Origin of the sequence: Neochlamydia sp. AcF95 (genome assembly GCF_018342455.1) — a bacterium.
Lineage (GTDB): Bacteria > Chlamydiota > Chlamydiia > Chlamydiales > Parachlamydiaceae > Neochlamydia.
Genome location: NZ_JAEMUC010000031.1, coordinates 1 through 57,671 on the forward strand (window position 1 = coordinate 1; position 57,671 = coordinate 57,671).

Here is a 57,671-nt window from a genome sequence, read left to right on the forward strand (position 1 = left end):
CCATATTCGTAGCAGCAATCTAAAGCTCTACCTAAACGATCATCCGATATATTTTCAGATCTACACGCTCTTCCTAATAATCGTTCCACAGGTTTACTTGCGTAAAATTGTGCTTCTAAATATAAGGGACGTGAAGTAAAACCTAACCCATTGATGACCATCAATTTGATGCATTCTCCTGTTGTTATAATAGCTCGGGGATCGGGGGGAATTAGTTGATCTATCATGCTCACTAAATTGATCTCGTCACACATAGCAGAAACAATCCCTAAGTGGTCAAGATCTTTGCTACTATACTCTTCCATCGCTTATATCCTCTCTTTCTTTGCTTTGAGAGGAACAAGCTTAGTTTTTTCTTGAAAAAAACTTAAGTCAATTTATCAAAATAATAAAAAAATTATCCAACCATTGTTTTAACCTGCGGAATGTGGGAAATAACGTTAAAATTTTTATTTGCGGGAATTGCTGTCTAGATTGCCTTGTTCTTGGCAATATTGCTCCAAGTTGCTATAAAAATATTGTCACCTTAGAATGATTTTCAACGAAAAGCTTAAGATTAATGGCGAGAGCTTTTTTTGCATAATCAGTCGCCTTGCCTAAATTGCCTTGTTTATGATAGATGTCCCCCAAGTTGTTATAAGCCATTGCCGTCTTAAAATGATTTTCACCAAACAGCTTAAGGTTAATAGCAAGCGCTTTTTCTACATACTCCACTGCCTTGCCTAGATTGCCTTGTTCTTGGTAAATTCGGCCTATATTATTGCAAGAGATCGCCACGGCAGGATGATTTTCACCAAACAGCTTAAGGTTAATGGCGAGAGCTTTTTCTGTATACTCCACTGCCTTGTCTAGATTGCCTTGTTCTTGGTAAATTTGGCCTAAATTATCGCAAGAGATTGCCACGGCAGGATGATTTTCACCAAACAGCTTAAGGTTAATGGCGAGAGCTTTTTCTGCATACTCTGCTGCCTTGCCTAGATTGCCTTGTTCTTGATAAATTCGGCCTAAATTATTGCAAGACATTGCCACATCAGGATGATTTTCCCCAAAAAGCTTACGGTAAATCGCAAGAGCTTTGTTAGTATATTCAGCCGCTTGTCCTAAATTGCCATAATCTTGGTAAATTTGGCCTAAATTATTGCAAGAGGTTGCCACAGCAGGATGATTTTCCCCAAAAAGCTTAAGAAAAATAGCACCAGCTTTCTTAATATATTCAGCCGCCTGTTCTAAATTACTCTGCTCTTGGTAAATATGGCCTAAATTATTGCAAGAGGTTGCCACAGCAGGATGATTTTCCCCAAAAAGCTTAAGACAAATCGCAAGAGCTTTCCTAGTATATTCTACCGCTTGCTCCAAATTACCTTGCTCTTTATAAATTTGGCCTAAATTATTGTAAGAGGTTGCCACCTCATAATGATTTTCCCCAAAAAGCTTAAGGCAAATGGCAAGAGCTTTTTTAGTATATTCTACAGCCTTTTCTAAATTGCCTTGCTTTTGGTAAATGAGGCCTAAACTATTGCAAGAGGTTGCCACAGCAGGATGATTTTCCCCAAAAAGCTTAAGGAAAATAGCACCAGCTTTCTTAGTATATTCTGCCGCTTGTCCTAAATTGCCATGATCTTGGTAAATGAGGCCTAAATTATTATAAGAGGTTGCCACATCAGGATGATTTTCACTAAAAAGCTTAAGGAAAATGGCAAGAGCTTTGCTAGTATATTCTGCCGCCTGCCCTAAATTGCCATGATTTCGGTAAATTTGGCCTAAACTATTATAAGAGGTTGCCACATCATGATGATTTTCCCCAAAAAGCTTAAGGCAAATTGCAAGAGCTTTTTTAGTATATTCTACCGCCTGTGTTAAATTGCCTTGTTCTTTGTAGATTTGGCCCAGATTGTGATAGGCTGTAGATGCCATGGGATGATTTTCACCATATAACTTACCGAAAATGGCAAGTGTTTTCAGGATATGCTCAGATGCTTTTATTAAATTTCCTTGTTCTCGGTAAAACAATCCCAAATTGTTGTGATGTATTGCTATATTATGATGATTATCACCAAATAGCTCAGTGGCAATGACCCCCGCTTTTTTTATATATTTAGCTGCTTTAGCTAAATTTCCTTGGCGCTGATAGATTGCTCCTAGGTTATTATATATAGTTGCCATATCAGGACGATTTTCAATAAAAAGCTTCTTTTTAATATCTAGCGCTTTTTGTGAATACTTAAGTGCTTTTGTTAAATTTCCTTGTTCCTCATAAATTGCTCCCAAATTGTTGTAACTATTTGCTATGCTGGGATGATTTTCACCCAACAGCTTTCTCTTAATATCTAGCGCTTTTTGATAATGCTCAATTGCTTTTGCTAAATTGCCTTGCTCTCGGTAAATTTGGCCTAAATTATTATAATAGATTGCTATATTAGGATTAATTTTATTATCTGGATTTTGATCAATAGCAAGCGCTTGTTGAGTATATTTAGCTGCTTTATTCAGATTTCCTTTACTAGCATAAATGATCCCAAGAGTATTAAATATTTTAGAATTTTTTAAATCTGCTTTTTTTGCTAGGCGATACCACTTTTTTGCCTCATCTATTTGGCAAAGTCTTAAAGCTATATCTCCTTGAGTTTGGCATGAATCATCATTTAATTCTGAAGATTGAAGTGTCTCTTCATTGCCTGCTAAAAAATCCTGCATCGCTTGATAAAAAGGAATAAAAATCTGACATATTTTTTTTATCTTTCCCAAGGCTTCCTGATCTAAAGCAAACTGCTTCTTGATGAGTCCCGGTTCGTCAAAGCCAAAGGGTTTAATCAGCGGATTCATCATCTCTTGCTGTGCCTGATAATGCGAATAGGTTTTAAGGCGCATAAATAGCGCTATGCTCATCCACTCTTTTAATTTATTAGCGGCGCCAGCTGTTATAATTCCTAGCTTGTTTAGCTGATCAATCCTAGTGAAAGTATCGGAAGCCATTACTTTTTTGAGAAGGGCTAATCGGTCCAAAGCCAAATGAGGAAAGCGATAAAAATCATTTTTAACTTTAAAAATCATTCCTTGCCTACTTAAATCGCTCATTCCTGGATTAAAAGCTTCCATATCAGCTACAACAAGGTGTTGCTTGGCTAAGTACTCCCGAAGGCTAAGATCTGCTTGGCAAAAAATATCAAGTTTTTTTTGAAGTTTTTGCCTATATTGCCGAGTTAATTCTGGATTACCTGTTAGATGGGTAAAGGTTAAAAGCTCCATAGGAAGATGTGGCTCTTTATCATGCCACCACTGTCCTTCCTCATCTTTAGCAATATATTGAGCCATTTTCTCAGGAGTTTGGATAAGCTCAAATGTTTTACCATTGCCGAAAGGAGTTTTGCAACCTTTTCCTTCTACTCCTGCTCCATCGAAGGCAAAGCCTCGTGGCGTAATGCCATCAAAAAAATCTATCGTTTTTAGGCAGGGAATGTTTAGAGCAGGAAGAATAGTTTCTCCTAAGTTGATCACTTTTAAGTGAAGTAGATTGGTTAGATTGCTAAAATATTTTTTATTTATAGGATTGTCTTCTTGGATAAGAATACCAAATTCTAAGTCAGAATAAGGGGTCATTTCTTCTCTAGCTAAAGAGCCAAAGCCTATCATGGCATATTCACAAGGCGCGGTGTCTAATTGATGCAAGGCCTGTATTGTGAGCTGTCCAAAGAAAATTTTTATTTGGTGAGCTATCTCACCATAAAGCTCGCTCACCTCTTGGGAAGAGGGGGTCTCTGGCAGAGTTTGAATTTTTTCTTCTATTTCTTCTCTCAATTTTTTCAAGTTGTTGCGATTACGTTCAAATTGTTTCTCGATGATCGCGGAACTAAAAGGTTGGCCTTTACATTGTTTAACAAGTAAATTTTGTACGTGTGAGAGTCTATTCCTAAGAATTTTTCGCCGTTGTGGAGGAGCAAGGCGTAAAGCATAATTATAAAGTCCTGCCGCTTGCAAAAGTGTTTCAGGGGTGCCTTTGCATACATAAACATCCCCTAATTTTTCCATGTAGACACTTTCTTGGATAGGATCATTTTCTTGAACGGCGAGCTTTAAAGCTAGCGTATAGGCTTCTTCTGCTTCTTCTAACTTAAACTTTATTAAAAAATTATTGCTTTCCTCTATAGAATAAACAATTTTGTCTAGATACTCAGCAATTCTATCAAGATACTCTGGCAATTTTTGAGGTTGATAACGTATCAACAACTGAACCTTGCTGGGTAGGTGCTGCTTAAACACGCGAGCACAGCTTTTAGCATTAAGAACCTTCCTTAATTCATCATCGTTTAAACTGTTGAAAGAGAGGAAAATCCGTTGGAAAATTCTTAAGGGTAGGGTAGATAAAGGATTGGAGGGATCAAATACTTCTTGCTTACCAGCCTCATTAAAATCCTGTTCTGTAAGGGAAAATCTTTTAACTTTATTCATTCTAGCTTCTATATGAAGAGAAAAAGAAGGTTTTTCATCTGAAAGAAGAGTAGAGGAAGTTGCTGATTCTACAAGAAGAAAGTGATCCGGCTTTGAAGGCTTTTGAGCATAAATAAAATGGCCTCCTAAATCTACAATGAGGATATATTCTTTAGGTCTTTCTTCATCAGGAATAGTGCCCCATTCTTGGGCTGTCTCATCTGCAGCTATTCCCTGTCTTGGGAGGATAAGCATATCATTAACGCCACAAATCAAATGTTCCTCATTAACTGTCACCAATCGTATAGGAATAGATAAAGCCGAGGCTAGCAGATCTCCTTCACCTAAGCCGCTTACCCAAGTTCCTTTTCCTATTATTTCTTCTGCTCTTTCGCTGTTCGTATGCCTGATGATGCTTGAAAGCACTTTCCTTAAATAAGAAATTTTGTTTTCTTGATCGTCTAGCAAAGGAATTTTCCTAGAAAGGCAAGCATAACTTCCTAAAAAAGCGCTAAAAAAACAATTACCATCACTGGGAACACCTTTTAATTCAAATTCTTCTTTGCTTAGATAATTGGCGGCGGTGTTCACTTTTGCTATCATAGACTCACTAATAATAGCTGAAGAATCCTGCCATAAGCACTCAGCTATTCTATGCTTATCCCATTGAGTAGGGGCTAAAAAGTTAGCTTGTTGCTTTTCTGTTGGTGAGTTAGTTCTCACTTTTTTTGCATGAAAACTTTTCCATTCCTCAGTTTGTTCAATTAGCTCCTCCCACTCTTTACAAACCAATCGTGCTTTGCATAAGTCTTGCTTTTCTAATTTTTTGAAAATTTTTAAGCTAATCTCTGCATAAGGGCCTAGTTTCAGATAAGGCTGCTTTTCTTTTTCTATTTTCTTAAACGCAGTAAAGATGAAGGGTGTAATAGGTAAATTTTCTACATTCATGCGTTTATCCTGATTTTAGCTTTGGGGTATTTTAAGAAGTTTGTAATATTACTTGTAATTTTTTTTAATTTACTATTAATTTTTGATAAATCATATTAAATGAATACTAATTTTAATTTCTATAAATAATTAACAATGAATTTTTTTTAATTTTTTACTTTTTAAATAGCCGGTCGCGTTATCCTCTTATTTTGTTTACTGTTCCATTCTCTTTTCATAACTGAACGATCTAATTTTACCCTGATGATGACTTTTTAAATGTTATTGCTCTTACAATTACAAAAAAGCATATAAAGTTTAATATGCATAGAAAAAAATTGAATCCCTACTTGCTCGTCTATACCTCTCTAAGAGTACGCTTGCGAAGCACCCATTTAAATTGGTCTCCAATTAAATAAAAAAATTAGCACTTTATGTATGGCTTTGGCTGGTCATAATAGATAGGCAGGCGATAGGTAACCATGCGGTTTTTGGTTAAATATCACAAGTGTGACCATCAAGCTAAAAACTCATTTCACTAGAAAATGAACAAAGTAGAAAAATATTTAAAATGTACCCATATTTTTGTGAGGAGGTAAAGGGGGTAAATGTTTTTTTAATTAAAACTTCGCTTATTTCTACGATGAGCCTTAAGCTTGATTTTGATAATTTTTTTGCTCAAAGTTCTATTTAATTTGCTTCTTTACAATTACTTGTAAAAAGAAAATAAAATCCGTTTATATTTTGTAGATAAAAGTAGGCGTTGCATCTAAATAACCTTTAATTTATAAATTAGGTATGACTAACTCTACTATTATTTGGTTTAGACAAGATCTTCGGTTAGAAGATAATCCTGCATTACAGGCTGCCCTTCAAAAAGGAGCCTCTATTCTTCCTGTTTACATTTATTCTCCCGAGGAAGAAGGGGATTGGCCGCCAGGTGCTGCCTCACGCTGGTGGTTACATCACTCTTTACAAAGTCTAGCTGATGAATTGTTAAAAAATGATCTACATTTAATTATCCGTGCAGGCAATACGCAAAAAATTTTAGAAGAACTTTGCCAGTCTACAGGTAGCACATCCATCTTTTGGAACAGGCGTTATGAACCGGCCGTTATTAAAAGGGATGCGCTCTTAAAAAGTCATTTTCATGAATTAGGCATCGAAACTAAAAGTTTTAATAGTAGCTTGCTTTTCGAGCCTTGGACTAATCTCAACAAAGAAAAAAAGCCTTTTCAAGTTTTTACTCCTTTTTGGAAAGCTTGTCAAAAATTGCCTGAGCCTCCACTTCCTCTTGCCTGGGAATCTAAGAAAAAGCTTCTTTCTGTTCAGGTTGATAGCATGCATATCGATGAGCTTAACCTTCTTCCTCATATTCACTGGGATAAAGGTATTCAAGCCACATGGAAGCCTGGATCTTTAAATGCAAAAAAAGCTCTAATGGATTTTATAAAAAATTCTATTTACGAATATAAGGATCTAAGAGATAGGCCCGATTTGCCAGGAGTTTCACGCCTTTCTCCTTACCTGCATTTTGGCGAGATAAGTCCTCGTACAATTTGGCATACCATTAAAGAGCAATGCGATCTTAGTAAAGAAGGAGTTGAAGCCTACTTACGGCAATTAGGATGGAGAGAATTTGCTTATCACCTTCTTTATCATTTTCCTCATACTTCTAAGGAACCTTTAAGAGATGAGTTTAATCAATTTCCTTGGGATAATAGTCCTGATCATTTAAAAGCATGGCAGAAAGGCCAGACTGGCTATCCTTTTGTTGACGCAGGTATACGGCAAATGTGGGAAATCGGATGGATGCATAATCGTTTACGGTTAATTGTAGGTTCTTTTCTAGTCAAAGACCTATTGATAGCATGGCAAGAAGGTTTTGCTTGGTTCTGGGATACCCTTGTAGATGCAGATTTAGCCAATAATACCTTAGGATGGCAGTGGGTGGCAGGTTGCGGGGCAGATGCTGCGCCTTATTTTAGAATATTCAATCCCATCACGCAGGGAGAAAAATTTGATCCCCATGGAGATTTTGTGCGGAAGTGGGTGCCAGAGCTTGCCGCTTTACCTAATGAATGGATTCATAAGCCCTGGGAAGCTCCAGAAAAAACATTAAGAGAGGCAGGCATAGAGCTAGGAGTTAATTATCCAAAGCCTATTGTGGATCACGCAAAAGCCCGTGAGAAAGCACTGGCAGCTTTTCAAGAAATAAAGAGCTAGCTCATCCATTCTTTTGCTCTACAGCTCATTCTAATTCTTCTCTAAAATTTCTCTTTAGCAAAATTATTTAGAATATGGCGCTTTTGCTTTACCAATAGCTTTTAAGGGAGAATGGAGGAAAGTTCGTAGGCTTAATCGATTATTTACACAATGCTCTGTATATAAAATTGACTTTTTTTAAATTTTTTCTGATACTCAAATAAAATTTAAAAAAGGCTTTATCTATGCCATTTACTCTATCTATAGGAGCCTCGGCTCCAGATTTTTGCTTGCCAGCCACGGATGGAAAAAACTATTCCTTAAAAGATTTTGACTCTGCTTCTATCCTAGTCATTTTCTTCACATGCAATCACTGTCCTTACGTGACAGGATCAGATGAAGTGACTCGTCAGACCGCTGAAAAGTTTAAAAACGATGGAGTAGTTTTTGTAGGTATTAACTCCAATAGCGCAACCACGGTTCCTGCCGATTCCTTTGAGCATATGCAGGAGAGAATGCAAATTCATCGTTTTCCTTGGTATTATCTTTACGATGCTTCTCAGGCAGTAGCTAAAGCCTACGGGGCCCTGCGCACCCCTCATTTTTTTGTTTTTGATCAACAGCGCAAGCTCATCTACACGGGTAGAGGAGTTGACAGTCCTAAAGATACCTCTAAGGTGAGGCAAAATGATTTAGAGAGGGCCCTAGCAGAGCATCTGGCGGGTAGATCTTTAACTACGCCTTTAACAAATCCAATAGGCTGCAATATTAAATGGGAAGGTAAAGAGCGTCATTGGATGCCAAGCGATGCTTGTGACCTTGTCTAAGATACGTTCAAAGGAATTTTAATGAAAATTTTGGTGGCTGGTGCTTCCGGGTTTATAGGGAAAAACTTAGTTTTAGCCCTTACGCAAGCAGGCCATGATGTAAAGATACTAGTGCGCAAAAATACAGGCTTAGCTGAAAATGAAATAAGCTGGGCTCCTGAAAGAGGGGCCATTAATGACAACGACCTAGAGGGGATTGAAGGAATTATCAATTTAGCCGGTGATAATATTTTTAAAGGACGTTGGACAGAAGCTAAAAAGAGATCTATTATTGAAAGCCGCCTTCAGGCCACTCGTACTCTTGCAAGTTGTTTTTTTCGCTTAAAAAATCCTCCTAAGCTTTTTATTAATGCTTCTGCTATAGGCTATTATGGCAACAGGGGAGAGCTTCTTCTGACGGAAGAGAGTTCAAATGGCACGGGATTTTTAGCTCACGTTTGCGAAGAATGGGAAAAAGCTACACACGCCCTAGAAGCTATGGATGTGCGTGTAGCTTGTCTGCGTTTTGGAATCGTCCTTAGTCCTAAAGGGGGAGCTTTAGCGAAAATGCTGTCAGGATTCAAATGGGGAATTGGCGGTAAAATGGGATCGGGACAGCAATATATGAGCTGGGTAAGCTTAGAAGATGTTCTTGCTGTATTTTTACATATTTTAAAAACAGAAAAATTGGAAGGCCCTATTAATGTGGTGGCTCCGCACCCTGTCACTAATCATGTATTTACTAAAATGCTAGGAAAAGCACTCGGTCGACCTACCCTTTTATCTCTTCCCAGCTTTGTCTTACGGTTCCTATTGGGTGAAAAAGCCGATGAGTTGCTTTTATCCAGTCAACGCGTTTCATGCTCGAAATTAATCGATTCTGGTTATACGTTTCTCCATAGTAACCTTGAAAAAGCACTTCCTCAGCTTCTTGCGCAAGAGAGTTAGCTTTTTTGGTTAGATTCTTCATGGATAAATATTCGCTGAATACGAGGTCCTAAGCAGGTAATCAGTTCATGGACTATCGAATCTCCTTGTAAAGCTACTTCTTCAGGAGCAAGATATTGGCCATGCTCATCCTCGCCAAAAATCAATACCGCATCTCCAATGGCTACATTTTCAATACCCGTAACATCTACCATCATAAAATCCATACAGATTTTTCCTACCATAGGTGCTTTTTGCCCTCGAATGAGAACATACCCTTTTCCACTGTAATGGCGATGAAGGCCATCAAAATATCCAATAGGAAGAACAGCGATTACTTGTTTATCCCGTTCTACGCGATAGCTGCGGCCATAGCTAATGGTATCGCCTGCTTTGCAATAATTAATGCCTGCAATCCTTGAAACAAGCGTAAGAGCTAGCCGCAATTCCATTGCCTGGCGGGCAGCTTCTGAGCAGTGGAGTCCATAGATAGCTAAACCGACGCGAACCATGTTATACTGATTAAAATCGAATCTAACAACAGCGCTTGAGTTTGAGGCATGATAATAATTAGCTGTAATCTGATGTTTTTTTAACTGAGCAATGACCCCATCAAAGCTCTGCGTTTGAGCGAATGTGAAAAAATCTTGCGCGGGGTCATCAGCACAGGCAAAATGGGTCATTAAGCCCTCTAAAATTAGATGGGGGCAATCCTTGATTAAAGTCGCAAGCTCTAAGGCATTGTTAATTGAACATCCTAGGCGATTCATTCCTGTATCAACATGCAAGTGTACTCGAATGCTTTTATTTTGTTTAGAAGCCTCGTTTGCTAGAGCAGTAATGAATTCTTTCTCACTGACCCCCACTTCCAGCTCCCATTTAACAATTTTTGCAATTTCATAAAGAGAAGAATGGATCACAAAAACTGCTTGCTTAATTCCAGCTCTTTTAAGCGCTACCCCTTCTTCTACACAGGAAACGCCCAAGATATCTACCCCACAAGTCGATAAAAATTTTCCTATACGTATCTCCTCGGTGCCATAAGCTAACGCTTTAACCATCACCATAAGGCGCGTGTTAGCTCCTACCTTATGGCGAATGGTTGCAATATTGGATTGTATAGCAGCAAGATTTATAAAACATTGATTGCTGGCTATGCTATCATTAAAAATTTCTATTAAATTATTTAAGGGTTCTTTACGTTCATTTTTGATGACTACATAGTCATTGCATTGTATATGTGCTTGCATTTGCTGAAGGGCATCACGATAGGTATTGTAATGACAAATTTCTAAAGGGTTTTTTGCTTTGTTAGCGATGTTAATGATTTCTTGGAAATTATGCGAGCCTACTAAAGCTAGCATTTGTACTTTATTTTTTATAAGAGCATGGCCTATGCGTCTATATTCCGAGGTGTTATTTTCTTTTTTTCCTCGTATGCCACCAAAAATAAATATCCTACGATGTTCAGTAGAAGAGTGCTCAAAATGTTTAAGAGCTTGATCAACAGATTGAGGATCGGAGCTATAAGTCTCATTAATAAATGTTGCACCTATTGGGGATTTCCATATTTCTGTGCGCATTGGCTCTAGGATATAGTCACAAAGGGCCTCTTGGATTATCTTAGCAGAGACTCCTAGGAGCCAGGCAGCTTTAACTGAGATGTTAAGAAGATCCATGAAATAATAGAAGCCAGCATTAATTCTTTCTTTTAAATAAGTTCCGCAAGGGAATTTAATGCCATAGAGCATCTCCACTTCGTAAGGCTTGCTTAAAAGATGAGCATGGGGAAGAAAAGGAGTTTCTTTATTCCAAAAATGGTAAGGAGCTTTAATCTGTTTTAAATAGGGCTCGAGAAAAGGAGTTTCAGGGATAAGGGCCCATTTATTTTCAGGAGGGACAGTTATAAGCTTAATAGTTTCTGCTACAAGGGCCTGTTGGTTGCCGAAAGTGATCAGATGCTTTTTGCCTATATGAGTAAGTATACAGGCTTGAGGATGAATAATTTTTGCTAAGCGATCCATTTCATTATCTTGGGACACCGCTGCTTCTATCAACGCAATCTCATGCTGTTGAGAGATGTTGAGAATGCTTAAAGGTACGCCCACTTGGCTATTAAAGCTACCAGGAGATGCTATTACTCTTTTGGTAGGTGCTATCATCGCCTGTAGCAAATCTTTAACCATTGTTTTACCATGCGTACCAGTGATGCCAACAATCAAGGCCTTAAGTTGATGCCGATAGGCTGTGGCTATCTCTTGGAAAGCTTTTAAAGGATCTAAAACACGTAAAAGATTAATAGCAGGTAACTTGGCTGGTTGCCAATCATTGCGTACAATTGCAAAGCGTGCACCTGCTATAGCTGCATGTTCAACATAATGATGGCCATCTTCAATCTGTCCTGGTAAAGCTACAAATAGTGCATGGGGAGAGGAAATTAAGCGTGAGTCAATACAGATTTGATCAATGATAGGGGAGCCTATACAAGGGCTAGATAGGGCTGCAGAAAAGCCTTCCCAGAGTCTTAGGTCAAATGGATCCATAGCTAATCAGTAAGTAGGTTAGAGGCACTATAACTTATTCATCATAGAAATTCAAGGGAGAGAAGTTTTTGTGGGTAAATCTCTTATAGCTTAAGTAGACATCCTCAAAAATGTTATAGGAAAAAGCGAGTTTTAGAATTTAAATTTTTATGCAAACATATCAAAATCTTTACGAATATTTATCTACTATTTTCTAATGAATAGAATAAAGAAATATTGTAGCAGCTTTATTCAAGATAAGAAAGTGGAGCCAAATAGAAGCATGGGTAAAGCGAGTTTTTATCTAAATATCCATGGGGAAGCATTTACCTTGTTTTGGGGTATTCCTGGACTCCCTTTAACTAATAATATTGCAGGGCAAATGATGAAAAAAGCTGTTTTAATCACAAAAATGCATATTCCTTTCGCAATAAAACTGGAGCTAAAATTGCCGACATCCTTATGGGCGTGATGGAAACTTGCGCTCTCAATCAGCTCAACCCCTACAATTTTCTAATTGCAATTCAACAACACCAAAAAAATGTTCTCCGGAATCTGAAACTTTGGCTCTCTTGAGTCTATGAAAAAAGACTTAAGGAGTTTCAGTCAACTTTCCTGCAATCACGACATTTTTGCCTCTTTTATCGCTTATTGCAAGCTTGAATTTCTTATATTCAAAACTTCACTTAATCATTTTGCTCTAGGATATAGAATAATCCTTAAAGCTAATCAGATGGCCTGTCAAGAATTGCAAACTTTACAGAGAAATTCCATGTCTGCGTAAGGTAAATTAAAATTTCATTGCTACCAAACAACTTCCTTTGTATAAGAAAATTTTTATCTTTTGGAAAAATAGCATGCGAAATTTTCTTTGTATTTTTTTCTTATACACTGTTTGCTCACACCTACAAGCTACTGAAGAACCCGTGGGTTTTGCAAAAGCTACTACCGCCCAAGAAGTTTTCATAGGAGAGCAAAATATCGCTACTTTAGGTGGAGAGCCTTCAGCTATGGTAGACGGCTGCGTTAACGCCATCACGGGTACTTTTATCGATAGTGGGATTGATCTATGGGCCCCAGGCCCCGATCCTCTTTATGTGGAACGCATCTATACCCATACCAGCGGCTGGAGTATTAACGAGCCAGAAAATGTAGAAATGCTTGGGGGCAGCTTAAACAGAGTCGTTCACGAAGAAAAAGGCATGAAGGCTTTATATACCAATACCCTAATTGGGCGCACCCTTTTCATCGATGCAACCAATTACAGTCAGGGGTTGACCAATTGCTCTAAAGGATTCATCAGCGGCAAAAGCAATCCTCATAATCTTCAGATGCAAATTGTTTCTCCTAAACCAGGTACTTTCGCCGTGTACTTAAGAGATGGTTCAAAAAGCCTTAAATATTTTGGTTCTAGTCATCGCACGCCACTTTCCCTGGCTGCTATTCGCTATCAACATGGGCTTACTTATGAACAAAAACCTTATGGAATTAAGACGCAGTATACCTATCAAAAATCCCCCTTAGGGTGGAAAATTGGTGAGATAAGTCATACGAATAGCCTTCAGCAAGATTTAGGGATTATTCACTTTGAATATGATAATTTTAAGCTTAATCCTCGCATGGTAGCCTATGCCAATAAAGATAAAAGCGGAAGCTGCGAATATCTTTTCAGCAATTATCCGGCCAGGCCTGAGCTCCATCAAGTGATTTCTACCAACGCTCCCAAAATTTGCTATTCATACGATGATACTACCCACCGCATGAAACAAAAAGCCCTACCCAATGGTCGCTGCAAGCAAATTGAATATTACGATGAGACCAACCCTTGCGCCTATACTAAAAAACCTTTAACTTTTTACGATACATGTACTTCCCCTTATGAACGTGTCTCTTGTTTAAAAGCTGCTGTAGGCACCGATCAAACCCTGCATCCTACCCATCGCTTTTACTATGAGGTAAACCCCATCAACCGTAAAAGTCGTATTTATAGCTATCCAGGTGGAACGACCCGCGTGCTCGATCTTCATAATCAAGAAACTCGCTATCATCATGACTCAAAAAGACGCTTAACAGGCATCGATAAGCTGTTAGACTCTAATCTTTATCGCACGCAAAGTTTTTTTTGGAGCTCTTTGCCACATTTAGAGGGATGCTTAACAACCAAAACCTTACAAGATGGCCAGGGTAACTTACTAAGCAGCCGCTATTACGATTACGACAAAAATGGAAATATAAAACATGAATGGCTTCTTGGAAATCTTACGGGAAATGCAAAGGGCCCTGTGCTAAATAAAGAGGGCATTCCTATAGCGGGACAATATGATAGCTACATTCGCACTTATGAGTATAGTGATGACGGATATAACCACTTATTACGTGAGCAAGATGGATGTAAGGAGATCGTTTACCTCTATTACCCTAAATCTGCCTTACTCCATAAAAAATTGATGCGCGTGAATAACAAAATCGTCTATCGCGAGTTTTATACTTATAACAGCAATGGTTCAATCACGCGTTATGTTTATGATGATGGACATACTTTAGAAGAAGATGATCTGACAGGTATCACAGAGCGCCATAGTGTCTATACCAGCTATCGCGATCAATTTCCGGTGGGTTTACCTGAAATTATCGAAGAAAAATATCTAGACCTTGCCCTTAAGGAAGAGATTTTACTGCGAAAAACGCAAAATTTCCATGATCATCAAGGGCGGATAACCCAGCAAACCCATTTCGATAGTAACGGCCAGCCTCACTTTACTTTGCATTGGGATTACGATGCCCATGGAAATATTCTTAAGGAGACCAATGCTTTAGGGCATGCCTCTTTCTATCAATACGATGAAAACGACAATCTTATTTTTGAACAACACCCTGGCAAAGATTTTCATACTGTTCATGAATATGACTTTTCCAATCGACGCATTTGTTCTAAAGATATTCATGCTGATCAGACATTAGTGACCCATTATGCTTATAATGGCCTTAGTCAAAAAGTAGCGATGACCAATTGGCAGGGAGAGACCACGCAATACACTTACGATCATTGTGGACGTTTAATTAAAACCATCTATCCCAAGCTATTAGATGCTGACGGTAATTTTCATCAGCCTTTTGAGTGTATTGAGTATGATATTGCCGATAACCCTATCGGTAAAACGGATCGGCGAGGTTTTAAAACAACCTATAATTATAATATCCGCGGTCAGCCTTGCTTAATCCAACACCCTGATGGATCGACCGAAAAAAATGAATATACCCTTGAGGGCTATCTGGCTAAAAGCATCGCCTTAAATGGAAAGGTTACCCAAACAGATTATGATTATTTAGGAAGAGCTTGCCGACAAATGACTTTTGCTCCTACAGGGGAAAAGCTCAGTGAAACAACTACCCATTACAATCATTTTCATAAGATAGCCGAAGTGGATGCTGAAGGGCAATTTACTTATTATCAATATGATGCTGCGGGCCGTCTGGCCAGCATCGTGAAAAATGAGGCAAAAACTGCTTATCAATATGATGCCTGCCAACGGCTCGCTAAGACGCTGGAATATTTTGGTCCCGAGGAAAAAGACTATATTGCCAACGTTAAAGAGTATGATGCCATGGATCGCCTCATCGAAGAGCGGACCGAGGATGCTGAAGGACAGGTTTTAACTAAAATAGGCTATCTTTACAACGAGCAAGGAAAGCCCATCCAAACGATTGCTTATCATCAAGCCAAGCCTGTTATCACTTTTACCCACTACAATGCCTATGGGGAGGTGGAAAGTGTTATTGATCCTCAAGGGCATACCACCCGCACCCTCTTTTATTATCTGCACCTTAACCAAGCGGGCCAATATGTATATGCTAAAGAAACCATCGATGCCATAGGCCAATCTTTTTTTCAGGAGCATGATAGCTGCGGGCATGTTCGCTTGGAAATTCGTCGCGACCCTATGGGTGTGCTCCTGCAAAAACGTGAGTTTTTTTATGATGCAGAAGGACTTTGCTGTAAACAAATTGAGCATGTGTTGGCTCCTCATCAACCTGATCGCCTGGTCACCACTCATTTTGAGTATGACTTTGCCAAAAATCTGATCAGTTGTACGGAAGCGGTAGGAAATCCTGAACAAAAGCAAACAAAGTATGTCTATAATGCTTATAGGCAAAAAGAAAAAGTGATCAAACCCGATGGGATAGAACTGCACTACGCCTATGACTGGCTAGGTCGCCTCACCTCTTTTTCCTCCACAGATCACTCTTTGCATTACCACTATACTTATGATGCTAATTCTAATGTTGTGGGTGTGGAGGATAAGCATACAGGAAAGTCTACCACGCGTATTTTCGATAATAATAAACGTTTGGTCCAAGAAACTTTATCTCATGGATTAACGCAAAAATATAGTTACGATAATTTAGATAGGATCCAGAAAATTATACTTCCAGACGATTCTTCTATTCAATACTCTTATAAATCGCTTTATCTTCATCAAATTAGCCGAGGCCCTTATCGACACACTTATCAGCATTACAATCTTTCGGGGGCATTAGAAGAGGCTAAATTGATGGCTGAAGCAGGCTCGCTTCAATACGCTTACGATGCCTATTCTCGCCTAATTAGCATTTCGTCTAAGTACTTAAAAGAAAATATTCCTGAAAACGGCTTTGATCAAGTGGGCCATCTTTTAAAAAGAACAACCCTCGATCCCGTGGGCCAAGTAAATCATACCTATATATACGATGGTTTATATCAGCTTCAATCCGAAAAAGGCCTAGTGGATCATACTTATTGCCATGACTCCCTCTATAATAGGGTGGAGAAAAATAAAATTCCTCATAGCGTTAATGCTCTCAATCAGCTCCTCCATGATGGCTTAGACCCCCATGTCTATGACCTCAATGGCAATCTTATACGTAAAGGCTCTTTAAACTTATCTTACGATGCTTTAGATCGCTTGATTGCCATTCATACTCCTACGCAGCAGGTCACCTATGTCTATGATGAGCTTAATCGCCGTTTAAGCAGCACCTTTTATTCCCGCTCTAAAGTTGAAAATAAGTGGCTACCTGAGAAAGAAATTCGTTACATGTACCATGGACTTAGCGAAATTGGCGCCTGTGACTCTAAGGGCAACATCGAGCAATTGCGCATATTAGGTAAAGGTAAAGGAGCTGAAATAGAGGCTTCGGTTTTGCTAGAACTGCAAGGTAAAGCTTACATACCCATCCATGATACATTAGGCAATATCCGCCTACTGATTGATGCTAAGACCCATGCCATAGAAGAAACTTATCGATATACCGCTTATGGACAAGAATTTATTTATGGCAAAAATAATAAGCTTAGCAAGCAATCGATCAACCCTTGGCGTTTTTCTTCTAAACGTGTGGACGCTGAAACTCAGTTTGTCTACTTTGGACGCCGCTATTACAACCCCACTACCGGGCGCTGGGTAACTGCCGATCCCTTAAGCTTTGAGGCGGGTCCTAATCTGTATGCCTATGTTTTAAACAATCCTTTAAATGATAGAGATCTATATGGATTAAGAGGTTCAAATCCTAGCCGTTGGGAGAAACACCGCGAAAGTGTGATCATGTATGGCAAAGAACGCGCCTCTTATAGAATGGAAAAAACACCCATTAGAGGAAAAGGCGAAAACATAAAAAATCTGCCTAGAGTGAGCTTTACAGATAGATTTGAAAGAAATTTTGTGCGCTGTGAAAGCTCTTCATTAGCTGTATTGCTAGGGAGTAAATCAGAAAATTTTCGCCTGGGTGTTCATAATGGCATTATGACAACCCAGCTAGAGGCTATTAACAATGCCATCCACCTTAGAGAATTAGGGTGGGAATATTCGATAGATGTCATCCATAATGCTACGCACAATTTGCTTAATGATTGTATTGAATCAGGCTTAGGTTTATGTTATACAGCTACTACGCCAGTACGCGTTAATCATGAAACCTGGGATAAATTCTTTGACGAATATCCACGTGGAGAGTATTTTCAAATCTGCCATAGCCAAGGAGCCATCAATGTCCGCAATGCGCTTTTAAGTTATGATGAAAAGTTGCGCAAGCAAATTACTGTGCTAGCGATTGCTCCAGCAGCTTATATGTATGCTGACTCCTGTAAAGAAGCTTATCACTATCGGGCAGAAGCTTGGCGCGATCCTATCCCTTATATCGATGTGGGAGGCTTAATACGAAGTAAACGCGACACCGTGACCTTAAATTCTTGCCCAGGGGCCGCTTTTCATGACCATTCTTTCCAAAGCCCTACGTATAAAAAAGTATTTAAATATCACTTCGAAAAACTTAAAGTTTTAGGTAATTTATGAATAAAATTTATATGCCCATTTTTATCATTTTACTGTTCATGCTATCGGGTTGCGCATTGAGCTTATTGAATAGCTATCAAGAACCTGAACAGGCGAAATTTGTAGGCGAAATTTTAGATAAAGCTTCTAAAAAGCTTCGCTCAAAGTATGACATGCGCGCTATTGGTACAGGCATAGGCATGCCAGACGGAGTGGTAACTATGCTAGCGCTAAGCTTTGAAAAAACGGGCCCTCTAACTAAAGAAGAGGGGCGTAGAATCATTGTAGATTGCGTACAAGAAATGCTTCAAATTATCAATACTCATGAAAAAATTAGACCCTACTTAAAAAATTATCCTTTTACCCCTAACAATATTGAAATCGCAATTTTTTTGAATGGTCCACCAAGTCATCCTATTTACTATCCAGACTTTGATGTAATTTCTTCCACAAATGAACAAATAAACTATATGTTTACCGCTTCTGAAAACCCCAAAAGATACATAAAAGTAGAAAAAGAAAAGTTTGAGGAAGCTTTGAAAATGGTTCAAAATGAAAGTAAGAAATAAATTTATATTCGCATTTTTATATTGCTTTAAGCCACGATATCTGGTGCTGTGCTAAGCTTGCTAGATAGCTATAAAGAAACTGAGGAGGTTAAACGGGTAGGCGAAATTTTGAGTAATACGCTTGTAAAACTAGGCCTGCATGCCCAATCCTCTCAAAGCTACCAATTGGCTTAAGAGGATGCTTTTATAAAGTATAGATGTGCATGAGGGGCAGCTTAAAAGGCGCATGAGACTTCTCCAAGCTTTCCATGCAAACTATAGCATACTCACCGCGGGTGCAAGTAGAGGCAAGCCTGGTGGAGTGGTAACAATATTGATCTAAATTTTATATTCCTTATTATACGCATTAAAAAGCTTAGCCTGCCTACCCTACCTTTTAAAAAATGCCTCTCTACTCAATAGAAGAATTCTATAAAGTACCTGGCTGCATAAGGATTAGCTCAAAAGTATAAGGTATATTGTTAACTTGAGTTTCAAGCTTTTTAGGGAGTAATCAGAAAGCAAGTTTCCTTGCCAATAAGCTTTGATGAAGGCTTTTTTGGATGGTGAAAGTTAAGCTGCTATTCCTGCTAGTGGATTGAAAAATAAATTTTTTATCATTTTGAAGCTACATTCGATCTTTTCTTAAGCCCAAATTTTGCTTTGAAAATTAAAATTTAGATTATGGATAAAAAAGTCAACAAATTTCTATAGAATTTCTTCCCGCGGTAAGCTGTGGGAATTCTTCTGCAATAGAGCAGCTCCTCTTCCTTTCTTATGTCAATGATAGATAATAGCTTTATGAACATTTTAATAGATTGTTACTTAAAAGGGACTTTATCCTATTGCTGCTGCAAATCCATAGGTCCTTACGATGCGCTCACAAGGCTTTTGCTGAGGTGGCGGATCGTAATAGCTAAAAATCATGTGTATAGGTACGTCTAAAGCGATGCCCTGACGAATAATTTCGGCTTTAGCCCAATGGATTAAAGGTGTTAAAAGCTGAGGCGAGCTTCCTTCAGCAGCTTGCTTAGTGCCCACATTTAAAACCTACTGAAAAGCTTGAATGTAGCTAAGTGTACATTCGGGATAGGAGGGAGTATCTAATGCATTAGCTCCTAAATAAATTTCCTGAGCATCTAGTATTTCAGCTTGCCCCATAGCATAAGCTAGAAAAAGAGCGTTACGCGCTGGCACATAGGTATTGGGGGGTTGCCCTGAGCCTATATCTTCTTTTAATCGATTTTTTGATAACGCTAGAGCTGATTCTAAAGAGAAAGATTTAAAAATACTTAAGTCAATTTGGACAATACAATGTATAACTTGATAGTATCTGGCGATCTTGCTGGCGCTCATAATCTCTATTACTAAATAAAGGGATTTTTAATTTAGAGTTTTAAGTATCGATAAGAAGCTAGGCTTGCGCAGATGAAAAATGGTAAGAAAGTAGCTAGCCAAGGTTCGACTACCTGCCTTTTTCCTAGCACAAGAGTAGCATTAAGGAGAAGATAGATGGCCACTAAACCAAAAATACCTAAAGCATAGATAAAAAAAGGAGAAAGAGTGCGTGAGTACCTCACACAGAAGGGTGCAATACCCATAACGACTAGTAAGCATAACCAAGGTATAATCATTTTATGGTAAAACACAGAGGCTCTGTGAGATTCTTTCTGGCTTAGTATGCTAAAAAAAGGAGGAAGTTTCTTCCATAATTCAGATAAAGATTCATCCTCCGGATTGGTTATCCCTTGAAAGAGATCGCGTTTGTGAAAACGCATTTCCGGAAAAGAGAGAAGGTCGAAACTTTTTATAATCACAAGCTCGCCCGTAGGTTGGCGTTTAAAATGATCGATAAAATGCCCGACAGGAGGCTGACTATAGGGATAAAGGTATTTAATCCGATAAATATCATTAATCTCACGGATCCAATAGGCGTCCACAAGTTTTTTTTCGTTAGAGTTATAATCATGAAAAATAATATGGCTATTATCCTTTAAATTTAAGCTTTTTACTGCTAGCTGAAGAAGGCCTTTATGCTTGTGGATACGGTGGGTTTGCTCGATCTGCTTAATTTTCTGCAAGGCTATAGGGATCCAAAACTGGGTGTTTATATACATGAGGAAGACCATCGTCATTCCCAAAAAGATAAAAGGTCTGATTAATGTTCGAAGAGGAATACCGCTAGCCATTAGCGCCACCAACTCATTATGGATATTTAAATTAGTAAGAGTACGGATGGTAGCTAAAAGCAAGCCAAAAGGAATGAAAACTTCCATTCTTTGGACAAATTCGCAGACATAGTAAAGAGCTATTTCGTAAACTTGAAAATAAAGGTGATGATAATGGAAACTGCTGGCATGGCTAGAATAATCAATTAATACATAAAGTCCATAAAAAGTTAAAATGAAAAGAAAAAAAGATTTTATAGTTTCTTTTAAGAAATAACGAGGCCAGATTTTCATCATTATTCGATTCCTTTGGACAAACGCGAAAGCATATTTAAAGCGGCGAGAATAATAATCATTTGAGGGAGCAGATAGAATAGGGTGGAGAGCACTAGCTGATGTTCTGCCCCTTTGGCGAAGAAAAAAGCTACAATATATAAGGCTGCTAATCCTATGACATAAACAAGCCCTCGATGATGGGGATTTCTACCAATGCTCATCCCAAAGGAGGCTCCCATTAATGTAAAGGTGAAGGCTGCTAAGGAAATGGAAAAACGCCGAATCAGCTCTGCATAACTTCGATTAAGGTGATGGGAAACTTGTTTTAAGCCTACTCTATCATTATCGCCATGTTCACGCAGGGCTTTTTCTTTTTTCAAATCTTGTATACGTGCTCTTAATAAGGCAAGACGTAGATGGTCATTATTTAATGTCCAAACTTTTTTTTGAAGTAGCTGAGCAAAGTCTTTAATAGATGTTTTCATTTCACCGATATTTTCGACCAGCAAGTCATCATGACGGGGTAGGTGATTGCTATGCGTAGGAGTGATTAATGTCATCTGGCTACCTTGGAAGGTCGCTGAATTTGCTTGTAAGTTTTTGGCTAAAATTAAATGGATACTAGAATTGTGTTTATTAGGGATAGCAAGAATGCTATCGCCTGCATATTCACCCGTACGAGAGTGACCTAAAGTGTCTGAAAATATACCTCTTAGACGCATTAAGTGCTTGTTATGGAGAAGGAGGAGCGGGTTAATAGTGCGTAGCTCCATTTTTGTAAGACCCGTCTGCAAATGGGATTGAGTAGCCAATTCGGAAACAATATAAAAGTTTAGGGCTGCTATAAAGAAGCTTGCTATTAGCAAAGGAGCCAGCACCTCACGCAAAGAAAGGCCGCAGGCTCGAAAGGCTGTCATTTCATGAGATTGAGATAAACGCTGCATTAAAATTATTGCTGAAATTAAACAGGAAATAGGGATAGCGACAGGAAGTAAATAGGGGATTTGCTGCAAAACAAACCATAAAATGATCCATCCTTCAGATCCTAAGGCAGCAAAGTGAGCTATCTCATCTAGCCGGGTAATTAAAAGAATGAAAATAAAAGACAGTAGGCAAAGAAAAAAAACTTTTATATACTGCTTTAACAAGTAGCGCCAGATTATAGGCATTTTTTAACTCTAAAGATTAGCTAAAAAATAGCATACAATGAATCAATCATTTGTCTCAATCAGGATTGTGGGGATGGGCACTAGAACGTAGAACTCCATAATATTAGAAAAAGATTGTTGCAAGTTGATCAATCAAGAGCTGAGTAGGTGACTAGCTAAAGTTTAAATAGGTAAAAGCTTTCTTTAATGCAGAGATCAGCAAATGAACGTTTTAAATGAGTTTTCAAATCAGAGACCGCTAATCCTTTTTTTTGCTTGCTATATAAAAATATAAACTAAAGAGAGCCTATGGACAAGAAAGAGTGGTTTATTAAGATTGACGATCAAAAAGAAGGACCTTTTAGTATTGCCGAGCTAAAAATTCATCCACGCTTGACCCCAGATACATGGGTGCGGAAAATAGAAGGGGAAGAGTGGTTACCGGCGCGCCAAGTCCCAGAATTAAAAGTCTTGTTTGAAGACCATCATTCGCAAGAGCTTAACGATAAATTTAAACCCAATAAACCGCAGCTTCAAGAAGATTCCCTTTTGTTACTGGAAAAACCTCAGTCTCCCTTTTTTATCTATTGGCTAATTGTGTTGCTATTCCTTTGTCTCTATGTTTTCTATCAATTTTACAATTTCTAGATAAATGAATTTAGAGGAAACCTTATTTAATTTTTTAGATATTCATGCTAACCATCAGCAGCCCGTACTTTTGGGATTATCTGGAGGCTCAGATTCTCTTGCTCTTTTCTATCTTCTTATAAAATATAGGAATTTAAAAGCTTTAAACTTTGCTGCGGCCCATGTAGACCATGGCTGGCGCATAGAAAGCAAAGAAGAGGCCCATCAGCTACAGCATTTAGCTGCTTCAATGCATGTACCTATTTATTTAAAGAATTTAAATATTGCCCAGCTCTCTGGCAATATGGAAGAAGCTTGCCGTCATGAACGTTTAGCTTTTTTTAAGAATTTATGTCATCAGCATGATTATCAAGCTGTTATCCTAGGACACCATTTAAATGATCAAGCAGAAACGGTCTTGAAAAAAGTTTTAGAAGGAGGGAGTCTGCCTTATTTAGGGGGTATGACCCCTGTAACAGATTATCAGACGTTGAAGCTGTGGCGACCTCTTTTAAGCTGCTCGAAATCTCAAATCAAGCAATGGCTTGCTTGTAACAATTATGAGTTTTTTGAGGATAAAACCAATGAAGATGAAAGATTTTTGCGTGCGCGTTTCCGCCAGACAATTATTCCGCATCTAGCTAGCACATTTGGGAAAAATATAGAAGAAAGCCTTTGCCGCTTAGGCCGTGAAGCGCAAGAACTAAAAAATTACTTAGATGGCCATTTACAAGGTTATCTTAAAGATATATCTAAGGGGCCCTTCGGCTCGTACTTAAATTTTCAAGCCCATAAGGCCTGTTCTGAATTTGAAATGAAGTATTTGATTAGAAAAGTTTGTGAAAGCGAAGGGGTAAAACTTTCGCGCCATCTAATAGAACAGGCTTGCAAAAAGATTCATGCTAAGGCGGCCAATTGCCAGCTTTTAGCTAAAGATACTTGGATTTATATAGATCGAGGACGCTTATTTGTAATGAGTAAGCCTCTAGTAGATTTTAAAGAAGAGCTTTTTTTCGATAAAGTAGGAAAATATTTTGCGGGGGGCTGGGCCATTGAAGTGACTGAATCTTTAGATTCTGATCCATCTGTTACAGGATGGCAGCAGGCGTGGATGGGCCATCTATCCATTCAAATTCCCTTGGGAAAATACAGCTTTAAAAGGGGCAACTCATCATTAGATAAGTGGTGGACAAATGCTAAAATACCAGCCTTCATGCGTTATGCTTTTCCTACTTTATGGGCAGATGATCAAATTATCTATGAATTTTTGGCAAAGCGCAGGCTAGTCGATGCTCATCCAACAGGCTTTAAACACTGGAAGGTCATCCTACGTCACCAATCTTCTACTTAAACAAAAAATGATTAAGTTTTTCTTGTAAGTCGCTATTTTTAACGAGAGTTAAGTGCAAATCCAAGGAGAGCTTTTGAGATAAATATAATCCAGGATGACTCTCTTCAAGAATTTGTCAAAATTTTTTACCAAGAAAATTCAGCTTTAAGTTATTTAATGGGATTTATTATATATAATTTTATAGAGTAGAAGAAAGTTGAAAGGGGTAACAAAAAAAGCCCTAAATCTTTTATTTGCTATAGATTTGGCTCTTTGAGAACTTACTTGATGGTGAATAGCCTATCTGATACAATGGTTTTTAACCCAAAAAAATTAGTTTTAAAATAATTTCTGGTTTAATTTTTTTTTAAGCTAGCAATTTCTAAACACATTACTCGCTAAGGTGCATAAGGTTAATCATGGATGAAGATAAAAAACAGGATAGAAAAGGTTTTTCCAATAATTTCATTTGGTTTCTAATGGCAGCCTTTCTGTTCGCTTTGATGGTTCAAAATTTTATTGAAACAAAGCATGCTAAAGTCTCTTTTAGTTATCAGCTTGAGCATTTGGTCAACCTTCAACTTATTCAACCAGAGGACAGCCGTAAAATCGCTCTGAATGACAATTTAGTGACATTTAGCGGTAGGTTTCGTGAACGTCAAACTGAAGAAGGGAAAAATCGTTTCAAATTCATTGATCTTCTCAATACCAATCATGAATTGACAAGCGAAAAAGAACGCGTTCTCAAAGATCTAAATGGACAACGTGAAAAAATTATAGAGGCCACAGGGTTGTTTTTACAGTTGAGTGGATTGCCTATACCAGCTCATGGATATGTGGTAGTCGATCAGTTTTATAGTCCAGCTCAACCCAATGCTGCTATTGTAATCCATGAAGTTAATAAAACTAGTGGAGTGACGAGTTTCTTGGAATTAAAAAAACAATTAGCTAACTTTTCAGGCTCTTTAGATGAGCAAGCCTTAAATCAATATGGGAATGCTTTATCAGGTTTAATTCAAAATTTCCGGTCTTCTTTGCTAGGAATTGGTAGCGAATCCATTAAACAAGTTTTAAAGAAATTGGATAGCCAAGTTTCTCATGCTAAAAGTTCTATCCTTAAACCCGAGGAGCGGCTTACCCTTTACAAAAAAGCCGTGGAAGATTTAGAGGGAATCATTAATGAATTAAACACCCCTCAAAATGGCATGCGCTTAGCTTTACTAAGGAGTGTAAGAAATTACAGACAAGTTTTAGACGAACTATCCAGGATAACATCAGCTTTAGAAGATAATCAAATTCAGCTAGATAAAGCTCGTCAAGCGGTTACTAATGTCATCTGGTTTTTTAATAACCAAGAGGTTTCTACGAGGACTTTAGAAAAACAAGATCCTGAAGTCTACCATCAGTGGTTTATCAATGCTAAAGAGGAATGGGATAATTTCCAAAGCAATCGAGGCGGCTATTTTAAAGCTCCTGATCAGCCATTGAATGTAGTTATGGAGAAAACCTTTAAAAGTGAAGAGCCTTCTCCTAATTATCTTAGCTATTTTTTCACTCTTCTGCCTGTCTTGTTAGTCATGCTAGTTCTCTATTTTGTTTTCTCACGTCAGATGAGAGGCATGGGCAATAGCGCTTTAAACTTTGGCAAGTCTCCTGCTAAATTAATGAATAAAAGTAATAATAAAATTACTTTCAAGGATGTGGCAGGAGTAGATGAAGCGATTGAAGAGCTCCAAGAGATTGTAGAATTTCTAAAAAGTCCAGGAAAATTTACTGCTTTAGGTGGAAAAATTCCCAAAGGCGTATTGTGCATTGGTCCTCCAGGTACAGGTAAAACCTTGGTCGCTAAAGCGGTGGCCGGTGAAGCGGATCGTCCCTTTTTTTCCATCTCAGGCTCAGACTTTGTGGAAATGTTTGTAGGGGTAGGAGCTAGCCGTATTCGCGATCTATTTGACCAAGCGAAAAAGAACGCGCCTTGTATTGTGTTTATCGATGAAATCGACGCTGTGGGACGCCATCGTGGGGCCGGTATTGGAGGCGGCCATGATGAACGTGAACAAACTTTGAACCAGCTTTTAGTCGAAATGGATGGTTTTGATACGAATGAAGGTGTAATTTTAATGGCTGCTACCAATCGTCCGGATGTGCTAGATAAAGCTTTACTACGTCCTGGTCGTTTTGATCGCCGCGTGATCATTAGCTTACCCGATGTTAAAGGGCGCTATGATATTCTTAAAGTCCATGCGCGCAAAATTAAAATGGATCCTTCCGTGGATTTGATGAGCGTAGCACGCAGTACACCAGGCTCTTCAGGTGCCGATTTAGCTAACTTATTGAATGAAGCTGCGCTTGCTGCTGCACGCAAAGGCCGTTCAGCAGTAACCTCAAGTGAAGTAGTAGAAGCTCGAGATAAGGTTTTATATGGTAAAGAAAGACGAAGCTTAGAAATCGACGAAAATGAAAAACTTACCACAGCTTACCATGAATCGGGTCATGCTATTATCGGCCTGGTGGTTAAAAATGCTGATCCTGTGGATAAAGTGACCATTATACCCCGTGGCCTTTCTTTAGGTTCTACCATGTTCTTGCCTAAGAAAAATCGGCTGAGTTATTGGAAGAGGGAGCTGATCGATCAACTCGCAGTATTAATGGGCGGTCGTGTGGCTGAAGAAATTTTTGTCAGTGATATCTCTAGTGGAGCCAAGCAAGATATTGATCAAGCTACACATATTGCCCGTAGCATGGTATGCGAATGGGGAATGAGCGATAAGCTTGGAGCTGTAGCCTATGATGAAAGGTCTGAAAGTGGCCAATATTTAGGCATGCAAGGTTATCATGAAAAAAAATATTCCGAGAGTACGGCACAGGCTATTGATGAAGAGGTGAGAAAAATCTTGGATGCAGCCCTTGAAACGGCCAGACAGATTATTCGCGACAAGCGCCATGAAGTTGAGCTGATGACTCAAATGCTCATGGAGTTTGAGACTTTAGACGCGGAAGATATTAACAATATTATCAATGGCAAATGGTCGATGGAAGAAAAACGCAAGAAACTTAAGATTGCGGATGAGCTGCATAAAAAAAGTGGCTTAACACCTCCCCCTCCACCTCCGGCAGATGAGCCTTTAGCTGCACCTGGTAAAACTTCTAATGAACCTTCTTATGCATCCAAAATAATTGGATAAAGCAAAAAAAAGAATAACCGATGAAGACTTTAAAAACTCTCATCGGTTATTCTTTTTTTCTTCTAAATGAAAATGGAAACGATTATGGAAAAGAAATTGATTGTCATTTTGCTGGGAGCACCCGGCTCTGGAAAAGGTACTCAAACTAAGTTACTTAGTCAAACTTTATCTCTCCCTCAAATTTCCACGGGAGATTTATTCAGAGAGCATATTAAGAAAAATACCTTGTTAGGGCTGAAAGCTAAAGAATATATAAATGCCGGCCACCTTGTTCCCGATGATCTGGTATTAGAAATGGTCAATGATAGAGTGGGATTGCCCGATTGTAACAGAGGCTATTTGTTAGACGGTGTACCCCGTACTTTAGCGCAAGCCGAAAAGGTAAGTACAACTTTATTAAAAGATGTACATGTTATCGTTTTCAAGCTTGCTGTAGACCAAGAAGTGATTACAAAACGTGCAGTAGGTCGCCTAATCTGTAAGCAATGTGGAGCCATTTATAATAGCTTCTTTTCAGCTCCTCTACGGGCAGGCATCTGCGATAAATGCGGGCAAGAGGCTCTTTATCAAAGGGAAGATGATAGATTGGAAGTCGTTAAAGAGCGCTTAAAGGTTTATAATGAGCAAACCATGCCTTTAGAGGAATTTTATTCTCAGCGTTACGGTGTAATTAGCATTAATGGCGAGGATATGCCCGAACAGGTCTTTGCAGAAATTAAAAGTCATATAGAGGAGGCGCTTAGCTCCTATACTAAAGCTTGCTAAAGTTTTGAGATGGTTCTTGCTTTGCAGGGGTGGTCGCTTGCATTAAAGGCTCCTATAACTGCTAAGGATCAACCTTTTAAACTTAAAATTTTAGAGTCATATCAAACTTTTTAAAGGAAAGTGATATCTTTGCTAATCGAGCCTAAGGGTGATCGAACATTAATCTATCAAGAGGCTAGCGGTGTAGCTTCTATGAATGAGCTTTCTCGCGAGCTTCTTTTAGAAATCTTTTTATTTAAATTTTACTTCTTTTGAAGCCAACTGCTTAGTGAGCAAAGAATGGAAACAATTGGCCAGCGATCCTCTTGTCCAAAAGAAAGTTGTTTGTCAAGATATCGCTTTTAGTAACAAAAAATCGGCTATCTCCTGTGGAAAAAAGAGAGTGAAAGATAAGGATCTTAAAGAAGAATTTTTTCTCTTTACCTAACGATATCTTTAAAATTCTTAAAAGCCCTTGCTTAGCTTTTCCAGGGAAAAGGGTTATTGACACTCATGTACTTGTAAGGACTCCTAGAATTGTTAGTGTCCAACTTCTTATCTTAAATACTCTAGGAGCGGTGGCAAAGCGATATTTTCCCGATAGTCAAACAGGCTATGGGTTAATTCCTCGTCTAATCGTTAACGAATTAGGAGCTAAGCCTCTTGAGAAATCACAGTGGGTGCTCATGACGAAAGATGTCCTTCCAAGGAATCAGAAAGAAAAAGTATGAGATCCAACAAGGCCTTGTCGCTGATCTTGCTAAAGAACCTCAATCTTTTACGCAGTTTCTTCAGCTCTACAGGCAGCTGTATGTATTCTAGCTCAGCATTTTAATTTTAAGACAGGTCTATTTAGCGATAAGCCTTGGACCTATTATACGCATATACGCTATCAAGAAAATTTTTATAGCGCTCAAGTGCAAGGGGGAAGCTGGGATGCTGAGGGCGGCCTGCAGTTTGACCATGCTTCTTCAATTAGTAAACGTCATTCAATCGGTATGGCAGCCTTGCGGAAATTATAGATAAAAAGGTGCCACGAAAACCTATTCTCTCCTTAATATAGTCCTAGACATTCTTGTATCCACCATTCCGCAGGTTATAGCGATTCTCGGATGTTATTTTTATTGATACTGGAAATTACCTTAAGTTTTTTTAGAAAACGCTAATCTTGGTCTTTTTAAAGCAAAGAAAGTGAGGACATACACGATGGAAAAGTGTAGTGCACGGGTCTTGATTACCTTAAAATTAGTTTTGCAATGAGTAACAAAATTACCCACGGGATGATGATAGTCCAGGTAGTCTTTCCAGATTCCAGAGTGATTATGATTACAGGGAAAGGGTTAATTTGTTGATAATTAATGGATTATATTCTGCCTTAGGCTCTATACATGAAAGCATAAAAGAATTAACTCTTAATTTAAACCCTAAAAGGAGGGCCATTTTACTGGTTTTAAACCTCCTTGGCATAAATTAGAAGACGAGAGAAGTTAACTCGCGGCATGCCGGATGGATAATGCTACCTTCCAAATCGCAAGCAACTCATAAGCTTATCAAAAAGGCAGGATGTGAGATTCTATTTTTACCGCCCTATTCTCCCGATTTAAACCCTATTTAAACCTTTTGAGCTAATTTTAAGAAAATTGTAGCAGCAAACTTAAGCCAATTTTCTACTCTTGCTCAAACTATTGATTACTCTTTTTTAAGTATATATTGATAAAAAGAAATATAAAATTTAAATCACTATATCTAAAATTCTTTGTTTTCGGCGACCATTTACGTAAACCCCTTTGGTTAGGGTATATTTATTGTTCCTTCCATAACCAAAGGGTCGAATTTATTATTTTGAGTTCATGCTATTTAAAGAAACATTTTTTCATGCAAGCGGTTGCTCACATTTTTTATGGAACAATATAACATAATCAGCTTCATTTGCTACGCTAGGGGAAACCTCATATTTTTCTATAAGATCTTTTGAAGTACCAACTTCCCATTTTTCATAATTCCATGGGCCTAACATTTCTGGTAAGGCCTCACAAATTCCATCGAGAACATTCTTTTGTAAAGCCCTGATTTCTTCCAAACTTTTCTCTTTACTAGGATTAAAAAACTCTACTGACCAGTTCGAAGCTAGATAATGTGCAATACTTTCAAGAACCCCTCCTCCAGGCATTTTTACGCCATTTTCTTTAATTTTCTGTTTCACCCTACTAGGAAAACGATGAGAGGGGTGCTCTATCCCCTGCTGATCTACCTTTAAAGTAGATCCTTTAATAGTTTTTTGAGAAGAAGAATGCTTTTGAATTCCTTCCTCATCTCTTTTATATTTTTTCTTTTTAAGTCCTATGAGGGTACACATTGTATTTAGCTGATGATCGTATATGCAATCGATTTTACGGGCTATACTAACTCCTTCATAGCTATTCTCAATGAGATGTTTATGAAACCATCCTCCTAGAGCTGCTGGGCTGATTTGTGGTTCATAAAAAGTTCCATGAGAGGGGGAATGATATGTTTTTTCTTGAGGTACTGAAGAAATGGTTCGCATCATTTCTATGTCTTTTCTTAAAACAATACTATTGCCTAGAGGAATAGAAGAATGCATATTTTGAAGCGATCTTGTTAGTTCGTTATACTGCAATTCGTGAAATTCTGTAGGCTGTTGCAAACTGCTTAAAGCTTTAATAATATTTTTTATATTTTCAAACTTTTTTTCGGCTTCGCTCACACATTGTGAATACTCCAAGCTATCAGCATTATTTTTTAAAATAGCTTGAGCAGCTTGATTACATTCAATAAATTCGTTAAATTGCTCCTTAAAATGTTTATCTAATTCTACAGGTAGCATTTTTTGATAGCTTTCGAGTGGAATAACATCTTTATTATCTAAGCATAATTTTAATGCTTTTTTAATTCCTTCCAGTTCTAATTCTTGGCTTTGCTGCATTAAAGGCAAACTGGTATGAGATGGCATAACTCTATGAGAATGATTTGCATGTGAATCTGAATTCCTTTCCCTGTCTTTTCTTAAAACAATACTATTGCCTTGCGGAATGGAAGAATGCATATTTTGAAGCGATCCTGTTAGTTCGTTATACTGCAATTCGTGAAATTCTGTAGGCTGTTGCAAACTGCTTAAAGCTTTAATAATATTTTTTATATTTTCAAACTTTTTTTCGGCTTCGCTCACACATTGTGAATACTCCAAGCTATCAGCATTATTTTTTAAAATAGCTTGAGCAGCTTGATTACATTCAATAAATTCGTTAAATTGCTCCTTAAAATGTTTATCTAATTCTACAGGTAGCATTTTTTGATAGCTTTCGAGTGGAATAACATCTTTATTATCTAAGCATAATTCTAACGCTTCATTTGCTTCCTCTGACTCTGATTCTTGGCTTGGCTGCATATCCATATTAAATGGCAAAGTTACATAAGGACAATTTATATTTATTTCCGGACTCATTATTTAACTCCTTTAATTTAGAGACCTAGTTCGAGGAGAGTAAAAATCTTTCTAAGGATAAATTTATTCAAGCTGTAAGTCTTTCCTGTTTTTTTACTCTAAAAACTTTCTTTTAAGCCAATTTTAACTTATTGTTATTTAAACAAAGAAAATACTTTGGGGACCATAGGGCCTACTTTTAAACTTGTTTTAATAACAAAATTAGCTACATTTCCTACTTTTTTAGCCATAATATAAAATTTTTGCTGCTGTAGGTTTATCTCGCAAAAATTACAATCCTCTGATATTATCAATTCAACATTCATACACTCTGCATAAGCTCTTTTAACTTCTTCAATGCCTGCATCTCGTAATTCTGCATCATCCGAATAATTTCCCAAGAGTTGGCCCGCTATTAAGCCCTCATCCATTTGGACATTATTATCAACACGCACTCCCAGCATTTTCTCTAAAACAACTCTAAAAGATTGCCATGTTGTTGAGAGACGAGAAACCTCTAAGAAAACCTTACGAGCTTTAATATCTTCTTCAGTTAAAGGAAAACGATACATTAAACTTTTAACGTGAATACTGGTATAAGTTTCCGCAGGAATATTTTCACTAATTAAATCGGCTACTTTATAGTCAGGTAGGTTGGCAAGGTTTCCTCCGTTTATACGATATTCTGGCTCCATTTTAACTCCTTTTAATTCATATATATAGTTGTGTATGGTATGTTTTTTTAATTTATTTTATTTTGTCTTATAAAAGCTTATATTTTTACTGAATACGCTTTTATCTAAATATCTTACTATTAAGATAAGATACATTTAGCTATATTACGAGCACCTACTAGTGCTTTATGTTCTTTCAAAGTCTCAGCATCCAAATAATTACAATCATCCGAAATATAAAGCGTGATGGTCATGCATCTAGCATAAACAATTTTTAACTCTTCCTCCGCACGCGCCTGCTCTCTATCATCCAAAGCAGGATCAAGAGCTAAAAACGATGCTACTAAGTTTCCGTTTATAGCACGTGGATTATCACGGTAACGCGACCTAGCTCCTGCTTCATTAAAAAGTTGGAGAAAGAAGGCTCTCGCTACTTCCCACCCCACTGATAGGTTGGATCTTTCCAAAGTTATCTTTCTAGAGGTTATTTCTGTTTCTTCTCCAAAAAATCTATGCATTACTGTTTTGACAGTTACACTTGTAAAAGTGTTATCTGGAATTTGTTCTCTTATTAAGTCATTGACTCTATAATCAGGTAAACCCACTAGGGTTCCTCCATTTAAACCACTTGCAGTCATATTTTTCCTTTTTAATCGTCTAAATAGTAAACTAATATTTATTTTTTTTGATAAATAACCAACTATATTTACTTAAAAACTCATATGTTTTCCTGCCTTGTAACACTTTTCAGATTACTTTAGTTTTCTTTGTGCCGCGTATAAATAAATCATTATTTGAAATATAAAATATTAGCATCCCAGCCCTGAGACAAATAAATTTTACAGTTCTTTTGTTATGCCTTATTCTTTTTTATTTAATATCACTACCGAAAGGAATAATTCCAACAAATCTTGCATATTTTCTATAACTTTTTCATAACCTTTTTCAATTTCCGGAACATTCCTACAGCTCTGCAACATTATCCCGCTTTAATAACTGTAAAAAATGTTGTTCTTACAGCTCTTCAAGCTTTATGCTCAATTGTTCGTGGAATGATAATTTTTCTCTTTCCTGATCCTCTTTCCATAAAAAGGTATTTATGCTGCTTTAACTTTATTTGCTAATCTGCATTTAAAGAATTTGGGTAATTATTATTAAGAAGCCCCTGGAAGGAAAAGCAAGCTTAGCTGATGCGAAATAGTTCGAAAGACAGCACTGCTAAGAAATCCATGTACGTTTCCTGATCCAGTAATAAGCTTCTATTTGTTTATGCTTTATATATTTTTAAGTATTTACCTCTTTGAAATTCATGGTAGCTACATAAGGTTTTGGCTTTGCAAGCCTATTTTTATATATTAGACTAAATGCTTACTTTGCTGTCGCTTATTGAGGTAAGAAGTAAAAACTATCTCCAGTCTTAATCTTAGGCGCTTTTTACCTTGTTTTGATCTAATAGTTAAAATTTTTATTACAATCCAAAACATTAGCTATATAAGATTTTTTTCACAACCTGTCAATCATTTTCTATAAAGTTAAAAGCATTATTGGGCAATGAGAAAAAGCTGCGATTGATTTTTTTCTAAGACACAATCTTGCTAGGAAAAAAGATCTATAAATTAATCGATGCGAGTGATCGGATAAGGAAATAGCGGAGAAAAGGCCTCCAGATGGCTTAAAAGCATTTTTTACCTACAAAAAAAAACCAAAGTTGTAAGGTTAAAATGATTGAAAAAGATATTCACTTATTAATTTCCATTTTTTGCTAGGTAGATGATTCTTGTAGATAATTTAAAGTTGAATGGCACAAAATTTTGTTTAAAAGCCACGCCAAACCACTAATTGGAAAGAGCAATAAAAGAAACAGATGGTCAAAACTATCCTTAAAGTGTAATAGATTAGGACGTAACCTGACATTTGTGATAAAGATAAAAGAAAGAAGTGTTAAAAGCTGAGAAGCTTGAAGCCCTGTCGCCCATTTAAATTAATAGGACGGAAGTTGAAGTGAGCGGCTCCAAGAGCAGCAAAGAGTGCAAAAAATGCCAAATTTAGCAACTCATCAAAAAGTTATAAAAAATACACTCGGGGTTTCAAAGCTAGCAGAAACATTAGGAAATATATTCTATGCATGTAAAATGATGGAATATTTTAGAATAGTTTTTATAGATTTAAAGAATTTTATGAAAAAGGTGGAGAGGCAGCTCTTCAAGATATGACCCGTAAAAAACCCTGCATAAAAAACAGAGTGGACGGGTCTATTGAAAAATCTGTTGTGAATTTTTCTCTTCAAAAGCCTGCTTATGGACAATTAAAAGTATGTAACAAGCTTGAAGAAACAAGAAGTTTTTATTTCGACGGGAGATGAGCGTTCTGTTTGGCTAAAGATACAATCTTTAAAACCTTTCAAAAGCGTCTCAAAGCATTGGAAGCTTAAGATGGCTTTAAGCATAAATGATATTAACAGAGGACCAACTAAAAGCTCTTGAAAAAGCCAAGGAAGAAAACGAAGCGCATGGCGAAATTGTAACTGAGCATTTAGGCTATTTATTATTTCAAAATAATTATTACGTAAGCACTATTAAGGTGTTTAGACGCATTTATCAACATACCGTGATTGTACTCCTATTTTAAGGTAGCTTTCGTTAAGCTATACGATAGGAAAAATGCATTGGTAGCGCAGATATGCTTAAAGGATCAAGTCATTCCTTGGTTTAAAAAGCAAGATGTTCGCGTTTTAAGAATAGTGACCGATCATGTACAGAGTACTGTGGAGCAAGAGAGAATCATGAGTATGAGCTTTATTTGGCTATCGAAAATATTAGCCATTCTCGCACTAACGCCAGACATCCTTTAAACCAATGGAATCTACGAAAAATTCTATCAGGCCATCCAAAAAAGAATTTTATGCCATAGCTTTTAGGAAGAAAGTGTTTAAAAATGTTGAAGAACTACAAGAGGATGTAGATAAATGGATGAATGAGTATAATAATGAGAGAACACATACAGGAAAGTATTGTCTTGGCAAGACGCCTTTAGAAACATTCTTAGATGCAAAACCTCTTGCGTAAGAAAAGATATTAGATAAGTTACAATTAACAAAAATAGTGTCTACCAGTTACCTACTGTTTATCAGGTCAAGTGCTGTCTAGGACAGTTTAATTGCTACTGTAGCACTCAGATGCCTTCTTGTTTTTAGATAAGCACAACTTAAGATGATCCAGCAAATAATGTTAAAATCTTTATTTAGTGCACTTTCTATTAACTGAGAAATATCTTTGTTTTTAATTTAAATTTTTGATATTATATAATTATACACCAAATTATTAGCCTTGATTTAAAGCTAAACGGTAATTAAATTATTTTGCGTTAGATGTGAATATATATATATATATATATAAATGATGTTTTAAAAAGGCTTACTAGGAAAATAAAAATGAATGTAAACCCGGATAATAGATGTCCTAAGAATAATCTTGATCAGTTTTCTCCTAAAGATAACTTTCCATCCATTTCTGCAGTACAAGCAGACAATAGAGCTTTAGTCCAGCCAACTCATGCTACAGCAATGAAGGTCTTTGAAGAAAATTTTGCTCTTTTTAATCATTATCATCAGATCGCTATAAAGGTAAGGGATGATATTACAGCCATTGAATATAGCGAACTAGTAAAAAAAGCAGAAAATGCTTTACTTCACATTAGACATGTAGTAGCTAACCATCCTGATCTCACTAAACAAAGATCTCTCCAGGAGATGGAAGCTGAGTTTGATGAGCTTTGTATCAACATGCCTCTAGGCGCTAGTGTTCTATTACAAAGAGACATAGATAAACTCCATAAAATTAGTACAATTCCTTCTAATAAAACTTATTTATCTGGCGATATTGAATACAATGAGCCTCAGGTGCCATTATGTGGTTTAATTGGATATTTTGAACGTTTTAAAGAACTTCATGGCTATGCATCCATAAGTATTTGTATGAAGACAGGGGAGTATTACGGTATTCCTATCAACAAAATGGCTACATTAATTGGTTTTAGAAATCAATCCTCTTCATCTTCTATATTTCCGTCACTGCTTCCTAGTAGGTTTAAAACCTCTAACGAAGAAAAAATTTATCAACAACTGAATGAATTAAGAATCTTAATTAATAATAAAATTAATGAATGGGGGTATGCAGGATTCACAATTTTCCATACGGATGAGGTAAAACATAACCTTAAGAAAGTGCCAAGTATAGAAGAATGGGGCTGCCAAATAGTTTTGTATCATACAAAGCAGGGTGAAGAAAATAATATTCCTAACGAGGAATGCCTGCACCTTGAAAGTAGTAGTAGGTCACAAGAAAAAAAGATTAATAATTTCAATCAAATAACTAGAAAAAAAATAGGCGTTCAAGCACAGCCTAAAGATTTTCATAGCTTAAAAAACATCAAAAAAAATTCTCGCTTGAAAGTCTTTTTTAAAAGGTTTATCTCCTATCCTTTGAAAACTGTAAGTAAATTTATTTCCTTATGGTGTAGAAATGCTTATGTCCGAATTAGGTATTTGAAAGCAAAGCTTTTTAATTAAAAACTTGATCTTAATTGTATTGGGTAAGGCTAGAATGGGATGTTTTTGACAGCTCCTTGTCTCCTTAAAAAGGAGATTTTTATTAAGTATATAATTGCATAAGAAGCTGTCCATAAGTGTATTATTGATTGCTTATCAAAATAGGCTTAAAGTATTTATCTTAGGGGACGTGTGTGAATATTTGGATTCTACTAATCACCAAGGACTTTAACTTGATGGCGTGGTGTTTAAGATGGGAGGAGAAAGGAAAATAGCCTTGCCTCCTCCTTAAGCTCTTAAGAGAAAATACTAATTAAAAAATATTATTTCTTGGGTGCTACATACATTATTTTAAATGTTCGGCCTTCTTTGGGGCAAACTGCATCTAGCTGCTGCTCCAAGGTATCTTTAATACGAGCGTCAAAGCCTAAAAATTTGATACGGCATCCAGGCTTTTGTAAAAATTCTACCAGGTTTTTAGGATCATGAACAATACGGATAGGAGTAAAATTAAGCTTGTTTGTAGTGCTTCCTGTTTCTGCAATAAATTTTTCAATAGGACTCATAGAAAAGAGAGTTATTTGCCCATTAATATCACCAATTTCTCCATTGGGAAAATAAGTGGAAGCGATTTGATTGATTCTTTCTAAATCATTTTCTTGAGGTTGGGGTAAGCCTAAAGCAGTGCAAAAAACCCTTACATCTGCCAATTTGGATAATGCTCTTCCTTTTTCTTGTAATGCTCTACCTCTTTCTACTTTTGCTTCTGCCTGAGCAAGCTTTATTTCCGCATCTTCACGTTCTTTATTTAATTGTTCTGATGTAGCTTTCAACTGTTCTCTTCTAGTAGCTATGCCTTCTTTTCTAGCAGCTAACTCTTCTTTTCTAGCAGCTATATCTACCCTTTTAGCGGCTAACTCTGCTTTTTTTTCTGCGATTTGCTTAGCTTCTTGTTGTAGATGAGCTTTATAGCTTTCTTTATTTTCCTCCACAAATTGTCTGAGATTTTGAGTAGCTTGTTCTTCAGCAAAAATTCTTAAATTGTTAACCGCAGCAGTATATTGAGCATACTGGGTAAATGATTCTTTAAATTGTTTATATTCTGCTGAAGAAGTAGATATGGGGGTCATAAAATTTCCTTGGTTTAAAGTTTAGCGATTCAAAGAAAGACTATAATAACTCTCCATATTTCTTACAAATTCTTTAATGAACCTTTATAAAAACTTAAAATAAATTTAAAAAAATATTTATAATTTTTAGTCCGTAGATGCCTTAAATAATCTTGATGTTTTTCAAAAAAAATAATATTATTTATTGCTTATCAAAATAAGCCTAAAGTATAATAAAAATAGTAAAGATTATCCCTAGGAGACATGTATGAGTAGTATGAATTTTACCAATCATCAAGGATCTTACTTCAATCATTTCTCCTCTCAATCCTATTCTAGCTTATCTCAGTTAAATAAAAGCAAAATAGAAAGCAATAAAGTGGGAAAAGATACTTTTTTACAGAGCAGAGCTATCACTGAGGAGACTAAAAGGCAAAATTATCTCAATGCTATAGAAGGCGTACAATCGATTGCTTATGATAACGATGTAATTAAGGTGCAAGAGAATTTATCTCCTAGTTTTAATCAATCCTCCGAATCGAAAAGAGATTTTGTAACAGAGGCAAAAGCGGTAGAAATTACTAAAGCTCTTGAATTGGCTTTTAATTCTATCGAAGAGTTAGAGGAACCTTCTTTCGAATTGGAAGATTGGGGTACGATAAAAGAAGAAGGCGAAAAGATTCACTTTAAAGGCCAGGAGAATGAGATAGAAGGTTCATTAGAAGCATATCTACAAGTAAAACGTATTGTAGAGACAGACGAAGAAAAGAAAATCGTTACACTAGAAGAAGTAGAAGTAAATGGCGAGGAAGTAAACGCAAATACTGAAGAAGCAAAAGTAAATGTAGAAGAAATTACAGTGATTGAAGAAACAAAAGTAGCAGAACATCAAGAAGCTAAAAATGTTGGTAAACAAGCAATTGTAGAAAAAACAATAGAAGACATTCATACCAATGAGTTAGTGGAGGTAACGGAAGACATTACTCAAACACCTCAAATAAAAATTTCCAGTTCAGTTAGATTGCAAGCAGAAGAAAGTAAAGAAATAATAAAAAATATGGGTACCCTAGATGCTAGTAAGCTTGTAAATATTTCAAAGAAAAACCTTTCGAAAGCAAGTGTTCCTGCTACAGAAAAGCATGATAGAAAAGCCGACCTAAAAGCTGTACAAGAGCTTAAAGGCTTACTTCCCGATCTACATTCCCATTTAGCCGATAAGTTTGTTAAAGTAGGCGATCAGTATGTGGGGGCTAAGGAGGCAGCAGAAAAGTTCCTTAGCCAAAATAAGTTGAGCCATAAAGAACATCGTAGCTTTATAGATAAATTCTTACGGGAAAATACTTTCCACAAGTTTGTTGATGGAAAAGCTGTGGAACTTAGTCCTGAAGAATTAGAAGTTTTTAAGCAAAAGTTTACCCAATATGCCACTTATATTTTAGCTGTTAACAATTTAGCTATCTTTGCGCAAGAACAAGATAACAAAATTGAGCAAGACCAGGAAAATCTACCTATTACTCACTCTAAGCAAAATGCCGAGATTTCTTCCAAAACTGCAAATGTAGCGACTAAAAGGGAGATCGATCCTCAAAAAGTGAAAGCCTTTATCATCCAAGAAAGTACTCGCGACTTTGTAAGGCGCATGAGAAGCATTACAGAGAAGGCTATCCAAGAATATAGGAATAGGCTATATGACCAACATCAACAAGAGATAAGAGATTACGCCAAACAGCTTATTCTAGAAAAAGAGATTATCAAAAAAGAGCAGACCCGTTTCGATTTGTTGCGCCTCCAGCAAAAGATGCAAGAACAGCATGAGGAAATTCTAAATAAATCTGTCGAGGTTCTTGCTAATTTAGCAGAGCCTTTACCATCGTCTACTAAGGAAGAGCTAAAAGTTGTTGAAAAGCAAGCTGAAGAGATCCTACCTGGTATTAAATTACGCAAATGGGGGGCAGAACATCAAGTAGAAATAGCCACCAGGCTTATTCCTCCTCTACTCCCTAGAAGAGTAAGGACAAGTGCATGGGTTTAATTTTAAGAAGATAGGTTATAGATTTCTCTTAGTTTAAAGATGAGCATATATTGCCCTTTCTTTCCCTCTCCATGCCTGTCTTCTTCTAGGTTTAAATACAGAAATTATTAGCAAGTTATCCAAATTTATGATGTGTATGAGGAGGGTATCTTTAAGATTTTATAGTGATTTCTAAAGAAATCAAGGGGTGTTTGGAGCCTTTATCTATGGAATTACGAGCCAATGATAATGAAGCTTCTTTTTCTTCTCTGTTATGGAACGATCATATAAAGCTAGGTGTTTCTCTTAATAGCTTGGAAAGAGCCCTTTTATGTATCCGTCAAATAAATAAGAGCTAATTTACCCAATTGGTGGTGATTGCTAATCAGGAACCTAAGGAAGCTTAGTTTGTTATAGGGCAGTGTTACGAATGGGGCATCGGAGCTTCGCCTTCTTTTACAAAAGTTTTCCATTATTATAATAGACCTCTTTCGAAACTGGAATAAAATGTGAATTTTAGTAAAATGGTGACTCAACATTTAAAGGAGGCGCCATGAAATTTGATAAGATAGAGAAATTAGATGATGAACGCTTTCGCAGATTGACAGGGATAAAGCGTAGTACTTTTGATAAGATGGTGCAAATTTTACAGCAAGCCGATGCGGCCAAGAAGATTAAAGGCGGGCGTAAATATAAACTACGTTTAGAAGATATGCTGTTGATGGCATTGGAATATATGCGAGAATATAGGACCTATTTCCATATTAGCCAAAGCTATGGAATCAGTGAAAGCTCAGCTTATAAAGCGGTGAAGTGGATTGAAGATACGTTAATCAAGCATCCAGATTTTGCTTTACCGGGACGTAAAGAGCTATTGAAAAGCGATACAGAATATGAGGTTATTTTGGTTGATGCTACAGAAACGCCTATTGAGCGCCCTAAAAAAAACAAAAGCGCTATTATTCGGGGAAAAAGAAAAAACATACCCTAAAGACGCAGCTTGTAGTCGATAAGAAAAGTAAGAAAGTGATTTGCACTTCCTATGGTAATGGTAAAAAGCATGATTTTAGGCTATTCAAAGAATCCCAGGTTAAAATCAATCCACAAATAAGAGTGTTAACCGATTCAGGATATCAAGGATTAAAAAAGCTGCATGCCCAAACCCAGATGCCCAAGAAAAGAAGTAAGAAGAATCCTTTAACTCAAGAGGACAAAAGAACAAATCAAAATTTATCCAGAGAAAGAGTTACCAATGAAAACGTCATTGGCCTCCTTAAGCGATTTAAAATTATAGCAGATCGCTACAGAAATAGACGTAAAAGATTTGCTCTTCGCTTCAACTTGATTGCAGCAATCTATAACTGGGAATTAAATACGTGAGTTTCGAAAGAGGTCTAATTTAAAAAAAGATTGTTTGCTTTCTTAACATCTTTTGCAAATATAGTTTTTGGAGAGCGTATAAAGAGATAGCTTTATCTAAAAGAAACCATGCACGAAACTTTTCATAGAGAGGAGATTGCGGACGATCGCAATCTCTCTATATTTTTTTGTTAAGATTACCAATTTAGAAGCGGTAAAGCTGCTGCAGGCGAGCAATACGGTCATCTAAAGGGGGATGGGAAGCAAACCATTGCATGAGGCCATTTTTAGTCCCTGAGATTTTAAAAGCGTTGATCGCTTCTTGATTTTGATTAGGGTCTTTAACTTCAAAATTACTTTTCAAAGCTTGTAATGCAGCAATCATAGAAGGCGCGCCTACTAAGCGTGCGCTTCCTGCATCCGCTCTATATTCGCGATAGCGAGAAAAGCTTGCGACTACTAGGCTGCCTAAAATCATAAAAACAATTTCTAAACCAAAAACGATCATTTGGTACATAAAAGGAGAAGGTTCTTCGTCACGCTCTTTAGAGAAAGTTTTGCTAATGCCATAAGCTACTATCCTGGCAAGGAACATTACAAAAGCATTAATGACTCCTTGTAATAAGGTCATGGTTACCATATCACCATTAGCTATATGAGTAATTTCATGACCGATGACCGCGTCCACTTCATTTTTTTCCATCCGCTCTATTAAGCCTGAAGAAACGGCTACTAAGGAATTAGAACGAGAAGGACCTGTAGCAAAGGCATTAAGTTCAGGGGAATAATAAATACCTACTTCTGGCATTTTAGGTAATCCTGCTTTTTTTGCTAGCTGATAGACTGTCTCAAGTACCGCACGTTTTTGTAAGTCGGGGGTATCTGGATCGATCATTTCTAATCCGACCATCCATTTGGCCATTACCTTGGACAAGAGTAGAGAAATAACCGCTCCTCCCATTCCCCATAACAAGCAGAAAATGGCTAAAGAAGGTAAATTGATCCCTTTCTTCATTAAAAAAGGTTGTAGATTAAAAAAGTAGGTAATGAATGAAATGAAGGCGACTACTAGAAAGTTAACAACGAGGAAAAGAATAATACGTTTAGCTAAGGCCATAAATAGACTCCCATTTTATCAGACGTTCTACGTAATCTTACAATTTAAAGGTTTTAATTGTGAATGGATTTCTGCTTGCGAAGGGCAACTCTTGAGAAGCCAGCTTCCTTGGCTAGAAGGTAGCTATTCAGGTTCTTCTATTTCAAACTTCTCGTAGGCATTAACTTCGCTATTTAAAAACTTTTTTAATTGCTAACTACTCAACACAAGGCGAATAATTTTCCTACCATTATTTTTCACTTATTTTCTTATGCATAGGTATGTAATGTTTTAGCCGCGCATTTGTTGTAAGCATTTGGTGAGCATTTTATCCTACTAAAAGCCTTATCTTCTAACTTCTTTTTTAAGTTGTCGCTAGTAAGGAAAAAACACCTGTGGGTAAATTTCTTGGAAGTAACCTACAGTGTATTTTTAGATAGGAGGCGATGGATTCTCATTTGAGAAGGGTTAATTTATTAGTTCTATCGATCTAACCTGCCTTTATTTATGCATCAAGAAAATGTGTTACTCAATTTTTTTTTAAACACTGGATAATATCTTTTATCTTTGCCAATATTTGAGCGCCCCTCTAAAGTTTACCTGCTCCATTTCATATACAAAAATTCGCACAATATAAAAAATTTCTTGTAGGGCTAAGTCCAATAAAAACATGACTTTAAGAGTGTTAAATCAGAGTTTCTTTATTTTTGGAAAAGCTTAAATACTGATGCCATGCTAAAGCTCCTGCGCCTATAGTGCCGGCGTCTTCCGTGAAGGTGGCAGGTAAAATTTCAAGCGCGGAAGTGGCTGCTTTTAGTGCATAATTTTTAACTCTCTTTTTTATATAATCCACTGCTTCGGGTAACCCCTGGATAATCCCGCCTCCTAAAATTAACCTTTCAGGATTAAAAACATTAATCATATTGCTACAGCCAATCGTTAAAGCTTTCATGACTTCATTTAGAATTTTGCCTGCCAGGATATCACCTTCCTTGTAGGCTTGAATGACAAGCTTTGCTGAGATGGCGGGAATATCTCCAGCGGTAAGATCTAATAAAGCTTTTCCTTGGGAAGGATTTTTGTGAACCCATTCTTTAGCTTTTTTGGCTATCGCCCATCCTGAGGCCATCGCCTCGAAACATCCATGGCTTCCACAGGTGCAAGGCGGACCGTTCATTTGAATAATCATGTGACCTAATTCGCCCGCACAGTTAGTGTAGCCAGGCATAACTTTGCCTTCATTGACGATACCACCGCCAATTCCTGTGCCGACAAATACACATACAATATTATTGCTGCCTTTTCCTGCACCATTTAACCACTCTCCCCAGGTAGCTGCACGTCCATCATTGGTAATAGTTACAGGCAAGGAAGTTACCTCTTCAATCTTTTTCTTTAAAGAAATGTTATGCCAATTTAAATTGGGAGCAAAAACGATGGACCCATCCTTAGCGCTGACTTGCCCCGGTACACCAATTCCAATCCCGCAGATAAAACTTTTTCCCAAATCATGAAATTCTTGAATCGTTTGAATGATCTCCTGTTCAATCACTTCTTGCTGGCGACTAGCATGGGTGGAAATTCTTTTTTTTTGATGAATAGTGCCATAACGATCGACCAAGCCTATTTCAATCTTAGTGCCTCCAATATCCATCCCAATTGCATATTTTTTTGCCATGCAGTTAGTCTCCTACTTTAAAAGTTGGATATAGCTAAATAATAATTATAAATAAACAAAGTTATTGGCAATTTTACCCGTTATCCATAGATGTTACAAAAAGTCGCCTAATCTGATCCAAACATTAGAACGATAATTAAGAAAGAGAATTTGACTTCAGCTGTTTGCCTAAGCTATCCTGCCGTCTGTAGAGAAAAAAGTAAGGTTAGACAGCCTAGGGGAACGAGAAATTTTTTATGAAAACATTAATAGTAGGGCCTTCATCTCTTTCAGGTGAAATTCAAATTCCTTCTTCTAAGTCACAAACACATCGGGCCATTTTATTAGGAGCCTTAGGAAAAAATATTTCTCTTGTCCACCATTATCTAAATTCTCCCGATTGCCTGGCCATGATGGAAGCTTGTCGTTATCTGGGAGCTAAAATTACTGTCCAAGACGATCATCTACAGATTGAAGGTATTGGGGGAAAAATTAGGGGAGCAGAAAATGTGATTAATGCCCATAATTCTGGTATAATCTTACGCTTTATTGCTGCCATTGCTGCTTTAGGCACGCATCCTATTGTAATTACGGGGGATGAATCAATCCGGCATCAACGGCCTATGCATGTCCTTCTTAAAACTTTAGAGCAATTGGGAGCACAAGCGATTTCCACACGAGGAGATGGATTTGCACCTGTAATTATAAAAGGGCCTTTAAGGGCAGGTCAGTGTGTTATAGAAGATGGTTCTGACTCTCAAAATATCTCTTCTTTGCTAATGGCGGCTATCTTTTTAAAAGGTACTTTAGAGTTAGAGGTGCATCAGACCGGCGAAAAACCTTGGATTGATTTAACTCTGGATTGGCTTAAAAGATTAAAAGTGCCTTATGAAAACCATTGCTATAAAAATTTTAAAGTTCAGGGAATAGGTAGCTATGATGGCTTTGAATATGCAGTGCCAGGAGATTGGAGCTCTGCTGCTTTTCCTATAGCTGCTGCTATCGTTACTCAGTCGGAAGTTGTGCTTAATAACCTTTCCATGCATGATCTGCAAGGGGATAAAGCTATTGTCAATATTTTTAAACAGATGGGTGCTGGCATAGAGATTAATGAGCAGGTCCACAGCATACATGTCTATCCAAGAGCATCTTTAAAAGGAATGACTGTAGATATCAATGATTGCATAGATGCTCTTCCTATCCTTGCTGTCGTGGCCTGTTACGCAGAAGGGCAGACCTCAATTATAAATGCAGCGGTAGCACGCCAGAAAGAATGTGATCGCATAGCTTGTATAGCTAAAGAGTTAAAAAAAATGGGGGCTCATATTCAAGAGTCTCACTCGGGCCTTTGTGTGACGGGAAATCCATTAAAAGGAACCTCTCTTTTCTCTCATAAAGATCATCGTGTGGCGATGGCTTTAGCGGTAGCAGCCATGGGTGCAAAAGGCAAAACAGCTATTCATCATTCTAACTGTATTGAAAAAACATACCCAACTTTTGTGCAAAATTTTAAGCGCTTAGGTGCTAATATAAAAGAAGTTTAAAAGTAACTTTTAAGGAAAATCTTCTTACTGACTAATCTTTTATCGTATGGATAGGAAATTTTTAACATGAATATTATTTTAGCAGGACCGCCGCTGGCTGGAAAAACAACGTTAGGTAAGCAAGTAGCCTGTAAATTTGGTTGGCCATTCATTGATACCGATAGATTAGTTGAGAAATGTTATAAAAATGAAAAAAACATTCAAATTTCTTGCCGCGAGATCTTTAAAAGAGAAGGGGAGAGTCAATTTCGTGCGTATGAGCAGCAAGCTATTTCATCCCTACAAGGTTATACATGTTCGGTTATTTCACTAGGCGGAGGAGCTTTAGAAAAGTTAGAGAATGTAAAAATTCTTAAAAAAACAGGCAAAATTATTTATATAAAGACCTCTTTGGCTGTTTTAGAGAAACGATTATTAGATCATCCACTTCCTTCCTATCTAGAGAATGAAGAGAAGCCTATAGAAGCTTTTCAGAAGCTAATAAGGAGGCGCTCTCCTTTTTATAAGTTATATGCTGACCAAATCATTGAAACAGGTTCCTTAAATGCTTCTCAAATTGTAGCAATTATTTACGAGAGTTATCATGGCCAGTAATTCAATGGGAAATATTTTTAAAATCACCACATGGGGTGAATCCCATGGGCCAGCCATCGGAGTAGTTATCGACGGTTGCCCAGCAGGCTTGCTGCTGCAAGAAGAAGACATTAACCAGGCTTTAGCTTTACGTGCTCCTGGACATAGTATATACACTTCGCCTCGCCAAGAGAGCGATCGATGTCAAATCTTATCAGGTGTTTTTGAGGGTAAAACTACGGGCACTCCCATTTCTATCTTTATTAAAAATAGAGATGTAGACTCTAGCAAATATGAGTCTATTCAGAACCTTTTAAGACCAGGCCACGCTAATTTTACTTATTTAGAAAAATATGGTCTCTTTGATTATCGAGGAGGGGGACGCTCATCAGCAAGAGAAACAGCCTGCCGGGTGGCAGCAGGAGCGGTGGCTAAAAAATTATTAAGGCATTACGATATTCAGGTGATTGCTTATCTTTTGCAAGTGGCTAATATAGCCGCAAAAGTTTCTTTTTCATCCGATCTTTCGGAGAAAGTTTATAAAAGTCCTATTTATTGCCCTGATGCAGAAGCTGCTCAGTCTATGGAAAAGGCTATCATGCAAGCTAAAGAAGAGGGTGATTCTTTAGGAGGGATAGTTGAATTAATGGCTCATAACCTTCCTGTAGGATTAGGAGATCCTATGTATGAGAAGCTGGAAGCCAATTTGGCTAAGGCGATGATGACTCTGCCTGCTACCAAGGGTTTTGAAATTGGTGCAGGCTTTCAAGCAGCAAAGATGCCAGGCTCTATGCATAATGATTCCTTTCAGCAGCAACAAGGAAAGATTACCACTGTTACCAATCATGCCGGTGGAACATTGGGAGGTATTTCTACAGGGATGCCTTTGATAGCACGCGTGGTATTTAAGCCTCCTTCAAGTGTGATGAAAGCGATGGAAACCGTTAATAGACAAGGCGAGGCAGCTACATTTAAACTGCCGGCAGGCTCGCGTCACGATCCTTGTGTCGCTATTCGTGCTGTGCCTGTGGTTGAAGCTATGGCAGCGCTTGTATTAGCGGACGCTCTGCTTATGAATCGTTTATCGAGGTTATAGTGATTTGTGTAGTCATTTTAGGACCGACTATGGAAGAAGCACGCTTGCAAATTCAGCAAGCCAGCTTGTATGCTGACTTAATTGAACTGCGCTTAGATTATTTTACTCATCGCGAGCTTACTACTCTTAAGAGTTTATTAAAGGAATTTCCTTTACCTATGATTTTCACTCTGCGCTCTAAATTGCAGGGAGGTCATTATCCTTACGATGAAAAAACCCGTTTACAAGAAATTAAATGTTTGGCTGCTTGTAAGCCCGCCTGCTTAGATATTGAGGGCGATGTGCCTCAAGCTTTTATAAAGCAAGTAAGCCACCATCATCCGGGCATTAAATTGATTATTTCCCGCCACTATTTTAAGGATACTTCTATAAATCTGAAAGATGCGTTGAATAAATTGCCTCCTATAAAAAATGGAATCTACAAAATTGCTAGGTATTCCTTTAGCACTGTGGATACCCTAAAGCAGATGCTAGAGGCTAAAAATCAGCAAGACATTATCTCCATTAGTATGGGAGAAGCAGGAGAAATAAGCCGAATTTTAGCTCCAGTTGTGGGAAGCCAAATAACGTATGCCAGCTTGGATGAAAAGTGTAAGGCAGCACCAGGCCAGCTACCTGCCCAGCAGCTAAGGGAAGTCTATGGCTATAAGGCTTTAAACCCTCAAACGGCGCTATACGGGTTAATTGGAGATCCTGTAGCACCCAGTATCAGCCATCTCACTCATAATGCGCTTATGCAAGCTCTTAATTTAAATGCTGTTTATGTAAAAATGCGCGTAAAACCCCAAGAGCTTAAAGTTTGTTTGAATTTAATGAAAAATTTAGGGTTTCAAGGATTAAGTGTCACCATGCCGCTTAAAAGAGAAATTATAGATTTTTTAGATCAGGTGGATGATGAGGCTTTAGCGATTGGAGCTGTAAATACTTTACTCTTAAAGGACGGGCAGTGGATAGGCTACAATACGGATGGTAAGGGCGCCTTAGAAAGTATAGAAACCTTGGGAACCGTCAAAAATAAGAAAATTATTCTATTGGGAGCTGGGGGTGCTGCACGCGCGATTGCTTTTGAAGCCCAGCGCAAAGGAGCGGCACTCATTATTTTAAATCGTACTATCCAAAAAGCTGAGCAGCTAGCTGATGATTTTGGTGGCCAAGCGGGAAGCTTGGAAATGATGCAAGCCTATTTTCAAGCTGGTTATGACATCTTAATTAACTGCACCTCGCACGCCTTTTCGATGGCTTCAAGCCATCTTAAAAAAGAAGCGCTTGTTATGGATATTACCTCCAATCCTAAAGATACTGACTTTTTAAAAAATGCCCTCAAAAGAGGTTGTCGCATCGTATATGGATATCAAATGTTTATTAGGCAAGCTTTAAAGCAGTTTAAACTTTGGTTTCCTGAAAAAATTGATGAAAAAGTTGCTTTAGAAATTTTAGAAAAGAAGGCTTTAGAAGCCTTACTTGTTAAGTAAATTGTTTAAAAGTTGATTTGCATGATTGCCGATTCCTCTTTATTTTTGATCTAACCCATCTGATTAATTTCCTGTGTAATTTCTTGATGTATTGCCTAGTCTTTGCTATCATGCTACCTGCTGGGTAAAAAGAACATTTTAATTAAGATAAGGCTTGTTGATGACAGATTCCTTAGAGTTTATAGGTATATCCAAAGAATTTGGTAATGTAAAAGCCCTTCAAGATGTTACTTTTTCGATCAAGAAAGGAGAATTTTTCTCTCTCTTAGGTCCTAGCGGTTGTGGTAAAACCTCTTTGCTGCGCATTGTAGCAGGTTTTGAACGCCCCACCCAAGGAAAGATTCTATTAGATGGGCAAGATATTACCCATATTCCTCCTCATCAACGTCCTGTTAATACTGTCTTTCAAAATTATGCGCTTTTTCCTCATCTTAATATTTGGGAAAACATTGCTTTTGGCCTACGTGTCGCTAAAAGGCCTCAAAAGGAAATCGATTTTGAAGTAGACCGCATGCTACATTTGATTCAGCTTAAAGAATCAGCCTATAAAATGCCTGATCAGATTAGTGGAGGGCAAAAGCAACGGGTAGCTATAGCAAGAGCTTTAATAAATAAACCCCGCGTCTTATTACTAGACGAACCTCTGGCAGCATTAGATCTTAAATTGCGTCAAAAAATGCTTCTAGAATTAGATTTGATTCATGATGAGGTGGGTATTACCTTTTTATTTATTACCCATGATCAGACTGAAGCGATGGCAGTGAGCGATCGTATTGCTGTTTTGCGCCAAGGGAGCCTTGAGCAAATAGGAACTCCTATTGAACTCTATGAAGCTCCTAAGAGCAGCTTTGTGGCAGCTTTTATTGGCGATACTAATTTTTTGGACGGCCATGTGGCTGAAAAAGTTTCTCAAGACTACAGCCTTTTAACGTTAGATAATTTTCCCAATGTTCTTTGCTTTAATGACAAACAGCTTAATGTGGGAGACCTGGTCCATCTGAGTGTGCGCCCAGAGAAAATGCATATTTCCCGCGAACAACCACCTCACCATCCTCGTCACAATCAGGTGCCAGGCGTGGTCGAAGACGTGGTATATAAGGGGGCGCATACAAACTTTTGGGTAAGAGTTGAAGGTCATCGCATTGCTGTTACTCAGCAACACCGCCGCTTTTTACTGGATGAGCATCCTATTCGTTGGAATGATAAAGTGTGGATATGGTGGCATGCCGATGATGGTTTTATTTTAGAGAGATACAATCCCCAAGTTTCCATTGAAAAGCAGGGCGAATAAGATGAAGAAGGCTAAGCTAGAAGAGCTTGCTCTAACCATGCCCTCTTTTATATGGCTCATTATTTTCTTTTTTATTCCTACGCTTGTTATCTTTACTTTTGCCTTTAAACCTAGTGATCCTTTTGGAGGCATAGGACAGGGATGGACCTTAGAGAATATTTATACTTTGTTGGATGCTAGCTACTTATTGTTAATATGGCGAACCGTTTGGTTGAGTGTGCTAACTACAGTTTTTTGCCTTGCTTGTGCACTTCCGGTTGGCTATCAGCTTGCCCGTGCTTCCACAAGAACACGCCATCTTATTTTGTTGCTAATCATTGTTCCTTTTTGGAGCAGTTTTCTCGTACGTATTTTTGCCTGGAAAGCTTTATTACATCCTGAAGGCTTTTTTAAAAATTTTTTAGTGCAATTACATCTGGCAGATCCTTCCATATCTCTTCTTTATAATTCCGGGACGGTTCTGTTAGTGATGGTCTATACCTATCTGCCGTTTGCTGTTCTACCCATCTATGCTTCAGCTTCAAAATTTAATTTTCAATTGCTGGAAGCTGCAGCAGATTTAGGTTCTACGAGGCTCTATGCTTTTGTAAAGGTTTTTCTTCCCTCTATTCGAAAAGGCCTGGGAACAGCTACCTTAATGGTGTTTATTCCTGCTATCGGTGCTTATGTGATTCCTGATCTTGTAGGAGGGACGCAAAGTGAAATGATAGGCAATAAAATAGCTCAACGTACTTTTATTGATCGCAACTTGCCTTTAGCAAGTGGCTTATCGGCGTTACTCTCTATAATTATCCTACTGCCCATGAGTATTTTTACCCTTATACAAAGTAAAGCGAAGAAATTAAGCTTTGAAGGGCGGGCAAAAGAATGAAAAAAAGTCGTTTCCCTTTCATCATCACTATTATCGTTTTGATTTTTCTTTATCTTCCCATTATCGTGCTTTTTATTAATTCTTTTAATGATTCGCGTTTTGGTGGAGAATGGGCGGGATTTACCTGGAAATGGTATGAACGCCTTTTACGCGAGCGAGCCTTGTGGCAATCTTTTCGCAATTCATTGATTGTAGCCTTAAGCGCTACTTTTGCCTCTTCCATCTTAGGGACTACAGCAGCTTTAGCCCTTTATCGCTATAAAACGCGTTTTCAAAAAGCCCACTACGGTTTAGTCTATGTGCCTTTAGTGATCCCAGATATTTTGACCGGCATGAGCTTGCTATTATTGTTTATGGCTTTAAATATCAAATTAGGCTTGTTTACGGTATTTATCACGCATACAACCTTTTGCCTTAGTTATGTGACGATGGTGATATTAGCTCGCCTGCAAAATTTTGATTTTTCCATTATTGAAGCCGCTCAAGATCTAGGTGCTAGCAGTTGGATGGTATTGCGCAAAGTTCTTATTCCTTTGCTTGCTCCAGGCATTGCGGCAGGTGCCATGTTAGCTTTTACTCTTTCTATAGATGATTTTGTGATTACTTTCTTTGTGGTAGGCCAAGGGACAACCACTCTACCTATCTACATCTATAGCATGATAAAATATGGCTCCACCCCTGTGATTAATGCCTTATCAGTAATTTTATTGATCTTTACTTTTATAATTATTTGGCTGACGCAACATTTGTCAGAGGAGTAGCATGAGAAAGTGGCTGTTTTTTATGATCGCTTTTGCCTATTTAGCCATTCTTGTCACCACTTGCAGTACTCCTGAAAATGAACTGCATTTGTACATTTGGGCGGATTATATTAAACCTGAGCTGATTGAAAAATTTGAGCGGGAGCATAATTGTCGGGTAGTATACGATACTTTTGATAGCAATGAGTCTATGTACGCCAGATTAAAGCTAGGCGTTACAGGCTATGATGTGATTTTTCCTAGTGGCTACACCTATGAGCTAATGCTGCAACAAAAAATGTTAAATCCTATTCCTATCAGCTCACTTTCATATTTAAAGAATCTTACACCTCATTATACCCCTGAAAAGTTTGATGAAGGCACGGTCATCTATGGAGTGCCTTTTGCGATGAGCTATAGTGGGATTGCTTATCGTAAAGATAAAATTAAGGTGGAAGATCAAAGCTGGGGAATATTTGGCCGATCAGATATGCGAGGGCGCATGACGATGCTTAATGATATGCGGGAAACCATAGGAGCAGCCCTAAAATATTTAGGCTTTAGCGCCAACAGTATTAATAAAGCAGAGATAAATCAAGCTGTTGATCAGTTGCTTGTATGGAAAAAAAATCTAGCTAAATTTGAGAGCGAGCAGAATAAACATGGAATTGCTAGTGCTGAATATATTGTGGCGCAAGGCTACAATGGGGATATGCTCCAAGTCATGAGGGAGAATAGCCACGTAGGCTTCTTTATCCCTCAGGAGGGCTCTATTATTTCACTTGATTATGCTGTTGTTCCTCAACACGCCCCTAATCCTAGTTTAGCACATGCTTTTATTAATTTTTTATTGGAAGGGGCGGTAGCTGCAGAAAATATGCAATTCACCTGCTTTCCTTCACCCAACCAAGCTGCCTATGCTCTTTTACCTAAAGAAATGCAGGAAAACCCCTCTCTTTTTCCTCCGCCAGCTATGGTGGAGAAATCAGAAGTTCTAAAATATTTAGGAAAAGATGGTGAACTTTACAATCAGGCTTGGGATAAAGTTAAAAAGAGTTAAACTTGATTCGAGAAGTTTGCCAATCAGAGGGTTAAAAAATTATGGAAAAGAAAATGAGCGAGGAGTGGGGAGCATTTCCATTACTTGATTATTGAATCTTATAAAGCTGTTTTTAAAACCTTGCTAATATAGCTGTTTAAGTTCATCTGATTTAATTTAGCTTGGAGCTAAGCTTTGCATGCAATTCGGGTGAGAGGCGTAAATTAAATTCTCCGGAGAAAGGCTTTGCAGGTTCTTCTTTTCTTTTTGCACAAAAAGTAAGATAATCCTGCACAGAGTCTTTGAAAGCCTGCTCTAGTTCATCAACTGTTTTTCCCTGAAATGTAATAAAGTCTCTTATTCCCAGAACATCTCCGTGAAAAATTTTGGCTTCATCATCATAGACGACATGACCCGTATATCCTTTATATTTCATCATGGTTTTACTCCTGCATTTTCTAAGAAACACCGCATCGAAACTAGAGCGCCTTTATCAGTCTCTTTTTTAGGATGAGGGCGGTGGAAAGTAGCCCGTATGCCATTTAATACAAATCGTATGCGCAATCCTTCTCCCTCGGTAATCTTTGCCTCAACAGGGCGTAATAAAGCTTTTCTAGTTTTACCTATTCAACTAAGTATCGCCCTTCTTGTACAGTAAGAACGGTAACACCATAAGGCTCTACAGCCTCCTTTAATACATCGGCATGTTTTTCATCTGTAAATGCAAATTGTATATCTTTGCCAAGCTCAGCATGACCGGTAACTAGGCTTTCTCCTTTAACATCTAGCTGATAATTTTTGGAATTAATAGTGCTAGAAGCCCATATTAGAGGAAATGAATTTTTAATTAGTGATGCCTGACTAGGGGATAACTCTAAAGGTTTTACCTGATTAAAGAGTTTAAGAATTTTTCGTATCTCTTGAACTTGGCTTCTTAACAAGTTCTTTAAAGTTATTGTTTGAGTGCTATTTAGTTTAGGCAATCCTTTAAAAATTTCTAATAAATCTTCTTCCTTAGGGATTCTTATTTTTCTTGCTTTATAGATTCTTTTTCCTCCACCTTCAATTTCGACTAAGATAGTATAATTGTAGCTATCTTCTTGAGCTGTGGCCTCGCAAACCATTCCTAGTTTTCTTTCTCCAGAAGATCGAGGAATTACTACAATTTGTCCTTTGGTTAAGATTTCTTGCTCATTAATTTTTCTGCCACGTTTTGGGGAAGGACTCCCAATTAATTTTCCTTTTGCTTCCCATCCTTCTTCTAAAAGAGATTTTTGGAAGATAGTTTCTGTTTGCAAAGCTTTTGCTAAAATTTTTGTTCGAATATGATGCTTTAACTTAGGCCATCGAGTAGGATGCTGGTTCATTAATATTAATCGTAGTACAGCTATTTTTAAGCGATTGGTACTTAATCCAAGCGTAGGATCAAAATTCAAAATTTTCTCTATTTCTTTTTGGGTATCAAATAAAGAGCGGGATTTTTGCGCGTAAGCCCAACAGGTTTCAAAGCCATTCATAGCCATTCCTGATAAATTTTCCTTATTCACTGCTACGGGAGATATTCCTAACCCAAGTTCGCCTGTGAGAGGAGCAAGTTTATAATGTAGTAGAATACTAGTGGATACTAAGGTGGGCACTTTAAAAATTTGTTTCCCCGTTTTATCGGCTAATTGAGCGATCCTTTGCATTAAAGGTAGAGCGGCAGAGCGAGAGCTTGCTATCCATTGAATTTTCTTTCCTTTCATTTTGCTATGCAAAGCTTGATTAGTATAAAAAATTTCTTTACGGTAAGCTTGCAGTTCAGTTTTTAAAAAGTTTTTATCCTTCAGCTTTTCAGAAGGAATGTCTTTACGATTTAAATAATGCTGAAACCTAGCCAGAATAAGGTTTTGCTTCTCTTCCATTTTATTAAAGTGAACATTCTCTCCAGGTCTTAATATAGCAGAGTTCATTTCTTCCCATTTCTCATTCAAAGTTAAACTAGAAAGCTGATGCTCAAGGGTGGTAAATTCAAAAATAAGCCCCACAGCTTTATTCTGGCTGCTTAACTTACTCAATGCATCTGCGAGTTGGACTGCTAAAGGATGTTCAGGAGATAAACTAGCCTGTATTCTACTTATTCTTTCTATTTCCACTTCCATTCTTTCAAATGTTTCAAAATCCAACTCTTCAAAAGATTTTCCAGAAACATAGTTAGAAAATTTAAGAAGATCATTAAAATTTATCTTTTCTTTAAGGTTCCTAGGAGATCTTAAAATATTTTTAGAGGTAGGGGATACTGGATACCTGATGGGTGGGTTTTTCTTTAAGCCCTGAAACCTAGCATTTTCTTTAGGGGAAAGGGGAAGGACTAAATTTTTGGGATTTAAAACATTCTTGCCCTTTATCGAAATTTTATTACAAGAGGGTGAACTATTTGCGGGAGAAATAACGACAATTACGTTTTTGCCTTTAAGGCCTTTCTCAAGCCAAACATGAGCAGCAATATTCTGAAAACATACTTTTAGCAGCACACCATAGATTAAGCAAATCAAGCGTTTAAGTGGATTAAATGCTTTGCTTTTATCCTTTAAAATGGCTAGGCGAACTTCTTTACCCTTCCAATTGGCAATTACTTTTTGTTGGAGAGAATAAGCATGCTTTTTGTAACAAAAATTCTCTTCATTGCCACTGATTTCGACCTGCTCGTATGTTAGAGCCATAAATAATCCTTTCTCTTAGTGAGGGAAGTTAAACACGATAACGCTAAAGACATAAACGCTTGCTCTAATTTTAGCAAAAATCTTAAGTAAAAGCCTTGTTTTAGGCAATAAATTAGTTTAGGTAAAGAAGGTGTTTTTTAACTAATTTTATAACTCTACGGTTTCGAAATTAAAAAACATAAATAATAATTATTATCTTTAACTGCTTCCTGAAATGACCATTCGATCGATTGTTTGTTTCTGATAAATTCTTTAGTGATTTTCTTTCCCATCATGGCATAATAATCATTTTTGTTGCTAGAGGGGACAGTTTGAAAGGTGCATAGCATTTCAATAAAAGGTTGTTGTATTAAATTTATTTTTAAAAATATTACACCTTTATATTTGGCCCTCATCTGCTGCGGTCCTCTGTGGGATATAAGGAAAGTGGTAAGAAAAAGTAATAAATGATGGCTACGCTACAACTCACAAGGTGCATATCACCAGGTGCATATCACAAGGTGCATATATTATTAATTTTTATAAAAGGCGGTTAAATTAATGATTTCAGAGACTTCTTTCATTAAGTCTACTAGATCTTTTGAATGGCAAGTGAAAAAAGATAAATCACCTACCTATGGAAAAATTGATCTAAAGATATGCCAGGAACTTGGGCTTTCAGATCTATGCCGTGTAAGGTTAGTATGTAAAGAATGGAAACAAATTGTAGAAGCGACTGATTTATGGAAAAAAATTTGTCGTAATAATTTTAAATTTAAAGATATCGGTAAAAAACAACCTGGTATTTTTAAGGATAAGAATGTAGCCTCTAAAAGCTTCAGCTCCCTAGTCTCCCTATCGTCAGCTATCTATGAACAAACTCTCCTTTCTTTTGAGGATTTAGCATGTGATGAAATAAGGAAGCTCCTAGAAAAAGATACCATTTTATCAAAAGGCAATATTGATAAAGCAGAAAAAGCCTACACGCAAGCTTTAAAACTTGCCGTTAAAAATGAAGATCCTATCTCAGAAAGCATTTGCATAGAAAGATTAGGCGATATTTATACCGTAAAAGGAACTCAAGAAACTCTTCTTCAAGCAGCAGGACTCTATAATTATGTTTTCCTTCAATGTTCTGCGGATAAACAGAAAGATATCAAAGATAAACTATTAAAAGTCGAAAATTTGCTAATCAAGCTGTGCGAGGGACAGCCTTTAAGCTCTAAACTAAGGAAAAAGCAATTCGATGGCAACCGCCAATGGTTGAAAACTTTTAGATATCAAATAGAGGAACAAGTCCAATGCTTGTTAGAGGATCCTTCTCCTCAGGAAGTGAAAACTCTATATCATGACATTGCTGAAGGCGTAAAAATTTTCTTTAAAGTTCTTGTAGAGCAGAGTGTCGACACCTTAGGCGCAGAGCCTTGCGATTATGCCATGATAGGCTTTGGCTCTTTGGCTAGAGAAGAGATGACACCTTATTCCGATTTAGAGTTTGGTATTCTTATAGAAGAAGATACTTCAATAAATCGAGAGTATTTTAAGCGACTGACTACTTTGATTCATTTAAAAGTCATTAATCTAGGAGAAACCATCTTGCCAGCTTTAAATATTCCTTGCCTTAAAGCCATAGATTTTTTTGATGGCATAACTCAAAGAGGTTTTGCCTTTGATGGAGCGGGCGTAGAAGGAAAGGGGTGTAAAACTCCTTTCGGCAAGGTTACGACATTTGAACTCATCCAAACTCCTGAAATGATGGCCCAATACGTAGGTAAAGATGAAAAAGGCCAATGGTGGCACGAAAAAGAGCCTCATCTTCCTATGGAGCTTTTAACTTTTACTCATTTGTTAGGTAACGGAGAGTTAACCAAGGCATATGCTGAAAAAATTCAAGAAAACCTCAATATGCCTTATCAAGGAGGCTTTACTCTCCGCCAATATTTAGCCAAGAAACACCTCGTGCACGATGATATGGAGACTTTTGATCCCAGAATGGGTTATTTAGAGACGCAGGGTATGCTTTTCCGAGTTAAAAATGATTTTTATCGCTTTCCTCATCTGGCTATAGATCGGCTAGCCCTTCTTAAAGGGGTAGCAGCTGCAGATACATTTAATAGGATTAATCAGCTAAACAAGCTAAAGGTTATAACGGAGAATGCTACTAAAAAACTACAGGAGTGGATGAGCATAACATTGTTCATGCGTCTTAAAACCCATTCTCATTATCAAGCGCAACAAGAGATGATGAATCCTCTCATTAAGCCCTTCGGGTTTGAAGAGCCGGAATTTATCAAACAGCAGCTTGTACTAGATCCAGAAGCAGT

At 37.5% G+C, this 57,671-nt stretch carries 38 protein-coding genes and 4 pseudogenes (1 of these 42 running past the window's edge); 27 read left to right on the forward strand and 15 right to left on the reverse strand.

The window, feature by feature from the left end; all coding sequences use genetic code 11:
- Both NEOC95_RS02675 and NEOC95_RS02680 read right to left on the reverse strand, forming a co-directional pair.
- The coding region (locus NEOC95_RS02675; RefSeq protein WP_213151352.1) for a DUF4277 domain-containing protein at nt 1-305 on the reverse strand (305 nt) is incomplete at its 3' end.
- A 202-nt stretch (nt 306-507) separates the two neighbouring features.
- Entirely contained in the window at nt 508-5,373 is a 4,866-nt protein-coding gene (locus tag NEOC95_RS02680; RefSeq protein WP_213151354.1) for a tetratricopeptide repeat protein, read from the reverse strand.
- 777 nt (nt 5,374-6,150) lie between these two features.
- Between NEOC95_RS02680 and NEOC95_RS02685 the strand changes: the two genes are divergently transcribed.
- The 3 genes from NEOC95_RS02685 to NEOC95_RS02695 all read left to right on the forward strand — a co-directional run bounded on the left by NEOC95_RS02685 (nt 6,151) and on the right by NEOC95_RS02695 (nt 9,311).
- Complete coding sequence (locus tag NEOC95_RS02685; RefSeq protein ID WP_213151356.1) at nt 6,151-7,578, forward strand: cryptochrome/photolyase family protein; 1,428 nt, start codon at nt 6,151-6,153, stop codon at nt 7,576-7,578.
- Between the two features lie 224 nt (nt 7,579-7,802).
- Nucleotides 7,803-8,384, forward strand: coding sequence for a thioredoxin family protein (locus NEOC95_RS02690; protein WP_213151362.1), 582 nt, complete (start codon nt 7,803-7,805; stop codon nt 8,382-8,384).
- Nucleotides 8,385-8,405: 21 nt separating this feature from the next.
- Nucleotides 8,406-9,311, forward strand: coding sequence for a TIGR01777 family oxidoreductase (locus tag NEOC95_RS02695; RefSeq protein WP_213151363.1), 906 nt, complete (start codon nt 8,406-8,408; stop codon nt 9,309-9,311).
- Here NEOC95_RS02695 and alr read toward each other — a convergent pair.
- Complete coding sequence (alr, locus tag NEOC95_RS02700; protein ID WP_213151364.1) at nt 9,308-11,833, reverse strand: alanine racemase; 2,526 nt, start codon at nt 11,831-11,833, stop codon at nt 9,308-9,310. The genes NEOC95_RS02695 and alr overlap by 4 nt on opposite strands.
- Nucleotides 11,834-12,095: 262 nt before the next feature.
- On the opposite strand from alr, the gene NEOC95_RS02705 reads away from it, so the two are divergent.
- The 4 genes and pseudogenes from NEOC95_RS02705 to NEOC95_RS02715 all read left to right on the forward strand — a co-directional run bounded on the left by NEOC95_RS02705 (nt 12,096) and on the right by NEOC95_RS02715 (nt 18,689).
- Entirely contained in the window at nt 12,096-12,284 is a 189-nt protein-coding gene (locus NEOC95_RS02705; protein ID WP_213151365.1) for a hypothetical protein, read from the forward strand.
- Nucleotides 12,285-12,428: 144 nt separating this feature from the next.
- Nucleotides 12,429-12,596 (forward strand): annotated as a pseudogene (locus NEOC95_RS09780) (IS701 family transposase); the annotation flags it as partial.
- 73 nt (nt 12,597-12,669) lie between these two features.
- Entirely contained in the window at nt 12,670-18,141 is a 5,472-nt protein-coding gene (locus tag NEOC95_RS02710; protein ID WP_213151366.1) for an RHS repeat-associated core domain-containing protein, read from the forward strand.
- On the forward strand, nt 18,138-18,689 hold the full coding sequence (locus NEOC95_RS02715; protein ID WP_213151368.1) for a hypothetical protein: 552 nt from the start codon (nt 18,138-18,140) through the stop codon (nt 18,687-18,689). Before NEOC95_RS02710 ends, NEOC95_RS02715 begins: the two co-directional genes overlap by 4 nt.
- Before the next feature lie 816 nt (nt 18,690-19,505).
- Here the strand turns inward: NEOC95_RS02715 and NEOC95_RS09350 are convergent.
- The 3 genes and pseudogenes from NEOC95_RS09350 to NEOC95_RS02735 all read right to left on the reverse strand — a co-directional run bounded on the left by NEOC95_RS09350 (nt 19,506) and on the right by NEOC95_RS02735 (nt 22,281).
- Nucleotides 19,506-20,024, reverse strand: a pseudogene (locus tag NEOC95_RS09350) (7-cyano-7-deazaguanine synthase).
- A gap of 32 nt (nt 20,025-20,056) precedes the next feature.
- Nucleotides 20,057-21,133: an LptF/LptG family permease gene (locus NEOC95_RS02730; protein WP_213151372.1), complete on the reverse strand. Its 1,077-nt coding sequence runs from the start codon at nt 21,131-21,133 to the stop codon at nt 20,057-20,059.
- Nucleotides 21,133-22,281 carry an LptF/LptG family permease gene (locus NEOC95_RS02735; RefSeq protein ID WP_213151374.1) on the reverse strand — a complete coding sequence of 383 codons (1,149 nt, stop codon included), beginning with the start codon at nt 22,279-22,281 and terminating at the stop codon, nt 21,133-21,135. Before NEOC95_RS02735 ends, NEOC95_RS02730 begins: the two co-directional genes overlap by 1 nt.
- Before the next feature lie 288 nt (nt 22,282-22,569).
- Here NEOC95_RS02735 and NEOC95_RS02740 point away from each other — a divergent pair, with 288 nt between their 5' ends.
- The 7 genes and pseudogenes from NEOC95_RS02740 to NEOC95_RS09355 all read left to right on the forward strand — a co-directional run.
- Nucleotides 22,570-22,908 (forward strand): DUF4339 domain-containing protein, encoded by a 339-nt coding sequence (locus tag NEOC95_RS02740; RefSeq protein WP_166157979.1) that lies wholly within the window; start codon nt 22,570-22,572, stop codon nt 22,906-22,908.
- A 4-nt stretch (nt 22,909-22,912) separates the two neighbouring features.
- On the forward strand, nt 22,913-24,238 hold the full coding sequence (gene tilS, locus NEOC95_RS02745) for a tRNA lysidine(34) synthetase TilS (RefSeq protein ID WP_213151376.1): 1,326 nt from the start codon (nt 22,913-22,915) through the stop codon (nt 24,236-24,238).
- A 398-nt stretch (nt 24,239-24,636) separates the two neighbouring features.
- Nucleotides 24,637-27,402 (forward strand): ATP-dependent zinc metalloprotease FtsH, encoded by a 2,766-nt coding sequence (gene ftsH / locus NEOC95_RS02750; protein WP_213151378.1) that lies wholly within the window; start codon nt 24,637-24,639, stop codon nt 27,400-27,402.
- A 72-nt stretch (nt 27,403-27,474) separates the two neighbouring features.
- Nucleotides 27,475-28,167 carry an adenylate kinase gene (locus NEOC95_RS02755; protein WP_213151379.1) on the forward strand — a complete coding sequence of 231 codons (693 nt, stop codon included), beginning with the start codon at nt 27,475-27,477 and terminating at the stop codon, nt 28,165-28,167.
- Nucleotides 28,168-28,287: 120 nt separating this feature from the next.
- Nucleotides 28,288-28,422: a hypothetical protein gene (locus NEOC95_RS09485; protein ID WP_283248238.1), complete on the forward strand. Its 135-nt coding sequence runs from the start codon at nt 28,288-28,290 to the stop codon at nt 28,420-28,422.
- A gap of 302 nt (nt 28,423-28,724) precedes the next feature.
- Entirely contained in the window at nt 28,725-28,877 is a 153-nt protein-coding gene (locus NEOC95_RS02760) for a hypothetical protein (RefSeq protein ID WP_213151380.1), read from the forward strand.
- A gap of 775 nt (nt 28,878-29,652) precedes the next feature.
- Nucleotides 29,653-29,758: pseudogene (locus tag NEOC95_RS09355) on the forward strand (transposase); the annotation flags it as partial.
- A 261-nt stretch (nt 29,759-30,019) separates the two neighbouring features.
- Here the strand turns inward: NEOC95_RS09355 and NEOC95_RS02765 are convergent.
- The 3 genes from NEOC95_RS02765 to NEOC95_RS02775 form a co-directional block, all read right to left on the reverse strand.
- On the reverse strand, nt 30,020-31,609 hold the full coding sequence (locus NEOC95_RS02765) for a hypothetical protein (RefSeq protein WP_213151381.1): 1,590 nt from the start codon (nt 31,607-31,609) through the stop codon (nt 30,020-30,022).
- Between the two features lie 134 nt (nt 31,610-31,743).
- Nucleotides 31,744-32,283 carry a hypothetical protein gene (locus NEOC95_RS02770; protein WP_213151384.1) on the reverse strand — a complete coding sequence of 180 codons (540 nt, stop codon included), beginning with the start codon at nt 32,281-32,283 and terminating at the stop codon, nt 31,744-31,746.
- A 119-nt stretch (nt 32,284-32,402) separates the two neighbouring features.
- Nucleotides 32,403-32,900, reverse strand: a complete 498-nt coding sequence (locus tag NEOC95_RS02775; protein WP_213151386.1) for a hypothetical protein — start codon at nt 32,898-32,900, stop codon at nt 32,403-32,405.
- 1,398 nt (nt 32,901-34,298) lie between these two features.
- On the opposite strand from NEOC95_RS02775, the pseudogene NEOC95_RS09785 reads away from it, so the two are divergent.
- Both NEOC95_RS09785 and NEOC95_RS02790 read left to right on the forward strand, forming a co-directional pair.
- Nucleotides 34,299-35,327: pseudogene (locus NEOC95_RS09785) on the forward strand (integrase core domain-containing protein).
- Nucleotides 35,328-35,692: 365 nt separating this feature from the next.
- Nucleotides 35,693-36,829 (forward strand): hypothetical protein, encoded by a 1,137-nt coding sequence (locus NEOC95_RS02790; RefSeq protein WP_213151389.1) that lies wholly within the window; start codon nt 35,693-35,695, stop codon nt 36,827-36,829.
- Nucleotides 36,830-37,131: 302 nt separating this feature from the next.
- On the opposite strand, the gene NEOC95_RS02795 is transcribed toward NEOC95_RS02790, so the two are convergent.
- Complete coding sequence (locus NEOC95_RS02795) at nt 37,132-37,938, reverse strand: hypothetical protein (RefSeq protein ID WP_213151390.1); 807 nt, start codon at nt 37,936-37,938, stop codon at nt 37,132-37,134.
- Between the two features lie 247 nt (nt 37,939-38,185).
- Here NEOC95_RS02795 and NEOC95_RS02800 point away from each other — a divergent pair, with 247 nt between their 5' ends.
- Complete coding sequence (locus NEOC95_RS02800; RefSeq protein WP_213151391.1) at nt 38,186-39,949, forward strand: hypothetical protein; 1,764 nt, start codon at nt 38,186-38,188, stop codon at nt 39,947-39,949.
- Between the two features lie 532 nt (nt 39,950-40,481).
- A protein-coding gene (locus tag NEOC95_RS02805; protein ID WP_213151392.1) for an IS5 family transposase occupies nt 40,482-41,308 on the forward strand; the annotation gives its coding sequence in 2 pieces (ribosomal slippage) (nt 40,482-40,869 and nt 40,869-41,308; 828 coding nt in all).
- Nucleotides 41,309-41,492: 184 nt separating this feature from the next.
- On the opposite strand, the gene htpX is transcribed toward NEOC95_RS02805, so the two are convergent.
- Nucleotides 41,493-42,404, reverse strand: a complete 912-nt coding sequence (gene htpX, locus NEOC95_RS02810) for a protease HtpX (protein WP_213151394.1) — start codon at nt 42,402-42,404, stop codon at nt 41,493-41,495.
- A gap of 664 nt (nt 42,405-43,068) precedes the next feature.
- On the reverse strand, nt 43,069-44,061 hold the full coding sequence (locus tag NEOC95_RS02815; RefSeq protein WP_213151396.1) for an ROK family protein: 993 nt from the start codon (nt 44,059-44,061) through the stop codon (nt 43,069-43,071).
- Nucleotides 44,062-44,297: 236 nt separating this feature from the next.
- Here NEOC95_RS02815 and aroA point away from each other — a divergent pair, with 236 nt between their 5' ends.
- The 8 genes from aroA (at nt 44,298) to NEOC95_RS02855 (ending at nt 52,687) form a co-directional block, all read left to right on the forward strand.
- Nucleotides 44,298-45,584 carry a 3-phosphoshikimate 1-carboxyvinyltransferase gene (aroA, locus tag NEOC95_RS02820; RefSeq protein ID WP_213151398.1) on the forward strand — a complete coding sequence of 429 codons (1,287 nt, stop codon included), beginning with the start codon at nt 44,298-44,300 and terminating at the stop codon, nt 45,582-45,584.
- Between the two features lie 66 nt (nt 45,585-45,650).
- On the forward strand, nt 45,651-46,178 hold the full coding sequence (locus NEOC95_RS02825; protein ID WP_213151400.1) for a shikimate kinase: 528 nt from the start codon (nt 45,651-45,653) through the stop codon (nt 46,176-46,178).
- Nucleotides 46,168-47,253, forward strand: a complete 1,086-nt coding sequence (aroC, locus tag NEOC95_RS02830; protein ID WP_213151402.1) for a chorismate synthase — start codon at nt 46,168-46,170, stop codon at nt 47,251-47,253. The genes NEOC95_RS02825 and aroC overlap by 11 nt, the downstream gene beginning before the upstream one ends.
- The gene (gene aroE / locus NEOC95_RS02835) at nt 47,253-48,725 is read left to right on the forward strand and encodes a shikimate dehydrogenase (protein ID WP_349305240.1); all 1,473 of its coding nucleotides are present in this window, start codon (nt 47,253-47,255) and stop codon (nt 48,723-48,725) included. The genes aroC and aroE overlap by 1 nt, the downstream gene beginning before the upstream one ends.
- Nucleotides 48,726-48,882: 157 nt before the next feature.
- On the forward strand, nt 48,883-50,016 hold the full coding sequence (locus NEOC95_RS02840) for an ABC transporter ATP-binding protein (protein ID WP_502710270.1): 1,134 nt from the start codon (nt 48,883-48,885) through the stop codon (nt 50,014-50,016).
- 1 nt (nt 50,017) lies between these two features.
- Nucleotides 50,018-50,887 carry an ABC transporter permease gene (locus NEOC95_RS02845; RefSeq protein WP_213151406.1) on the forward strand — a complete coding sequence of 290 codons (870 nt, stop codon included), beginning with the start codon at nt 50,018-50,020 and terminating at the stop codon, nt 50,885-50,887.
- The gene (locus tag NEOC95_RS02850; RefSeq protein WP_213151409.1) at nt 50,884-51,648 is read left to right on the forward strand and encodes an ABC transporter permease; all 765 of its coding nucleotides are present in this window, start codon (nt 50,884-50,886) and stop codon (nt 51,646-51,648) included. Before NEOC95_RS02845 ends, NEOC95_RS02850 begins: the two co-directional genes overlap by 4 nt.
- Nucleotide 51,649: 1 nt before the next feature.
- A complete protein-coding gene (locus NEOC95_RS02855) occupies nt 51,650-52,687 on the forward strand; it encodes an ABC transporter substrate-binding protein (protein WP_166154342.1) in 1,038 nt (345 codons plus the stop codon).
- A gap of 151 nt (nt 52,688-52,838) precedes the next feature.
- Here NEOC95_RS02855 and NEOC95_RS02860 read toward each other — a convergent pair whose 3' ends face one another.
- From NEOC95_RS02860 to NEOC95_RS02865, 3 genes are read right to left on the reverse strand one after another with little or no spacing between them, the layout of a single operon-like run.
- Nucleotides 52,839-53,105 carry a type II toxin-antitoxin system HicB family antitoxin gene (locus NEOC95_RS02860; RefSeq protein WP_213151411.1) on the reverse strand — a complete coding sequence of 89 codons (267 nt, stop codon included), beginning with the start codon at nt 53,103-53,105 and terminating at the stop codon, nt 52,839-52,841.
- Entirely contained in the window at nt 53,102-53,293 is a 192-nt protein-coding gene (locus NEOC95_RS09490) for a type II toxin-antitoxin system HicA family toxin (RefSeq protein WP_349305242.1), read from the reverse strand. The genes NEOC95_RS02860 and NEOC95_RS09490 overlap by 4 nt, the downstream gene beginning before the upstream one ends.
- Entirely contained in the window at nt 53,290-55,368 is a 2,079-nt protein-coding gene (locus NEOC95_RS02865) for a hypothetical protein (RefSeq protein ID WP_213151413.1), read from the reverse strand. Before NEOC95_RS02865 ends, NEOC95_RS09490 begins: the two co-directional genes overlap by 4 nt.
- Before the next feature lie 540 nt (nt 55,369-55,908).
- Here NEOC95_RS02865 and NEOC95_RS02870 point away from each other — a divergent pair.
- Nucleotides 55,909-57,671: the beginning of a tetratricopeptide repeat protein gene (locus NEOC95_RS02870; protein ID WP_213151415.1), read on the forward strand. The gene runs 1,834 nt beyond the window's last position; 1,763 of the gene's 3,597 nt are visible here — the first part of the coding sequence; the start codon lies at nt 55,909-55,911; its stop codon lies beyond the right edge, outside the window.

Bases quoted from the DNA above. Each gene is read 5' to 3' on its own strand.
- aroA (WP_213151398.1), top strand. From the start codon at position 44,298: ATGAAAACATTAATAGTAGGGCCTTCATCTCTTTCAGGTGAAATTCAA.
- NEOC95_RS02695 (WP_213151363.1), top strand. From the start codon at position 8,406: ATGAAAATTTTGGTGGCTGGTGCTTCCGGGTTTATAGGGAAAAACTTA.
- NEOC95_RS02825 (WP_213151400.1), top strand. From the start codon at position 45,651: ATGAATATTATTTTAGCAGGACCGCCGCTGGCTGGAAAAACAACGTTA.
- NEOC95_RS02850 (WP_213151409.1), top strand. From the start codon at position 50,884: ATGAAAAAAAGTCGTTTCCCTTTCATCATCACTATTATCGTTTTGATT.
- NEOC95_RS02775 (WP_213151386.1), bottom strand. From the start codon at position 32,900: ATGACTGCAAGTGGTTTAAATGGAGGAACCCTAGTGGGTTTACCTGAT.
- NEOC95_RS02765 (WP_213151381.1), bottom strand. From the start codon at position 31,609: ATGAGTCCGGAAATAAATATAAATTGTCCTTATGTAACTTTGCCATTT.
- tilS (WP_213151376.1), top strand. From the start codon at position 22,913: ATGAATTTAGAGGAAACCTTATTTAATTTTTTAGATATTCATGCTAAC.
- NEOC95_RS02730 (WP_213151372.1), bottom strand. From the start codon at position 21,133: ATGATGAAAATCTGGCCTCGTTATTTCTTAAAAGAAACTATAAAATCT.
- htpX (WP_213151394.1), bottom strand. From the start codon at position 42,404: ATGGCCTTAGCTAAACGTATTATTCTTTTCCTCGTTGTTAACTTTCTA.
- alr (WP_213151364.1), bottom strand. From the start codon at position 11,833: ATGGATCCATTTGACCTAAGACTCTGGGAAGGCTTTTCTGCAGCCCTA.
- NEOC95_RS02685 (WP_213151356.1), top strand. From the start codon at position 6,151: ATGACTAACTCTACTATTATTTGGTTTAGACAAGATCTTCGGTTAGAA.
- NEOC95_RS02740 (WP_166157979.1), top strand. From the start codon at position 22,570: ATGGACAAGAAAGAGTGGTTTATTAAGATTGACGATCAAAAAGAAGGA.
- NEOC95_RS02690 (WP_213151362.1), top strand. From the start codon at position 7,803: ATGCCATTTACTCTATCTATAGGAGCCTCGGCTCCAGATTTTTGCTTG.
- NEOC95_RS02860 (WP_213151411.1), bottom strand. From the start codon at position 53,105: ATGATGAAATATAAAGGATATACGGGTCATGTCGTCTATGATGATGAA.
- NEOC95_RS02865 (WP_213151413.1), bottom strand. From the start codon at position 55,368: ATGGCTCTAACATACGAGCAGGTCGAAATCAGTGGCAATGAAGAGAAT.
- NEOC95_RS02795 (WP_213151390.1), bottom strand. From the start codon at position 37,938: ATGACCCCCATATCTACTTCTTCAGCAGAATATAAACAATTTAAAGAA.
- ftsH (WP_213151378.1), top strand. From the start codon at position 24,637: ATGGATGAAGATAAAAAACAGGATAGAAAAGGTTTTTCCAATAATTTC.
- NEOC95_RS02715 (WP_213151368.1), top strand. From the start codon at position 18,138: ATGAATAAAATTTATATGCCCATTTTTATCATTTTACTGTTCATGCTA.
- NEOC95_RS02755 (WP_213151379.1), top strand. From the start codon at position 27,475: ATGGAAACGATTATGGAAAAGAAATTGATTGTCATTTTGCTGGGAGCA.
- NEOC95_RS02770 (WP_213151384.1), bottom strand. From the start codon at position 32,283: ATGGAGCCAGAATATCGTATAAACGGAGGAAACCTTGCCAACCTACCT.
- aroC (WP_213151402.1), top strand. From the start codon at position 46,168: ATGGCCAGTAATTCAATGGGAAATATTTTTAAAATCACCACATGGGGT.
- NEOC95_RS02680 (WP_213151354.1), bottom strand. From the start codon at position 5,373: ATGAATGTAGAAAATTTACCTATTACACCCTTCATCTTTACTGCGTTT.
- NEOC95_RS02710 (WP_213151366.1), top strand. From the start codon at position 12,670: ATGCGAAATTTTCTTTGTATTTTTTTCTTATACACTGTTTGCTCACAC.
- NEOC95_RS02815 (WP_213151396.1), bottom strand. From the start codon at position 44,061: ATGGCAAAAAAATATGCAATTGGGATGGATATTGGAGGCACTAAGATT.
- NEOC95_RS02845 (WP_213151406.1), top strand. From the start codon at position 50,018: ATGAAGAAGGCTAAGCTAGAAGAGCTTGCTCTAACCATGCCCTCTTTT.
- NEOC95_RS02705 (WP_213151365.1), top strand. From the start codon at position 12,096: ATGGGTAAAGCGAGTTTTTATCTAAATATCCATGGGGAAGCATTTACC.
- NEOC95_RS02855 (WP_166154342.1), top strand. From the start codon at position 51,650: ATGAGAAAGTGGCTGTTTTTTATGATCGCTTTTGCCTATTTAGCCATT.
- NEOC95_RS02800 (WP_213151391.1), top strand. From the start codon at position 38,186: ATGAGTAGTATGAATTTTACCAATCATCAAGGATCTTACTTCAATCAT.
- NEOC95_RS02790 (WP_213151389.1), top strand. From the start codon at position 35,693: ATGAATGTAAACCCGGATAATAGATGTCCTAAGAATAATCTTGATCAG.
- NEOC95_RS02735 (WP_213151374.1), bottom strand. From the start codon at position 22,281: ATGCCTATAATCTGGCGCTACTTGTTAAAGCAGTATATAAAAGTTTTT.